This is a genomic window from Corynebacterium sp. AOP40-9SA-29, assembly GCF_052377405.1.
Classification (GTDB): Bacteria; Actinomycetota; Actinomycetes; order Mycobacteriales; family Mycobacteriaceae; genus Corynebacterium.
The window spans coordinates 1-57,196 of record NZ_JBQSWR010000004.1; the positions used below are offsets into that span (position 1 = coordinate 1).

General features: G+C 69.0%; 48 protein-coding genes (1 of these 48 cut by a window edge). 33 read left to right on the forward strand and 15 right to left on the reverse strand.

The annotated features are described in order from the left end of the window. The 3 genes from ACT3SZ_RS08250 to ACT3SZ_RS08260 all read right to left on the reverse strand — a co-directional run. On the reverse strand, positions 1–1,042 hold a 1,042-nt coding region (locus tag ACT3SZ_RS08250; RefSeq protein WP_444618075.1), incomplete at its 3' end, for a methionine ABC transporter ATP-binding protein. Beyond that, the gene (locus ACT3SZ_RS08255; RefSeq protein WP_444618076.1) at positions 966–1,868 is read right to left on the reverse strand and encodes a MetQ/NlpA family ABC transporter substrate-binding protein; all 903 of its coding nucleotides are present in this window, start codon (positions 1,866–1,868) and stop codon (positions 966–968) included. The genes ACT3SZ_RS08250 and ACT3SZ_RS08255, both read right to left, overlap by 77 nt. Before the next feature lie 96 nt (positions 1,869–1,964). Continuing rightward, a complete protein-coding gene (locus tag ACT3SZ_RS08260; RefSeq protein WP_444618077.1) occupies positions 1,965–2,564 on the reverse strand; it encodes a helix-turn-helix domain-containing protein in 600 nt (199 codons plus the stop codon). 45 nt (positions 2,565–2,609) lie between these two features. Here ACT3SZ_RS08260 and ACT3SZ_RS08265 point away from each other — a divergent pair, with 45 nt between their 5' ends. After that, the gene (locus tag ACT3SZ_RS08265) at positions 2,610–5,795 is read left to right on the forward strand and encodes an error-prone DNA polymerase (RefSeq protein ID WP_444618078.1); all 3,186 of its coding nucleotides are present in this window, start codon (positions 2,610–2,612) and stop codon (positions 5,793–5,795) included. Between the two features lies 1 nt (position 5,796). Here the strand turns inward: ACT3SZ_RS08265 and ACT3SZ_RS08270 are convergent, their stop codons facing one another. Then, positions 5,797–6,774 carry a MinD/ParA family ATP-binding protein gene (locus tag ACT3SZ_RS08270; RefSeq protein ID WP_444618079.1) on the reverse strand — a complete coding sequence of 326 codons (978 nt, stop codon included), beginning with the start codon at positions 6,772–6,774 and terminating at the stop codon, positions 5,797–5,799. Between the two features lie 133 nt (positions 6,775–6,907). On the opposite strand from ACT3SZ_RS08270, the gene ACT3SZ_RS08275 reads away from it, so the two are divergent. After that, entirely contained in the window at positions 6,908–7,945 is a 1,038-nt protein-coding gene (locus tag ACT3SZ_RS08275) for an endonuclease domain-containing protein (protein WP_444618080.1), read from the forward strand. A 96-nt stretch (positions 7,946–8,041) separates the two neighbouring features. Here ACT3SZ_RS08275 and ACT3SZ_RS08280 read toward each other — a convergent pair whose 3' ends face one another. After that, the gene (locus tag ACT3SZ_RS08280) at positions 8,042–9,355 is read right to left on the reverse strand and encodes a lipase family protein (RefSeq protein WP_444618081.1); all 1,314 of its coding nucleotides are present in this window, start codon (positions 9,353–9,355) and stop codon (positions 8,042–8,044) included. Positions 9,356–9,477: 122 nt separating this feature from the next. On the opposite strand from ACT3SZ_RS08280, the gene ACT3SZ_RS08285 reads away from it, so the two are divergent. Continuing rightward, positions 9,478–10,626, forward strand: a complete 1,149-nt coding sequence (locus ACT3SZ_RS08285) for an alpha/beta hydrolase family esterase (RefSeq protein WP_444618082.1) — start codon at positions 9,478–9,480, stop codon at positions 10,624–10,626. On the opposite strand, the gene ACT3SZ_RS08290 is transcribed toward ACT3SZ_RS08285, so the two are convergent. Both ACT3SZ_RS08290 and ACT3SZ_RS08295 read right to left on the reverse strand, forming a co-directional pair. Then, positions 10,623–11,969: an aminopeptidase C gene (locus ACT3SZ_RS08290; RefSeq protein ID WP_444618083.1), complete on the reverse strand. Its 1,347-nt coding sequence runs from the start codon at positions 11,967–11,969 to the stop codon at positions 10,623–10,625. The genes ACT3SZ_RS08285 and ACT3SZ_RS08290 overlap by 4 nt on opposite strands. Next, positions 11,969–13,336, reverse strand: a complete 1,368-nt coding sequence (locus tag ACT3SZ_RS08295; RefSeq protein WP_444618084.1) for an aminopeptidase C — start codon at positions 13,334–13,336, stop codon at positions 11,969–11,971. The genes ACT3SZ_RS08290 and ACT3SZ_RS08295 overlap by 1 nt, the downstream gene beginning before the upstream one ends. Positions 13,337–13,369: 33 nt before the next feature. Between ACT3SZ_RS08295 and ACT3SZ_RS08300 the strand changes: the two genes are divergently transcribed. Next, entirely contained in the window at positions 13,370–15,895 is a 2,526-nt protein-coding gene (locus ACT3SZ_RS08300) for a glutamate-cysteine ligase family protein (protein ID WP_444618085.1), read from the forward strand. Positions 15,896–15,908: 13 nt separating this feature from the next. Next, entirely contained in the window at positions 15,909–17,705 is a 1,797-nt protein-coding gene (locus tag ACT3SZ_RS08305) for a S9 family peptidase (RefSeq protein ID WP_444618086.1), read from the forward strand. Here ACT3SZ_RS08305 and ACT3SZ_RS08310 read toward each other — a convergent pair. Then, positions 17,702–18,955: an HNH endonuclease signature motif containing protein gene (locus ACT3SZ_RS08310; RefSeq protein WP_444618087.1), complete on the reverse strand. Its 1,254-nt coding sequence runs from the start codon at positions 18,953–18,955 to the stop codon at positions 17,702–17,704. The genes ACT3SZ_RS08305 and ACT3SZ_RS08310 overlap by 4 nt on opposite strands. Before the next feature lie 219 nt (positions 18,956–19,174). Here ACT3SZ_RS08310 and ACT3SZ_RS08315 point away from each other — a divergent pair, with 219 nt between their 5' ends. From ACT3SZ_RS08315 to ACT3SZ_RS08355, 9 genes are all read left to right on the forward strand, one after another. Continuing rightward, a complete protein-coding gene (locus tag ACT3SZ_RS08315; RefSeq protein WP_444618088.1) occupies positions 19,175–20,452 on the forward strand; it encodes a M18 family aminopeptidase in 1,278 nt (425 codons plus the stop codon). Further along, positions 20,449–20,940, forward strand: a complete 492-nt coding sequence (locus ACT3SZ_RS08320; RefSeq protein ID WP_444618089.1) for a tRNA (cytidine(34)-2'-O)-methyltransferase — start codon at positions 20,449–20,451, stop codon at positions 20,938–20,940. The genes ACT3SZ_RS08315 and ACT3SZ_RS08320 overlap by 4 nt, the downstream gene beginning before the upstream one ends. Before the next feature lie 18 nt (positions 20,941–20,958). Next, positions 20,959–21,810 carry a bifunctional methylenetetrahydrofolate dehydrogenase/methenyltetrahydrofolate cyclohydrolase gene (locus ACT3SZ_RS08325; RefSeq protein WP_444618090.1) on the forward strand — a complete coding sequence of 284 codons (852 nt, stop codon included), beginning with the start codon at positions 20,959–20,961 and terminating at the stop codon, positions 21,808–21,810. Beyond that, positions 21,807–22,202, forward strand: coding sequence for a DUF3017 domain-containing protein (locus tag ACT3SZ_RS08330; protein WP_444618091.1), 396 nt, complete (start codon positions 21,807–21,809; stop codon positions 22,200–22,202). The genes ACT3SZ_RS08325 and ACT3SZ_RS08330 overlap by 4 nt, the downstream gene beginning before the upstream one ends. Positions 22,203–22,204: 2 nt before the next feature. Beyond that, complete coding sequence (locus tag ACT3SZ_RS08335; protein ID WP_444618092.1) at positions 22,205–23,131, forward strand: TIGR03571 family LLM class oxidoreductase; 927 nt, start codon at positions 22,205–22,207, stop codon at positions 23,129–23,131. Between the two features lie 105 nt (positions 23,132–23,236). Further along, a complete protein-coding gene (locus ACT3SZ_RS08340) occupies positions 23,237–24,406 on the forward strand; it encodes an extracellular solute-binding protein (protein WP_444618093.1) in 1,170 nt (389 codons plus the stop codon). Between the two features lie 2 nt (positions 24,407–24,408). After that, positions 24,409–25,200, forward strand: a complete 792-nt coding sequence (gene cysT, locus ACT3SZ_RS08345; protein WP_444618094.1) for a sulfate ABC transporter permease subunit CysT — start codon at positions 24,409–24,411, stop codon at positions 25,198–25,200. Next, the gene (locus ACT3SZ_RS08350) at positions 25,197–26,000 is read left to right on the forward strand and encodes a sulfate ABC transporter permease (RefSeq protein ID WP_444618095.1); all 804 of its coding nucleotides are present in this window, start codon (positions 25,197–25,199) and stop codon (positions 25,998–26,000) included. Before cysT ends, ACT3SZ_RS08350 begins: the two co-directional genes overlap by 4 nt. Beyond that, positions 26,001–26,987, forward strand: a complete 987-nt coding sequence (locus ACT3SZ_RS08355) for a sulfate/molybdate ABC transporter ATP-binding protein (protein WP_444618096.1) — start codon at positions 26,001–26,003, stop codon at positions 26,985–26,987. Here ACT3SZ_RS08355 and ACT3SZ_RS08360 read toward each other — a convergent pair. Next, positions 26,971–27,555 (reverse strand): GNAT family N-acetyltransferase, encoded by a 585-nt coding sequence (locus tag ACT3SZ_RS08360; RefSeq protein WP_444618097.1) that lies wholly within the window; start codon positions 27,553–27,555, stop codon positions 26,971–26,973. The genes ACT3SZ_RS08355 and ACT3SZ_RS08360 overlap by 17 nt on opposite strands. 126 nt (positions 27,556–27,681) lie before the next feature. Between ACT3SZ_RS08360 and ACT3SZ_RS08365 the strand changes: the two genes are divergently transcribed. The 10 genes from ACT3SZ_RS08365 (at position 27,682) to ACT3SZ_RS08410 (ending at position 39,362) form a co-directional block, all read left to right on the forward strand. Further along, positions 27,682–28,668 carry an amino acid ABC transporter permease gene (locus ACT3SZ_RS08365; protein WP_444618098.1) on the forward strand — a complete coding sequence of 329 codons (987 nt, stop codon included), beginning with the start codon at positions 27,682–27,684 and terminating at the stop codon, positions 28,666–28,668. Beyond that, entirely contained in the window at positions 28,665–29,441 is a 777-nt protein-coding gene (locus ACT3SZ_RS08370; protein WP_444618099.1) for an amino acid ABC transporter ATP-binding protein, read from the forward strand. Before ACT3SZ_RS08365 ends, ACT3SZ_RS08370 begins: the two co-directional genes overlap by 4 nt. A gap of 11 nt (positions 29,442–29,452) precedes the next feature. After that, positions 29,453–30,460: an ABC transporter substrate-binding protein gene (locus tag ACT3SZ_RS08375; protein ID WP_444618100.1), complete on the forward strand. Its 1,008-nt coding sequence runs from the start codon at positions 29,453–29,455 to the stop codon at positions 30,458–30,460. 71 nt (positions 30,461–30,531) lie between these two features. After that, positions 30,532–32,154, forward strand: a complete 1,623-nt coding sequence (locus ACT3SZ_RS08380) for an ABC transporter substrate-binding protein (protein ID WP_444618101.1) — start codon at positions 30,532–30,534, stop codon at positions 32,152–32,154. Continuing rightward, a complete protein-coding gene (locus ACT3SZ_RS08385) occupies positions 32,151–33,143 on the forward strand; it encodes an ABC transporter permease (protein WP_444618102.1) in 993 nt (330 codons plus the stop codon). Before ACT3SZ_RS08380 ends, ACT3SZ_RS08385 begins: the two co-directional genes overlap by 4 nt. Then, positions 33,140–33,976 (forward strand): ABC transporter permease, encoded by an 837-nt coding sequence (locus ACT3SZ_RS08390; RefSeq protein ID WP_444618103.1) that lies wholly within the window; start codon positions 33,140–33,142, stop codon positions 33,974–33,976. The genes ACT3SZ_RS08385 and ACT3SZ_RS08390 overlap by 4 nt, the downstream gene beginning before the upstream one ends. Beyond that, positions 33,973–35,616 (forward strand): ATP-binding cassette domain-containing protein, encoded by a 1,644-nt coding sequence (locus ACT3SZ_RS08395; protein ID WP_444618104.1) that lies wholly within the window; start codon positions 33,973–33,975, stop codon positions 35,614–35,616. Before ACT3SZ_RS08390 ends, ACT3SZ_RS08395 begins: the two co-directional genes overlap by 4 nt. Then, positions 35,609–36,955 (forward strand): NtaA/DmoA family FMN-dependent monooxygenase, encoded by a 1,347-nt coding sequence (locus ACT3SZ_RS08400; protein WP_444618105.1) that lies wholly within the window; start codon positions 35,609–35,611, stop codon positions 36,953–36,955. The genes ACT3SZ_RS08395 and ACT3SZ_RS08400 overlap by 8 nt, the downstream gene beginning before the upstream one ends. Then, the gene (locus ACT3SZ_RS08405; RefSeq protein ID WP_444618106.1) at positions 36,952–37,716 is read left to right on the forward strand and encodes an LLM class flavin-dependent oxidoreductase; all 765 of its coding nucleotides are present in this window, start codon (positions 36,952–36,954) and stop codon (positions 37,714–37,716) included. The genes ACT3SZ_RS08400 and ACT3SZ_RS08405 overlap by 4 nt, the downstream gene beginning before the upstream one ends. Beyond that, positions 37,713–39,362: an FAD/NAD(P)-binding protein gene (locus tag ACT3SZ_RS08410; protein ID WP_444618107.1), complete on the forward strand. Its 1,650-nt coding sequence runs from the start codon at positions 37,713–37,715 to the stop codon at positions 39,360–39,362. The genes ACT3SZ_RS08405 and ACT3SZ_RS08410 overlap by 4 nt, the downstream gene beginning before the upstream one ends. A gap of 12 nt (positions 39,363–39,374) precedes the next feature. Here the strand turns inward: ACT3SZ_RS08410 and metX are convergent, their stop codons facing one another. The 3 genes from metX to ACT3SZ_RS08425 all read right to left on the reverse strand — a co-directional run bounded on the left by metX (position 39,375) and on the right by ACT3SZ_RS08425 (position 44,268). Next, positions 39,375–40,496 (reverse strand): homoserine O-acetyltransferase MetX, encoded by a 1,122-nt coding sequence (metX, locus tag ACT3SZ_RS08415; RefSeq protein WP_441579701.1) that lies wholly within the window; start codon positions 40,494–40,496, stop codon positions 39,375–39,377. Between the two features lie 11 nt (positions 40,497–40,507). After that, positions 40,508–41,848, reverse strand: a complete 1,341-nt coding sequence (locus ACT3SZ_RS08420) for an O-acetylhomoserine/O-acetylserine sulfhydrylase (RefSeq protein ID WP_444618108.1) — start codon at positions 41,846–41,848, stop codon at positions 40,508–40,510. Between the two features lie 164 nt (positions 41,849–42,012). After that, positions 42,013–44,268, reverse strand: a complete 2,256-nt coding sequence (locus tag ACT3SZ_RS08425; RefSeq protein ID WP_444618109.1) for an NADP-dependent isocitrate dehydrogenase — start codon at positions 44,266–44,268, stop codon at positions 42,013–42,015. 470 nt (positions 44,269–44,738) lie between these two features. On the opposite strand from ACT3SZ_RS08425, the gene ACT3SZ_RS08430 reads away from it, so the two are divergent. Together ACT3SZ_RS08430 and ACT3SZ_RS08435 are read left to right on the forward strand one after the other, a co-directional pair. After that, complete coding sequence (locus ACT3SZ_RS08430) at positions 44,739–45,911, forward strand: MFS transporter (protein WP_444618341.1); 1,173 nt, start codon at positions 44,739–44,741, stop codon at positions 45,909–45,911. A gap of 10 nt (positions 45,912–45,921) precedes the next feature. Beyond that, positions 45,922–46,875 (forward strand): exodeoxyribonuclease III, encoded by a 954-nt coding sequence (locus tag ACT3SZ_RS08435; RefSeq protein ID WP_444618110.1) that lies wholly within the window; start codon positions 45,922–45,924, stop codon positions 46,873–46,875. Here the strand turns inward: ACT3SZ_RS08435 and ACT3SZ_RS08440 are convergent. Continuing rightward, a complete protein-coding gene (locus ACT3SZ_RS08440; protein ID WP_444618111.1) occupies positions 46,824–47,726 on the reverse strand; it encodes an SLAC1 family transporter in 903 nt (300 codons plus the stop codon). The two genes, ACT3SZ_RS08435 and ACT3SZ_RS08440, sit on opposite strands and share 52 nt — an antisense overlap. Positions 47,727–47,798: 72 nt before the next feature. Here ACT3SZ_RS08440 and ACT3SZ_RS08445 point away from each other — a divergent pair, with 72 nt between their 5' ends. The 3 genes from ACT3SZ_RS08445 (at position 47,799) to ACT3SZ_RS08455 (ending at position 50,908) form a co-directional block, all read left to right on the forward strand. Next, positions 47,799–48,695 carry a LysR family transcriptional regulator gene (locus tag ACT3SZ_RS08445; protein ID WP_444618112.1) on the forward strand — a complete coding sequence of 299 codons (897 nt, stop codon included), beginning with the start codon at positions 47,799–47,801 and terminating at the stop codon, positions 48,693–48,695. A gap of 11 nt (positions 48,696–48,706) precedes the next feature. After that, on the forward strand, positions 48,707–49,723 hold the full coding sequence (trpS, locus tag ACT3SZ_RS08450) for a tryptophan--tRNA ligase (protein WP_444618113.1): 1,017 nt from the start codon (positions 48,707–48,709) through the stop codon (positions 49,721–49,723). A 93-nt stretch (positions 49,724–49,816) separates the two neighbouring features. After that, complete coding sequence (locus tag ACT3SZ_RS08455; RefSeq protein ID WP_444618114.1) at positions 49,817–50,908, forward strand: YhjD/YihY/BrkB family envelope integrity protein; 1,092 nt, start codon at positions 49,817–49,819, stop codon at positions 50,906–50,908. Between the two features lie 13 nt (positions 50,909–50,921). Here ACT3SZ_RS08455 and ACT3SZ_RS08460 read toward each other — a convergent pair whose 3' ends face one another. Further along, complete coding sequence (locus ACT3SZ_RS08460) at positions 50,922–52,229, reverse strand: D-alanyl-D-alanine carboxypeptidase family protein (RefSeq protein ID WP_444618115.1); 1,308 nt, start codon at positions 52,227–52,229, stop codon at positions 50,922–50,924. 71 nt (positions 52,230–52,300) lie between these two features. Here ACT3SZ_RS08460 and ACT3SZ_RS08465 point away from each other — a divergent pair, with 71 nt between their 5' ends. Continuing rightward, positions 52,301–53,647 carry an adenosine deaminase gene (locus tag ACT3SZ_RS08465; protein WP_444618116.1) on the forward strand — a complete coding sequence of 449 codons (1,347 nt, stop codon included), beginning with the start codon at positions 52,301–52,303 and terminating at the stop codon, positions 53,645–53,647. On the opposite strand, the gene ACT3SZ_RS08470 is transcribed toward ACT3SZ_RS08465, so the two are convergent. Further along, positions 53,644–54,300 carry a DUF1707 SHOCT-like domain-containing protein gene (locus tag ACT3SZ_RS08470; protein ID WP_444618117.1) on the reverse strand — a complete coding sequence of 219 codons (657 nt, stop codon included), beginning with the start codon at positions 54,298–54,300 and terminating at the stop codon, positions 53,644–53,646. The two genes, ACT3SZ_RS08465 and ACT3SZ_RS08470, sit on opposite strands and share 4 nt — an antisense overlap. Before the next feature lie 414 nt (positions 54,301–54,714). On the opposite strand from ACT3SZ_RS08470, the gene ACT3SZ_RS08475 reads away from it, so the two are divergent. From ACT3SZ_RS08475 to ACT3SZ_RS08485, 3 genes are all read left to right on the forward strand, one after another. Further along, the gene (locus ACT3SZ_RS08475) at positions 54,715–55,401 is read left to right on the forward strand and encodes a hypothetical protein (protein WP_444618118.1); all 687 of its coding nucleotides are present in this window, start codon (positions 54,715–54,717) and stop codon (positions 55,399–55,401) included. A 304-nt stretch (positions 55,402–55,705) separates the two neighbouring features. Next, on the forward strand, positions 55,706–56,719 hold the full coding sequence (locus tag ACT3SZ_RS08480) for a substrate-binding domain-containing protein (RefSeq protein WP_444618119.1): 1,014 nt from the start codon (positions 55,706–55,708) through the stop codon (positions 56,717–56,719). Next, positions 56,716–57,196 carry the 5' portion of an ABC transporter permease gene (locus tag ACT3SZ_RS08485; RefSeq protein ID WP_444618120.1) on the forward strand. 521 nt of this gene lie beyond the right edge of the window, so the window shows 481 of its 1,002 coding nt (coding positions 1–481); its start codon is at positions 56,716–56,718; the stop codon falls past the right edge of the window. The genes ACT3SZ_RS08480 and ACT3SZ_RS08485 overlap by 4 nt, the downstream gene beginning before the upstream one ends.

Consider the following 57,196-nt stretch of genomic DNA (forward strand, 5'->3'; position numbering starts at 1 on the left):
GTTCGCCGGCGTCGTCCTGCGGGGTCATCTGCACGGTGAGCCGTCCGAAGGAGTGGTTCTGCAGGGTGGTCACGCCACCGTGGACGATGTTCACGCTGACCCCGGCCCGTTCGACCTCGGAGATGGCGTGGAAGAAGCCTGCGCCCTCCTTCATGGTCACGGTGAACAGGCGGCCGGACTCACATTGCAGCGCCTCGGCCTCGACCATGTCGGGGGTATTGCGCAGGGAGGTGGCCACGAAGTTCGCCGCCACGTCCGTCTTCGGCTGCGAGAAGACCTCGTAGACACTGCCGTGCTCGACCACGTGCCCGTTCTCCATGACGACCACGCGGTCGCCGATGGTGCGCACGACCTCCATCTCGTGGGTGATCACCACGATGGTGATGCCGAGGTCCTCGTTGACCTTGCGCAGCAGGTCCAGCACTTCGCGGGTGGTGGTGGGGTCCAGGGCGGACGTCGCCTCGTCGGCGAGCAGCAGGGACGGGTTCGTCGCCAGCGCGCGGGCGATACCCACGCGCTGCTTCTGCCCGCCGGAGAGCTGCTCGGGGTAGGAGCGGCCCTTGTCAGACAGCCCGACGAAGTCGAGGAGCTCGGTGACCCGTGCCTCACGCTCGGCCTTGGGCATGCCCTGCAGCTTCAGCGGGTAGGCGATGTTGCCGGCCACGGTGCGCGAACTCAGCAGGTTGAACTGCTGGAAGATCATGCCGATATTGCGGCGGACCTTGCGCAGCTCGCTCTCCTTGAGCGGGACGATGTCCCGGCCGTCGAGCAGCACCTGGCCACTGGTCGGCTTGTCGAGCCCGTTGATCTGGCGCACGAGCGTGGACTTGCCGGCACCGGAGTAGCCGATGATGCCCACGATCGAGCCGGACGGCACGGTGATCGAGACGTCCTCCAGGGCGGTGATCTTGTTCTTGCCCTGGGTGAAGACCTTGCCGACGTTACGGAACTCGACGGCGGTGCCGTTACTCATCCGAGTCGTCCGGGGTGCCCTGGTCACGGAGCTTCTGCTCGGTGTCGGCGAGGATCTCCTCCAGTTCATCGGCGGAGACGTCCGACTTCACTGCGGAGCCGTTGGTGTCCTCCTGCACGGCCTCCTGGACCTCGTCGGAGTGCCAGATCTCGACGAGCTTCTGGAAGTTCTCGTTGTCCTTGTTCTCCTTGGTGGCGACCCACACATTGATGTAGGGCTGTGCGTCGGCGTCCGCGGGGTCGTCCTTGTAGACGGCGTCCTCCGCCGTGACCTGGGCGTTGGCGAGGTAGTTGTTGTTGATCACCGACGGGGTGCCCTCGTTGTAGGCGACGGCGGTCTGGGCGGCCTCGACCGGGGTGACCGTGACGTCCGACTCCTCGGCGACGATGTCGGCGGGGCTGGGGGTCAGCAGGTCATCGTCACGCAGGGTGACCAGGCCAGCGGCGGCGAGCACCTTGATGGCGCGGCCCTGGTTGGTGGTGTCGTTGGGCACGACGACCTCGCCGGCGTCGGCGATCTCCTCGACGGAGTTGGCGTCCTTGGCGTAGATGCCCATCGGGAAGATCTGCGAGGAGCCGAAGGGCACCAGGTCGTCGTTGGCCTGCACGTTGTACTCGGCGAGGTACAGGATGTGCTGGAACTGGTTCACGTCCAGTTCGCCGTCGGACAGCGCCGGGTTCTGCTGGGTGTAGTCGGTGATCGACTTCACCTCAACGTTGACGCCTTCCTCCTCAGCCTTCTGCTGGAAGACCTGCCACTGGCTCTCATTGGCCTCGGTGGAGCCGATGGTGATGGTGTCGGTGTCGCTGTCGTCGCTCATGCAGGCGGTCAGGCCAACGGCGGAGACGACGGCAACGGTGCCGAGGGCGGCGACTTTCTTCAGACGCGTGATCAAGGGGTCCTCCTGGGGACGTCAAAAGGGGGATGCGGGGTTTCGCGCAATGCTAGTAGTAGTACCGCAGGATGGACCGCTCTGTCTAGTTGGGGCCAGTTAGGTCTTCGGCGTGAGGTGGACTTTCTCCCCGCCGGGACTACTGAGCCCCAGATACTCCACCGCCGTCTCCCCGCCGGCACCGAACCAGTGGGGGACCGTGCACTCGAACTCCGCCACCTCGCCGGGCTCGATCAGGTACTCATTGCCGTCGAGGACCAGGCGCAGCGTACCGGCCAGCACGAACACCCACTCGCGTCCCGGATGACTGTGCTGCCGGGGTGCGGACTCCGGGCGACGACCTGCGGCGACTCCCGGGATCACATGCTTGAAGGCGGTCACCCCCTTCTCACCGTCGCCGCCGAGGCGCAGGTGCACCGCCCCGCCGCGGTACAGCGGCCGGATGTCGATGCGCGGATCGCCGGTCTGCGGCGCGCCGACCAGGTCGTCCAACGCCACCCGGTACAGCCGTGCCAGCGGCATGAGCAGTTCCAGGGTGGGCCGACGTCCGCCGTTCTCCAGGCGCGACAGGGTGCTCCGCGAGATCCCCGTCGCCTCGGCGGCCTCGGCGATCGTCATCGAGAGCTGTTGGCGCGTGGCACGCAGGCGCGTCCCGACCTGGCTGAGATCATGGGGATCGCTGGGGTCATTGCTGTTCATGTGCACCAGTTTCCCACGTCCGGCCCCTCCGCTAGTATCGAACACATGTTCAGTAACGGTAGGGCGCTCAGCTGGTCGCGCCTGGAGCGCATCCTCTCCGGCACCGACACGGCCCCGCTGCACGCCGTCGGCGTGGGGGAGGGCGGCCGAGAGACGCTGTGGCAGGACGGCCCACGCACGGCCGGTGCGTCCTGCGCGCCCACCGTACCCTTCGCCGAACTGCACGCCGCCGGGTCCTACAACTTCCTCCACGGCGCCAGCGACCCCGCCGAGTACGTCGACGCGGCCGTTGACCTGGGCCTCACCGCCCTGGCGGTGCTCGACCGGGACGGGCTCTACGGTGCCGCCCGGCTCGCCACCGCTGCCGCGGAGGCGGGGCTGGCGACCGTCTTCGGCGCGGAACTCTCCGTCTTCGGCACCGACGTGGCGCCGCTGACCGTCCTGTGCCGCGGGCAGGACGGCTACCGCCGGCTCTCCCACGTGATCACCGACGCGCGCATGGCGCGCCGGGAGAAGGACAGCGCCGACTATCCGCCGCTCGCCGACATCGCCACAGCCGCGGACGGGCACTGGTACGTCCTGCTCGACCATCATCATCTGCACCACGCCACGGAGATCGTCGGGGCGTTCGGGCCGGACGCCTGCCTCGTGGAGCTCGGCCAGACGATGAGCCCCTCGGACGTGGACCGCAACGAGGCCCTGCACGATCTCGCCCTGACCCACGGCCTCACCGAGGTCGTCTCCTCCGCGGCCACCTGCGCCACGCCCGCCCAGGCGCGGCTGGCGGGGGCGAAGCACGCCCTGCACGACCGGGAGGACGTCCTGACCGCCACCCCACGCACCCACCCGCTCGGCGGGACGTGGCTGCGCTCCGGCGAGGAGATGCTCACCCTCGCCGGCGACTGCGGGTGGCTGCGCGAGGCCGTCGCCGCCAGCGCCCACATCGGGGCCGACTGCGCCTTCACCCTCAACCTCATCGCCCCGCAGCTACCGCACTTTCCCGTCCCCGACGGCTACACCGAGATGAGCTGGCTGCGCGAACTGACCCACCGCGGCGCTAGGCACCGCTACGGCACCGCGCAGGACCACCCGCGGGCCTGGGAGGTCATCGACCACGAACTCAGGATCATCGAGGAGCTCGGCTTCCCCGGCTACTTCCTCATCGTCCACGGCATCGTGGACTTCTGCCACACCAGCGGCATCTTCTGCCAGGGGCGCGGCTCGGCGGCGAACTCCGCGGTGTGCTTCGCCCTGGGCATCACCAACGTCGATGCCGTCGCCGCCGACCTGCTCTTCGAACGGTTCCTCTCCCCGGAGCGCGACGGCCCGCCGGACATCGACCTCGACATCGAGTCCGGCCGTCGGGAAGAGGCCATCCAGGACGTCTACCGCCGCTATGGCCGGGACAATGCCGCCCAGGTCGCCAACGTCATCACCTACCGCTCCAAGGGGGCGCTGCGCGACGCCGCCCGCGCCCTCGGCCACGACCCCGGCCGGGTGGACGCCTGGTCGCGAGGCCTGGAGGACCCGCCCGACCCGGTCCGCGAGCTCACCTCCCAACTCACCGGGCAGCCCCGCCACCTGGGTATCCACTCCGGCGGCATGGTCATCTGCGACCGGCCCATCGCCGAGGTGGTCCCCACCGAGTGGGCCCGCATGGACGACCGCTCGGTGGTGCAGTGGGACAAGGACGACTGCGCCGACGTGGGCCTGGTGAAGTTCGACCTGCTCGGTCTCGGCATGCTCGAGGCCCTGCACCACGCCGTCGACCTGGTGGAGGAGACCACCGGCACGCGGGTGGAGTTGTGGCACCTGCAGCCCACCGACCCGGAGGTTTTCGCCATGCTCGCCCGCGCCGATGCGGTGGGCGTGTTCCAGGTCGAGTCCCGCGCCCAGCTCGCCACCCTGCCCCGGCTGCGTCCCCGTACCTTCTACGACCTGGTCGTCGAGGTCGCGCTGATCCGTCCGGGGCCGATCCAGGGCGGTTCCGTGCACCCGTTCATCCGTCGGCGCAACGGGGAGGAGAAGGTCACCTACGACCACCCCAGCCTGGAGCCGGTCCTGAAGCGCACGCTCGGCATCCCGCTGTTCCAGGAGCAGCTGATGCAGATGGCCGTCACCGTCGCCGGTTTCAGCCCCGCCGAGGCGGACGCGCTGCGCCGGGCGATGGGGTCGAAACGTTCACCGGAACGCATGGAGCAGATGCACTCCCGCTTCATCGACGGTGCCCGCGACCTGCACGGCATCGACGCAGAACTGGCTGAGCAGCTGTGGCGCAAGGTCATCGCCTTCGCGTCCTACGGTTTCCCGGAGTCCCACGCGCAGTCCTTCGCCTCGCTGGTGTATTTCTCCGCCTGGTTCAAGTGCCACCACCCCGCGGAGTTCTGCGTGGCGCTGCTGCGCGCCCAGCCGATGGGCTTCTACTCGCCGCAGTCGCTGGTCTCCGATGCCCGACGCCACGGCGTGGGCGTGCGCCCGGTCGACGTCAACGCCTCCCAGGTCGAGGCCACCGTGGAGGACGGCGATATCCGCCTCGGCCTCGGCTCGGTCAAGGGCATCGGGAAGGACGTCGCCGGACGCCTCGTCGCCGCGCGGGACGCGCCCTTCGCCGCGGTCGCCGACCTCTCCCGCGAGGCCGGCCTCACCGTCGACCAGGTCTCCGCCCTGGCCCGGGCGGGGGCGTGCGACAGCCTGGGACTCACCCGCCGCCAGGCCCAGTGGGCGGCGGGCGTGGCGGCGACCGAACGCGCCGGCATGCTGCCGGGCACCTCCACCATCTCCACCCCGGCGCTGCCGGGGATGAGCGCCTTCGAACTCGCCGCGGCGGACGTCTCCGCCACCGGCGTCACGTCCGACGGTCACCCCGTGCGCCTGCTGCGCGCCAGGTTGGACGCCTGGCCGGGGAACTTCCCGGTGGTCCCGGCGTCCTCCCTGCTGGGTGTGGAGGACGGCCGGCGCATCCTCGTCGCCGGCGTGGTCACCCACCGCCAGCGTCCGATGACCGCCGGCGGCGTCACCTTCCTGGGTATGGAGGACGAGACCGGCCTGGTCAACGTGATGGTGTCGCCGGGGCTGTGGCGTGCCCGACGCAAGGTCGCCATGACCTCCCGGATGCTGATGGTGCGCGGCATCGCCCAGAACGCCGGCGGTGCGGTGACCGTCGCCGCCGACGACCTGTCACCCCTCGAGGCGGCGGAGGCCCTGGCCAGCGCCTCGCGCGACTTCCGCTGACTTATAGTGCAGCGTGCCGGTGCCAGGCCCCGAAGTCCTCCGCCACCGTCGCCGCGAGCTCGCGGTAGGCGCGGAACGTCGCCGGAGCCAGCCGGTCCAGGTCCACGACCCCGCCCTCGGAGAGATGCCGATCAAAGGGCACGCCGCGCACCGCCCGGGTACGCGCGGAGAAGTGCGCGGACAGCACCTCCGGGTCCACGGCGGCCTGCCCCGGGTGTGCGCCGGACACCACGACCACCGCATTGGCCACCAGGTCCCCGTGACCGTGGTGGTCCAGCCAATCCAACGTGGCCTCCGCCGACTTCGCCCCGTCCAACGCCGGCGAGGTGACCAGCACCAACATGTGCGCCAGGTCCAGCACCCCGGACATTGCCGAGTGCATTAAACCTGTCCCGCAATCAGTAAGGATGATGTTGTAGTGGTGCTGCAGCACGTCCACCGCCCGGCGGTAGTCGGACTCGCTGAAGGCCTCGGACACCGCCGGATCCCGGTCCGACCCGATCACCTCCAGACGGCTCGACGCCTGGCTGGTGCAGGAGCGGACCTGCGGATAGCGGGAGGCGTCCGGCAGATCGAGCAGGTCCCGGACGGTCGGGGTGGGCGCCTCGACGGTGTCCTCCACGACGCGGCGGGCCAGGGTGCCGAGGTCGGGGTTGGCGTCCACCGCGATGACCCGGTCGCCGCGCAGCGAGGCGAACACCCCGCCCAGGGCGACGGTGGTCGTCGTCTTGCCGACGCCACCCTTCAGGCTCAGCACAGCGATCCGGTAGTCACCGCGCAAGGGTGTGCTGATGCGTTCCTGCACCTCGCGCTGCTCGGTCTGACCGGTCGACTCACCCGGGTTCACCCGGCCGCCGGAAACCCGGTGGACCAGGCGCCGCCACCCCGATGGCGGTGCCGCGGACACCGCGCCGACCATGGCGGATGCGTCGAGACTGCTGAACTGTGTTGGTGCTGTAGGTGCTGCAGGTACCGTCATGCCGGCTGTTCCCCCTGTGTGGTGTGTGTGCTGCCCGGATCCCCTTGTCGTCCCGGCCCCGGGGACGAGCGTAGCTGGTATCGTCCGGCAAGGGGAGGGTAATCACGAACATTCGTCGGGGAAGGACGGGGACGTGGCGTACAAGGGTGGGGAACTCGACCAGTGGATCTGGGCGAGGTGGCTGCCGCAGGAGCACCTGCTGACCAGGCCGGTACCGACGCTGGCGGAGGTGCCGGCGGGATGTCTTCGACCGGCGGTGGACGTATCCTTCGGAGCGGCCGGTCACCCGCGCCGGATCGCCTATGAGCTGGACGCGGTGACGCGCTCCCGGCTGCTGCACCTGCGGCGTCCGGCCTGGACGGCGAGCGTGTGGAGCGCCGCGGCGATGTGGGGTCTGGAGTACTTCGTCGACAGCGCGGACACCTGTGCGCTGACCTCGGGCGTGACCCGTCCCGCGACGGGGCCCGACGAGGTGTCGCGGCGCAGGCTCACCCGCCAGCTGAGGGAGATCCCGCCGATGCGTCCCGACCGCTACCACCCGTACCTGCAGGTCACCCCGCCGGTGCTGACGCTGGTCCACTGCCTGCAGTCGGTGCTCTCTGGCGGGCACTCCTGGTTGGTGCTGCCCGGGACCGGGCTGACGGACACTGGGGTGCGGGCCGTCCAGCTCGTCGACGCCCTGTGCCGGATCTTCCGGATCGACCCGGCCGTGCTGCCCGACGTCTGCGGCCACCACATCGACCGGAACGTCCTGCGCTCCGTCGTCGGCGACTGCGACCGGGGTGCGGACTCCCCGCCGGAGACGTTGATGCGACTGATGGTCCGGGAGGTGGCAGGGCCGCTGACCACGCAGGAGTTCCGCACGCAGGTGGTCGTTCACGCGGACGGCTCGATCTCCGACCCCGTTCACGGTGGGCCGGCGGGCGCCGGGCGGATTGTGGCCCGGCTGGACCTCGGTTGCCCGGCGCTGCGGCTGGCCATCCAGTACGACGGTTCGGGGCACCTGGATCGCAGCAGACGGGACCGCGACTCCCGGATCACCACGGAGCTGACCAACCTGGGGTGGCACGTCCTACGGATCACGTGGGGACACCTGAAGGATCCGGCGTTGTTCCTGGCGACCGTGGCCGATGCGATCCGGTTGTGCGAGCGGCGTCTCGCCGGGCCGTAGAAGTGTTACCACTTTCCGGACGCCGCTGGCGACAAAACCCCAGGTCACGAAAAATGCCGTCGCCGAAAAGTGGTAATACTTCTCTGGCCCAAGGGCCTAGAACTCCCCGCAGTTATTCGGCGCGGGCCGGTCGTTGAAACGGTCGACCATGTAGCTCATCGCCGGGCCGGCATTGGTGAGCATCGGCACGGCGTGGTTCACCGCGAACTTCGGCAGGATCGACGGCAGCGGGTCGGTGGTGAACTGGACGGTGCCGCCGGCGTCGCAGTAGCGGGCGGCGGTGTCGCGGGCCTGCTGCCAGGGGATGGTGTCGTCGTTGATGCCGTTGGTGATCATGATCGGCGCGTTGACGTCGGTGTAGGTGCTGGCCAGCTTGTAGCTCTCCAGTACCGAGCGCAGTCGGTCGTCGTCGCGGGCGATTTCGCCGAAGGAGCGCCCGTCGGTGGTCAGGGTGCGGGTGTCGGTCAGTCCCCACCGCACGACCGTGTCGCCGATGCACCGGTCCTTGGTGTCGGCGAGGAACTCCTTCCCGCGCTCGTTGAAGTACTCGTCGGTCAGGCCGGCGAGTTCGGGGTGGCGTTCCAGCGCACCGTTGAGGGCGTAGCCGAGGACGCCGGCGATGGCGTGCCGGTCCACCGCGTTGACCACCTCGAGCAGGTCGGCGGGCGGGGCACCGGCGAAGGTGCCCTTGACGTTCAGATCCGGGGCGTAGGACGACGCCATCTCCGCGGCCGCGGCCGCCGCGCCGCCGCCCTGGGAGTAGCCGAAGAAGCCGACGGGGGAGTCGTCCGGCAGGCCGAGCTGGGACAGTCCGGCACGCGCCCCGTCGAGCGTGGCCTGTCCCTGTTCCGGGTTGTTGACGTAGGTGTGCTGGCCCGGGGTGCCCAGGCCGATGAGGTCGACGACGACCACGTTCATGCCCAGCGCGCTGGCCGCGGCGTGGAAGGGGTACTCGTAGTTGAGGTTGAGTGCGGCATTGCCGGGGTCGAAACCGAAGAGCTGCTGCGTACTGCGCGACGGGGCGCAGATGTCGCCGGAGCCGCGGGTGCCGGGGGAGTAGACCAGGGTGGGGGCGGGGCCGTCGCCCTGCCACTCGCCGGTGGCCTTGAGCACCACGCCGCTGGTGGCGACGCGCTCACCGTCCTCGGTGGTGGAGGTGTACAGGATCTTCTCGGCCGTTCCGCCCAGGTTGTCCAGCAGCTGCGGTGCGTCCTGGGAACGGATGACCTCGCCGGGGTCGGCGGGCAGGTCCTGCGGCGGGAGGTAGAACGGGTCGGAGTCGGTGGCGGTGGGTTCGCCGGACGGCGGCGGCCAGCTCAGGTCCTGTGCGACGGCACTGGACAGTCCGACGGCAAGGACGGTGGAGACCGCGACCGTGCAACTCAGGATCCTTCTCGTGAAGTGCGTCATGGGTGTGAGCCTATAACGGAAGAAACCTTTCGTTGTGGAGTTTAATATAACTGGAGTGACTGTGATCACTTGACGGTGTGGTGCGGTTGATTCCGTGCGTCCTGACCAGTACAAATGGGAGAGTGAATCAGTCCACTCCGCAGTATCCCGGCGACCTCGCCCCGGTCCAGCGGACCGCGGGCCCAGTACCTGCCCCCCGTCCGGAGCAGGTCGAGGAGTCTCGACCGGTACGTCGCCGAATTACCAGGTCACTTGCCGTCCTCACCGCCACGGTGATGGTCGGTGCCTTGGTGTGGGTCGGGCACGCTCCGGCGGGGGAGAACAACGCGGCGCTGGAGGACTACCGGGAGCAGACGGCGCGGGAGAATGCGATCGCCGCCTCGGAGAGCATCGTGCCCACCGCCGCGGAAGCCGAGCTCGGCAACGGCCCGCGGCTGGACGGGCCTGCGCCTGGCAACTCAAAGAAAATCACCCTGAGCAGCGGTAGTCGTACCCGCGAGGGGATCCTGTCGGTGCCGGCGGACTACGACCCGGAGAAGTCCTACCCGGTTCTGCTGGCCTACCACGGGTACCGGGAGACCGCCCAGGGCTTCCACAACTACGCCGGTTTCGACGAGATGGAGGTCATCACCGTGTCGATGCAGGGCGTGGGGGACGCCTGGGAGGGCGCGCCGTACTCGAGGACGAAGGACGGGGAGGACGTCCGCTTCACCCGCGACATGCTCGCCGCGCTGAACACCACCTACAACGTGGACCGTTCGCGCATCTACGCCGCGGGCATGTCCAACGGTGGTGGCATGGTGGCGAAACTGGCCTGCCGCGAGCCGCGCCTCTTCGCCGCGGTGGCGTCCGTCGCCGGCGCGTACTACAGCGGGACGCGCACGAACTGCGTGGAGGACGCCGGGCGTGCCCCGTCCTTCCTGGAGATCCACGGCACGAAGGACGAGACGATCAACTACCAGGGCGGATCCCGCCACGGTGGGATCTACATGGCCGCCCGGGACCTGGTGGAGGACGTCGCAGAGATGAACCACTGCCAGAGCACGCCGGTGACCACGGCGCTGGCCGGCGACGTACGCCGTCAGCAGTGGCCGATGTGTTCGCCGGGTACTTCGGTGGTGCACCTGCGCGTCGGCGACGGCGGGCACACCTGGCCGGGCGATGCGTCCGGGGCGTCCGGCGCGGCCTCGGACTCCGCGGAGGCCACGTCCTACTCACTCGACGCGACGACCGAGGTGTGGTCCTTCCTCTCCGGGCATCAGCTGACTTAGCTGACCTGACCCGCCAGCGCGCCCATCGGGTCCCAGGCGGGCAGGACGTGCGGGGTGTCGTCCAGCGCCTCGCGGTACTGCTGCGGCAGGCGGTCGCGGTGCACGGCGATCTCGAAGACGTACTGGTCGAACCAGTTGTCGTTCATCGTCCAGAAGCCCTTCTCCGCGGCCTTTGAGCCCCAGGAGTTCTCCACCCGCCAGCGCACGGGACGCCCATCGTCGTCGACATCCACACCGGTCAGGACCATGGCGTGGGTCATCTGGGACTCGCCGGTGAGCAGGCGCTGCTCCTTGGTGAGGTCCAGGTCCACACCGTAGAAACCCTCGTAGTCGTGCAGGTGGGCGTCCCAGATGCCGCGCTCGCGGTAGGACTGGGCGGCGGTGTCGCAACCGAACCACACCGGCGTGCCGTCCTGCAGCGCTTCCAACGCGGCAGCCTTGATCACGTCGACGGGGGCGTTGAGGTAGGTCACCGGCGCGCCGCCGACAACATTGCCGAGCTGGTCCACGGTGAACAGCTCACCCTTCGGGGAGGACGCCCGGGGATCGTCGACCACGCACACGTACTCGTCGAGGTCGCCGGGCAGGTAGCGGTCGGCGAACTGGCGGGGCGTGAGCTCACCGACGCGGTGGAACTCGCCCTTCGCGTCGCGGTACTGCCAGATGAACCGCTGCGGCGGGGTGCCCAGGTGCACGGTGAGGATACGGTGCACGTCGGCGAGGGTCTCGCGGTGCACGCTGGTGACATCTGCACCGTCCGCGCGCATGCGGGACGCCCCGGCACGCAGCGCGGTCGACAGGTCGCGGTTCATCGCCCGGGTGTCGGAGGACGACCGGGTCTCGGGCATGGCGTACTTCGGCACCGCACCGTACTTGTCGACGAGGGCGACGAACATATTCCACTGCCCACCGTCCTCCACGGGGTCGGCGAGCAGGTGCTGCACGGTCCGGTCGTCGACGTCACGGTCGGCGAGCCCGGCCATGGCGCCGAGGAAGTGGTTGGCCTTCTCCAGCTTGTCCCAGTAGTGCAGGTAGGTCTGGGAAAGTTCGAGGTCCTTGACGCCCGTGGTCTCCATGACGTCGCCGCGCAGGGCGTTCAGCCCGGCGAAGATCCAGCAGCGCCCGGACTTCTTCTGGTCGGCGACGGCCCAGGAATCCAGCTTCACCGAGGTGGAACTGTCGGTGGTGGACAGGACGTCGCGGTCGAGGGTGACGGTCTCCACGTTCGTGGCGGTCGCGGCATTGCGCGCCATACGGAAGGACGCGTCGGCGCGCAGGTCGTCGCCGAGGGCGGCCAGACGTGCGGGGTCGAGTGCGGCGGAGGTTGTTGCAGTAGTAGACATCAGGCCAACGCATCCCAGCTCGGAAGGTCGGTCGTGTCGCCGCGGTCGAGTGCGGCGACAGCGTCTGTCAGGTCATCGGGCAGGTCGTCCGTGAGGCGCCGGCGCGGGACGACGACCTGGAAGACGTTCTCGGCGAACCAGCTGTCAGCCATGGTGCCGTAGCCGCCGCCGGCGAGTTCGGTGTGCTGGGCGTGGCTCTTGGTGCCCCAGGAGTTCTCCACGCGCCAGCGCACCTCGCCGGAGGGCGAGCGGTCGTAGCCGGTGAACACCATGCCGTGGGTCAGCCGGGATTCGGCGGTGTCCATCTGCTCGGCCTTGGTGGTGGCGGAGTCGGTGCCGTAGAGGGCGTCGAGTTCGAGCAGGTCAGCGTCCCACACCCCGGCGGTGGCGACGAACTGACGGTTGACGTCGCAGGCGAACCACACGGGTTCCCCGGCGTCGAGGCTGTCCTGCACCAGGCGGCGCAGCGTGTCGAGGCCGGCGGTGACGTAGCTGAAGTCCGGGGTGTCCCACATGTTGTTCTCGTGGGTGATGCTGAACGCCCGGCCCGCCTCGTGGCGCGGATCGTGCACCACGCTGACGTAGCCGTCGAGATCCTCGGGCAACATTTCGGCGGCGAACTGCAGCGGGGTGTAGGTGCCGCCGCGGTGGAAGCCATTGTCGGAGTCGCGGTACTGCCAGGTGAACTCCGTGGGCGGAACGCCGAGGTGGATGGCGGTGACGCGGTAGGCGTCGGCCAGCGTCTCCTCGATCACCGGCTCGGCGTCCTCACCGGCCAGCACGGCCTCGCGCAGGCGCAACGCCCCGCGGCGCAGGACGGTGCGCAGGCGTCCGTCCAGCTGCGGGGTGCGCCCGGAGGCGAACGTCTCGGGCATGGCGTAGGACGGCACGACACCGTACTTCGCGACGAGGTTGGTGAAGTAGTTCCACTGCCCGCCGTCGGACGCCGCGCCCTGCAGCAGGGCGGCGACGGTGCGGTCATCGAGGTCGGTGACGCCGTCGCGGAACTGCCGCTCCAGGGAGCGCAGCACATGGTTCGACTTCTCGATCTTGTCGAAGAACTGCAGGTAGGTGTGGGAGAACTCGAACTCCTTCACCCCGAGGTCCTCCGCCACGTGGTGGCGGAAGACATTGTAGGCGGCGAACATCCAGCAGCGTCCCGACTGCTTCTGGTCGGAGACGCCGAGGCGATCGAGTTTGACCTCCGTGGTGGGGTCCAGGGCGGTGACGGCGTCGCGGTTCAGCGCGACGGCATTCACGTCGGCGGCGGTGACGGCGTTGCGCGCGATGCGCAGCGCCCGGTCGCCGACGGCGGAGTCGCGCAGCTCCTCGAGCACGGTAGGGGACAGGGGAGGTGAGAAGTTCATGCGTCCGTTATACCCTTTGGCTACCGTGGGTTCATGGCAACCACCCTGGTAGTGGAAGAGGACCTGGCACTGGTCGATCCGTCGGTGCGCGCCCCGACGGCGCGGGCGGGGGAGGTCCGGGAAGTTCAGGAGGTCCAGGAAGTCATTGACGCGCTGGGCGCCGGGTTTACGGCGTCCGACGCCGCCAACCGCGTGGTCGTACGCACGCCTGCGGACGGCGACGTCGCCGCGGTGCTCGCCGCCGTGCGCGCCAACCGCGCTCGGCTTGCCCGCGCCGCCGCCCGGCTCGACGGCGGCGGCTGCGTGCCCGTGGCGTCCGGCGGCCTGCGGCTGACGGTGACGTGGGAGGGGGAGGCCGACACGTTGGCGGTGTGCCGGGGGATTTCCCGGCACCTGCCGGTCTTGCTGGCGCTCAGCGCGTCCTCCCCGTTCGACGACCGTGGCGTGGACACCGGCCACGCCAGTTCGCGGGCGTTGCGGGGGCCACGGGAGCCGGCGTCCGGTGCCTTCCCTGAGGCGGCCACGCTGGACGACCACCGTCGGGACGTGGAGTTCCTGCGGCGCACCGGGGCGGTCACGCAGGGGTACGACGTGGCCCCGGCGTCGCGTCACGGGGTGCTGGTGGACCTGTGCGACGCCTGCTCGTCGTCGGCGACGGTGGGGCTGCTCGCCGCGCTGACCCGCGCCCTCGTGAACCGGGAGCTCGCGCTGGTCAGGGCGGGCACACCCACCCCGCCGCTGCCGGCGCTGGTGCGGCGCACCGCGACGTGGCGTGCCGCGCGCAGCGGCCTGGAAGGAGACCTGCTCGACGCGTCCGGCCTGGGGCCCATCCCCGCGGAGGATGCGGTGCGTGCGCTGCTCGCCCTGCTCGCCGACGAACTTGGCGACGACCTGAGGTGGGTGACCGGCACCGTCGACCTGTTGCTGCGCGCAGGTTCCGGTGCCTACCGGCAGCGTCGGACGCTGCGCCGGCGCGGCAGGACCGACGATGTCCTGAGCCTGCTCGTCGCCGAGACGCTCGACACCGTGGGCCTGGAGGGGGCCGCCCCCAGCACCACGCTGGGACTGGCGGCGTACGAACCCAGCGTCGTCGACGAGCTGGGCGAGGCCTTCTGGGACGAGGCGGTGGACGCCACCGGCGAACCGCGTCCGGCGTCCGCCCCGGCGCTGGCGGCTCTGGTGGAGACCGGAATGCTGCGGTTGCGGTCGCGTCTGCAGAATTCCGAGGAGGAGCTCACTGGGCGCGGCATGACCTTCCGTGCCAGCGGGACCGACCGCCACATGGTCTTCCCGATCGACCCGGTACCTCGGATCATCACCGGGGCGACGTGGGACACCCTCGCCGCGGGGGTGGAGCAGCGTATGCGCGCGCTCAATGCCTTCCTCGACGACGTCTACGGCGACCGCGAGATCGTCCGCGCCGGAGTCGTGGACCTGGCCACGCTGGAACGCGCCCCCGGATTTCGCCGCGTCGGTCGCCACGCCCCGGCCGGACGAGTGCGTAACCACCTCAACGGTGCCGACCTGGTCTGCTCCGACGACGGACGGTGGCAGGTCCTCGAGGACAACGTGCGCATGCCTTCCGGCCTCACCTTCGCCCTGGCGGCGCGCGACGTGACCCGCCACCACTTCCCGGAGCTGCTCGAGGCCACCGAACGTGAGGTGGGCACCGTGGTCGACCCCTCCGGCTGCCTGGAGACCATGTGCGCCACACTGCGTGCCGCGGCCCCGCCGGGCGTGGACCCCGACCACGCCCACGTCGTCGTCGCCACCGCGGGGGAGACGGACGCCACCTTCGCCGAACAGGGGCTCGTCGCCGGGGTCGGCGGGTTCTCCCTGTGCACCACCGAGCAGCTCCTCGTGGACGCCGACGACCACGGAACCCCCACGCTGTGGGACGTCTCGAAGGGACGACGGACGCGGGTGGACGTGGTGTACATGCGGGTGGAGGAGGAGATGTTCCTGTCCTCCACCGCCGCCGACGGCCGCGGGCTGCGCGACCCCTTCCAGGCCGTCCTCGCCGCCGGCACCGTGGCGGTCGCCAACGCCCTGGGCAACGGAGTCGCCGACGATAAGGCGATCTACGCGCACGTGCCCGCGATGATCGACTTCTACCTGGGGGAACGTCCCGCACTGGACCAGGTGCCGACGTACCTGTGTTCGGTGCGCGAGCAACGCGACCAGGTGCTCGACCGGCTCGGGGAGCTGGTGGTCAAACCCATCGACGGCTACGGCGGTGCCGGCATCACCGTCGGCCCCGAGTGCACCGCGGCGCAGCTCGCCGCCCGTCGACGTGAATTGCACACCCACCCCGACCAGTTCATCGCCCAGGAGGTGGTGCGGCTGTCCACGCTGCCGACGTTCGACGGCACCGGCATCCAACGCCGGCACGTCGACCTGCGCATGTTCACCCACCTGCGGCAGTCCGGCGGCCCCGGGACCGCGGTGGAAGCGCTGACCGTGCCGGCCGGACTCACGCGGGTGGCCCCGGCCGGGTCGATGATCGTGAACTCCTCGCGCGGCGGCGGGGGCAAGGACACCTGGATCTTGGAAAAGTAAGGAGAACGGACTAGTGAGACACACCTACGCCCCCAGCCTCGCCCCCGACGGCTCCGCGATCGCCTTCGTCCTGCACGACGGCGTCTCCCCGCGGGCCATGCAGTCGCGGCTCGACGGCGGGGAACGCCCCGTCGTCATCCCCACCGAGGGGCCGGCGGTGGCGGTCCGCTACTCGCCGGACGGACGGTGGCTCGCCGTGGAGGTGTCGCCGGCGGGCACCGAACGCAACGAAATTTGGCTGGTCTCCAGTGACCCCGACGACCCGTCCGCCGTGCTCGTGCGCGACCACGGCGACGCGAAGACCTCCGTGGTCGGCTGGGACGGCGGCCTGCTCGCCGTCGATGCCGTCGGGTCCGACGGTGTCGCCGAGGGCCGCATGTTCGACCCCGTCACCGGAGAGACCAGGGTGCTGGACCGTCGGGCCGACGGTCAGCTCGTCGCCGCGGAGGGCGGCTACGCGTTGATGCGCGTGGGACCTCGCGGCAACCGGGAGCTGCTGCTCGTGCGCCCCGACGGGAGCTGGCGTCCCGTCCTGCCCCCGCAACCCGGGTCCACCACGGACGACGGGTACATCCTGCCCGTGGCCGACGGCGGGCCACCGGTGCTTCTCGTCGTCGGCGACCACGGTGCGGACCGGCGTCGGGTGACACGCATCCGTGAAAGCGACGGGGTGATGGGCATGCGCGAACTCACCGGCCACGGCACCGCCGACGTCGACGAGTTCGCCGTCAGCTCCGACCGCGGCACCGCCGCGGTGCTGTGGAACCACGACGGGGTGTCGGCGTTGGAGGTATTTCTCCTCGACGACCAGCAGCGCGTGACCGTCAGACGGTCCGTCCGACTTCCCGGCACCGTCGCACGCGGACTCACTCTCACCGGCGACGGCATCCGCCTGGCATTGACCGTTGAGAGCCCAGATGTCCCGCCGGCGGTACACCTGGTGGAGGGCCGCAGCGGGCTGGTCACACCGCTGGGCCCGCCGGTGGTTCCGGACCGTCCGCTGCTCGCGGCCGTCCAGCAACCCCAGCTGTTGCACTTCACTGCCCGCGACGGGGTGGAGCTGTCCGGCTGGCTCTACCGCGGGGCGAACCCCGACTTCGCCCCCGGGCACGGGCCGCGCCCGGTCCTGCTGCACTTCCACGGCGGGCCGGAGGGGCAGTCCCGGCCCGAGCACCACGATGTGTTGCGCGAGGTCATCGACGCCGGGGTCACCGTATTCACCCCGAACGTGCGTGGATCGTTCGGCGGCGGGCGCACGTTCATGCACGCCGACAACCGCTACGGGCGCTTCGCCGGTATCGACGACCTGGAGGACTGCGTCCGGTTCCTCGTGTCGATGGGTGTCGCCGACGCGGACCGACTGGCGATCAGTGGACGCTCCTACGGCGGCTACCTCACGAACATCGGGGTGACGTGGTTCCCCACGATGTTCCGGGCAGCGGTGAGCGCCTGCGGGATGAGCGACCTGCAGACGTTCTACCGCGACACCGAGCCGTGGATCGCCAGCGCGGCATACCCCAAATACGGTTACCCGATCCAGGACGGGGAGCTGCTGGCGGAGGTATCGCCGCTGCACCGGGTGGACCGGGTGCGCACACCCGTACTGTTCATCCACGGTGCGAACGACACCAACGTACCGCCGAGCGAATTCCGGCAGATGAAAGCGGCGATGGCCGCCCGAGGCGTGCCCACCGCGGAGCTGGTGATGGACGACGAGGGGCACGAGTTCGTCAAGTCGGTGAACCGGCGCAGGATCGCCGAGCGGATGGTCTCCTTCCTGCGTGAGCACGGAGTGGTCCCGGGATCCTAGAACGGCACCTCCGCCCCGTCGTCGTGGAACCCGCCGGAGTTGTGCTCCCGGACGACGGCGTAGCGTCGCGACGCCCGCTCGGCGAAGGTGGTGCGCGCATAGCCGGCGAGTGGGCCGGTGGGCTCGGTGATGTGGCTGTGGCCGTCGTCGACACTGGTCCACATCACCGTGCCGTCGCTGGCGATGGTCGGATCCCACCAGCCCAGGGTCTTGAGCAGGTGGTGGGCGCGGCACAGACACTGCAGGTTGCGAGTGTCGGTGGGGCCGCCGGCGGCGGGGTCGTCGTGGTCGTAACGCTGCACGTGGTCGAGGTCGCAGCGTGGGGCGGCGACGTCGCAGCCGGGGAAACGGCAGGTCCCGTCGCGGCCACGGACGAAGGCGCGGATCTGGGCGGTGGGGACGTACGCCTCCACCTGGTCGTGCCCGGCGACGCGCAGGTGGGTGACGCGCTCCATGAACTGCTCGGTGGCCATCGCGTCCAGCCAGTGGCCGGAGTCAGTGGCGGCGGTCTCGGAGGTGATTTCGCGGTACAGGTTGAGCGTGACCTTCACCTCTGCGGTGCCGCGCGCCAGATGCATCACCGCGTCCGCGCGCGAGCAGTCCCTGTCCCGGCAGACGGCGTCGAGGATGGTGAGGAACTCCTCGGCCTCGGCGGCGGGCAGCACGGCGGTGATCGCCGTGGTCTCGTGATCATAGGCGTCCACGCTGACCCGACGAGGAGGGCGGTCGGCGGCGGGCGTGGCATTCGGGTCCAGCGGGCGGGCGAACTCGTCGACGTCCTCGATGGCCTTGGCGATCCGGTTGTACAGAGCGCGCGGACCGGGCATTGCCTGCTCATCGCGCCGCGGGGTGAGCACCTTGATCAGTGCGGTCTCCACGGCGGCAAGGAGATTGGGGTCGTCCTGCGTGATGCCGTCGGCGGCACGGGCCAGGACGCGCAGGTGGTCGTAGCCGAGCATGCCGCCGCCGAGATGTACGGACAGGCGCGGCATGCGCAGGCAGAGTAGGCCGACGTCGCAGAAGGTCTCGGCCCGTCCGCGGGTGATCGCGGCCTGGGCCTGGAGGCGCGAGTAGTGGTCGGTGACGTCCGCGCCGTCCTCCGGGGTGGACGCCCGGGCGAGTTCGAGCATCGCCAGGTTCATCCGGCGGGCCGCGCGCACGGTGGGGGTGATGTCGACTTCGATCGCCCAGTGAGGACGGTGGCCGTCGGGGGCCATGAGTTCATTGGAGAGGATGTCGAGTTGGCGCACGAAGTGGACGTCCTCGCGGAAGGCTATGCTTCGCGGAGGCTGCGATGGTGGCCGCGACGGTGGCGGTGGTGGTGGCGGTGGTGTGGTGTCCGGCATGTCGATCACGCTATCAAGGGGCCCGGACATGAAACGGCGCGAGAGATGTTCTATCGAACAGGTGTTCGTGTCTAGGGGTGGCGACGGTCGGCGGTGTCCGTCCGGGGTGGTTTACTGGTGGCCATGACAGGCACCGCCGACTCTCTCGACTCCACCAATTTCATCGACTTCATCGATGCGTCCCCCAGCAGTTACCACGCAGCCGCCGAGGTGGCGTCCCGCCTCGACGCCGCCGGCTTCCACCGGCAGGACGAGACACAGAGGTGGGACGCTTCGCCCGGCGGGCACTACATTGTGCGCGGTGGGGCGGTGCTGGCCTGGCGCGTCCCCGAGGGCACGGCGGACCAGTTCCGCATCGTCGGCTCCCACACGGACTCCCCGGGGCTGAAACTCAAGCCTGTCGGCGACATCGTCGGGCCCGGTGGGTGGCGGCAGGCCGCCGTCGAGGTCTACGGCGGGGCCATCCTGCCTGCCTGGTTAGACCGCGAACTACGCCTCGCCGGACGTGTCGTGCTCGCCGACGGCAGCGAACACCTCGTGCGCACCGCTCCGGTGCTGCGCGTCCCGCACCTGGCCATCCACCTCGACCGCAGCGTGAACAACGGGCTCACCCTCGACCGCCAGCAGCATATGCAGCCGGTGTTCGCCATCGGCGACGGTTCGCCGACGATCGGTGAGGTCATCGCCGAGGCGATCGACGTGCCCGATGTGCACGCCGACGACATCCTCGCCCACGACCTGATCACCGTTGATGCCCAGCGTGGCGAGGTCTTCGGCGCGCGCGGGGACTTCATCGCCGCCGGACGCATGGACAACCTCAGCAGCGTCTTCACCTCCCTCGAGGCGTTCCTCTCGGCGGAGGACGTCGACGGGGTCGTCCCGGTGCTCGCCGCCTTCGACCATGAGGAGGTCGGCAGCGCGACGACCAGCGGCGCGGCCGGGCCCGTGCTCGAGGACGTCCTGACCCGCACCGCCGCCGCACTGGGGGAGGACGCAGAGGGCACCCGGGCGATGTTCGCCCGGTCGTCCTGCGTCTCCGCCGACGCCGCCCACTCCGTGCACCCGAACTACGCCGGCAAGCATGACGCGGTCAACCGCCCGGTCATCAACGGCGGCCCGGTGTTGAAGGTCAACGCCAACCAGCGCTACGCCTCCGACGCCGCCACCTCGGCGCAGTGGCGCGCGGCATGCCGTGCCGCTGGGGCTCCGGACCAGGTCTTCGCCGGACATAACGACGTCCCCTGCGGTTCCACCATCGGGCCAATTACCGCCACCCGGCTCGGCATCCCCACCGTGGACGTGGGCATCCCGCTGCTGTCGATGCACTCGGCCCGGGAGATGGCCGGCGTCCACGACCTGGCCTGGTTCACCGACACGCTGAAGGCCTGGTGGGAGCAGTGAGCGAGAACACCCCGTACTGCCGCATCCTCTTCGAGCACCCGGCTATCCCCGGCAACACCGGGGCCGCGATCCGCCTGTGCGCCGGCACCGGTGCCGCATTGCACCTGGCCGAGCCGCTGGGCTTCAACTTCGACGACAAGCACCTCAAGCGCGCCGGGCTGGACTACCACGACCTCGCCGACGTGCACGTGCACCCGTCGTTGGACGCGGCGCTGGATGAACTCGCCGGCGCCGCAGGCGCGCGGGTCTTCGCCTTCACCGCCCACGCCGACACCTGGTACACCGACGTCGACTACGAACCGGGAGACGTCCTGCTCTTCGGCACCGAACCCACCGGGCTGACGGAGGAAGCACTCGCGGACCCGCGGATCACCCGGCAGGTGCGCATCCCGATGCAGGAGGGACGGCGCAGCATGAACCTGTCGAATGCGGCGTCCGTCGCCGCCTATGAGGCGTGGCGGCAGGCGGGGTTCCCCGGCGGACGCTGAGGGTGCCATAATGGTGCGGTGACTGATGCGACCAAGCTTGACGGCAAACTGTACCGCGACGAGATCGTCGAGGACCTCACCCGCCGCGTGGCGGCGCTGAAGGAGAAGGGGGTCACGCCGGGGCTGGCCACCGTCCTCGTCGGCGATGATCCGGGGAGCCACTCCTACGTGAAGATGAAGCACCGCGACTGTGAGCAGATCGGGGTGAACAGCATCCGGCGCGACCTGCCTGCGGACGTCTCGCAGGAGGAGCTCAATGCCGTGATCGACGAGCTCAACGCCGACCCGGCGTGCACCGGGTACATCGTGCAGCTGCCGCTGCCGAAGCACCTGGACGAGAACGCGGTGCTCGAACGCATCGACCCGGCGAAGGATGCCGACGGCCTGCACCCGGTGAACCTCGGCAAGCTCGTGCTCATGGAGCCGGCGCCGCTGCCCTGCACGCCCAACGGGGCGATCGCGCTGCTGCGCCGCTTCGGCGTGGAGCTCGACGGGGCGAAGACCGTGGTCATCGGCCGTGGTGTGACCGTGGGCCGGCCCATCGGCCTGATGCTCACCCGCCGGTCGGAGAACTCCACGGTGGTGCTGTGCCACACCGGGACGAAGGACCTCGCCAAGGAGACCCGGGACGCCGATATCATCGTCGCCGCCGCCGGTAAGGCGCACATGCTCACCGCGGATATGGTGAAGCCCGGCGCCGCGGTGCTGGACGTTGGCGTTTCGCGCGTGGACGGCAAGCTCGCCGGCGACGTGCACCCGGACGTGTGGGGCGTGGCGGGCGCTGTCTCGCCGAACCCCGGCGGTGTCGGCCCGCTGACCCGCGCCTTCCTGATCCACAACGTGGTGGAACGGGCGGAGCGTCTGGTGTGAGCGACGCTCCCGACACCACCGACACGGCAGAATCCGACAAGGCCGACCTCGTCGAACTGACACCGGCCGAGCGCCGGACGCTGCTGCGCAATCCGCACGATGCGCGGGTGCCGCACTCGCGGCTCAACCAGACGGTGCAGATGCTGCTGGTCGTCGGGTTCGTGCTGGTCATGATTGTGGGGCTGGTGTTCCTGGTGGCTGACCGGTGGCGTCGTGGCACGGTGACGGTGGGTACGGGCATGTTGGTGCTCGCCGCGCTGCGCTGGATCGTGGACGGGGAGATCCTGGGCGTGCTGTCGGTACGCTCGCGCAAATTTGATTCGCTGTTCTGTGCCGCGGTGGGGGCGGCGATGCTGCTGGTGGCGGTGTCCGTGGACGCGCTGGGCAGCTAGCCGTGAAACCCGGTTTTACCAGGACGTTCGCCGAGGGGGAGATGACCCTGGGGCTGACCCTGCCGCTCGGGGCGACCGGCCCGGACCTGCAGGACGTCACGGCGCAGGTGGATCTCGTCCGGCAGGCGGAGGACGCCGGCATCGCCGCGGTGTGGGCGCGCGATATCCCGCTGCGGGTCGAGACCTTCGGCGACGTGGGCCAGATCCACGACCCGTTCATGTACCTCACCTGGCTCGCCGCGCACACCGACCGGATCGCGTTGGGGACGGCGGCGGTGGTGCTGCCGCTGGCGCACCCGCTGCTGTTGGCGAAGCGCTCGGCCGGGTTGGACCGTCTCAGCGCGGGACGCTTCCTCATGGGGGTGGCCAGCGGGGACCGTCCCGAGGAGTTCCCGGCCTTCGGCCTGGAGAAGGGGGAGCGCGCCGCGCTGTTCCGCGAGAACCTGGAGGTGCTGCGCGCGGCGTGGGCGCCGACGGGGCGTCCGGTGCGCTGGTCACGCGGACGCATGGCGGGTGCCGACGTGGTGCCCACACCGTCCGGCGGCGCGGTGCCGGTGCTGCCGACGGGGTCGTGCCAGCAGAACATGGACTACAACGCCGCCCACGGCGACGGGTGGCTGACCTACCACCGGTCGCTGCCGCAGCAGAAGGTGATGGTGGACCGCTGGCGGGCGTCCTGTGGCGGGGAGTTCAAACCCTTCGCCGAATCGATGTGGTTGGACTTGTCGCAGGACGCCGACCTGCCGGTCGAGGGGCGCGACTTCGGGTACCGCACGGGTCGGCGCGGGTTGCTGGAGATCCTGGCGTCCCAGCGGGCGATGGGGATCAATCATGTGTCGCTGCACCTCGCCGGGGGTGGGCGGCCCGTGGCGGAGGTGCTGGGGGAGTTGGCCGAGTACGTGGTACCGGAGTTCACCGCCGTGGGCTGAGAGTTCCATTCGTGATGAATAGAACTCTGCGGGGCTGTGGCGGTGGGGCGATAGTGTCTCCTGCGTAGTAGACAGAGCAGTCTGTGCAGAGGAGAGGGAGACCACGTGGCGTTCAAACCCAGCCTGGGGGCGGTACTCGTCGGTGTCGGCCTGGTGGCCGTCGCCGGGGTGTTCACACTGCCCGGCGGAACCGTCGACGACCCGGGGGTCGTGGACGTCTCGTCCGGCGACGAGCGGCTGAACCTCGTCGCCTACGCCGTCCCCAAGCCCGGGTTCGAGGCCGTGATCCGCGGCTTCCGCGATACACCCGAGGGCGCGGACACCGGCTTCGCCGAGAGCTACGGCGCCTCCGGCGACCAGTCGCGCAAGGTCGCCCGGCACCTGCCGACCGATATCGTGAACTTCTCCGTCGAGCCGGACGTGACACGTCTCGTCGACGCCGGCCAGGTGGCCGACGACTGGCGTGAGGACGTGCCCGGCGACGAGTCCGGGAAGTCCGTCCCCTTCGGCTCCGTGGTCTCCTTCGTCACCCGCGAGGGCAACCCGCTGGGACTGGAGAACTGGGACGACCTGCTGGAACCCGGGGTCGAGGTCATCAGCCCGAACCCCGCGAGCTCCGGCTCGGCGAAGTGGAACCTGCTGGCCCCCTACGCCAGCTGGTTCTTCCAGGCACTCGACAACGGTGCCGACACCGACGCCGCCCACTCCGAGGCGCTCGACAAGCTCACCCAGCTGGTCGGCGAACACTTCACCGTGCGTCCGAAGTCCGGACGCGAGGCCACGTCCGCCTTCGAGAGCGGGCAGGGCGACGTCCTGCTGTCCTATGAGAACGAGGCGATCGAACTGGACCGCACCGGCGGACGCATCGACTACACCGTGCCGGACGACACCTTCCGCATCGAGAACCCCGTCGCCCTCGTCGACAACGAGGACGGCGACCGGGATAAAGCCACCGCCTTCCGCGACTACCTGTTCACCCCCGAGGCGGAGAAGCTGTGGGCGGCGGAGGGTTTCCGGCCCGGACCGGACCTCTTCGACGACACCACCGATGTCATCGACTCCCTGCCGGCCGAGCAGCGCGACGCCTTCCGCGAACTCGGCACGGTGCACACCGTCGACGAACTCGCCGCGGCCTTCCGCGAGCTGGCCCCGGACCTCGACCCCGAGGGCACGGCGGCGGACTGGGACCTGGTCGACCAGGTCCTGTTCAAGCGGGCGAAACCCGGCAGCGGCGAGGACAGCGGCGCCATCACCACGATCTACCAGGCGGTGTAACGATGAGCGACAGAACGACGAAACTCAGCATGGGCACCGCCACACTGTGGCTGTCCGTGATCGTGCTGCTGCCCCTCATCGCGCTGACCACGGAGGCCTTCTCCGGCGGGATCGGTGGGTTCTGGGAGGCGGTCAGTTCCGAGGGGGCGCGGCAGACCCTGTGGGTCACCGCGAAGGTGTCCCTGGCGGTGGCGGTGATCAATATGGTCACCGGCACCCTGATCGCCTGGGTGCTGGTGCGCGATGACTTCCCCGGCCGGCGCATCGTGGACGCGGTCATCGACCTGCCGTTCGCCCTGCCCACCATCGTGGCCTCCTTGGTGCTGCTCAGCCTCTACGGGCCGGACAGCCCGATGAACATCACGATCAACGCCACCCAGCCGGCCCTCGTGATCGCCCTGGCGTTCGTCACGTTGCCCTTCGTGGTGCGCTCGGTGCAGCCCGTGCTCATCGAACTCGACCACGACGTGGAGGAGGCCGCCGCCTCGCTCGGAGCGTCCAACGCCACGATCTTCCGCCGCATCATCCTGCCGGCCCTGTGGCCGGCGGTGCTGTCCGGCACCGGGCTGGCCTTCGCCCGCGCGATCGGCGAGTACGGCTCCGTGGTGCTCATCGGCGGCAACATCCCCGGTGAGACCCAGGTGGCCTCCCAGTACATCCAGGAACAGATCGAGTCGGACGTCCCGGCGGCCGCCGCCGCGGTGTCGGTGGCGCTGCTGGCGATCACCTTCGTCGTACTCCTCGTCCTCCGCCTCGTCGGGGACCGCAGCTCCCGGAAGGAGCAGGACGCATGAACCAGTCCAAGACAAGTGTCCTGACACTGCGCACCCTCGCGCTGGTGTACCTGGCCGTGCTCGTCGCGCTGCCGGTCGGCACGATCCTGTGGCGCACGGTGCAGCCCGGCGTCGGCCAGTTCTGGGAGTGGATCACCACCCCGGCGGCGGTGTCGGCGCTGCAGACCTCGCTGCTCATCGTGGTGATCACCGTGCCGCTCAACGTGGTCTTCGGCATCGTCGTCGCCCTCGGACTGGTGCGGGGACGCTTCCCCGGCAAGTCCATTGTCCAGGCCATCGTGGACCTGCCCTTCGCGGTGTCGCCGGTGATCGTGGGCGTGGCCCTGATCATGCTGTGGGGCACCGACGGCTGGTTCGGCGGTGTCGAGGACCTCGGCTTCCGGGTGATCTTCGGGCTGCCCGGCATGGTGCTGGCCACCGTGTTCGTCACCCTGCCGTTCATCGTCCGGGAGGTCGAGCCGGTGCTGCGTGAGATCGGCACCGAACAGGAGCAGGCGGCGTCCACGCTGGGCGCGTCCTCCTGGCAGACCTTCCGACGGATCACCCTGCCGTCGATCCGCTGGGGCCTGTCCTACGGCGTGGTGCTCACCGTTGCCCGCGCCCTCGGCGAGTTCGGCGCGGTGATCATGGTCGCCTCCGGGTTCGCCGGCGGCGGACAGACCCTGACCCTGCTCGTGCACTCCCGCTACCTCGACGACAACAACGTCTACGGCGCCTACGCCGCGGCGACCCTGCTGATGATCGTCTCCGTGATCGTCCTAGTCGTCATGACCCTGCTGCAGAAGAAGAAGGTTTCCTAGATGACCATCTCCGTCTCCCACGCCGTGAAGACCTACGGCGACTTCACCGCCCTCGACGACGTCTCCCTGGAGATCCCCGAAGGCTCGCTGACCGCCCTGCTCGGCCCGTCCGGCTCCGGCAAGTCCACCCTGCTGCGCACGATCGCCGGGCTGGAACACCCCGACTCCGGCGCGGTCGTCATCGACGGTGCCGACGTGACCCGCCTGTCGCCGCAGGACCGCGGCATCGGGTTCGTATTCCAGCACTACGCCGCCTTCAAGCACATGACCGTGCGCGACAACGTGGCCTTCGGCCTGTCCGTACGTAAGCGCCCGCGCAAGGAGATCGACGCCCGCGTGGACGAACTGCTGGAGATCGTCGGCCTGGCCGGCTACCACACGCGCTACCCCTCGCAGCTGTCCGGCGGCCAGCGGCAGCGCATGGCGCTGGCGCGTGCCCTGGCGCCGAACCCGGGCGTCCTGCTGCTGGACGAGCCCTTCGGCGCGCTCGACGCCAAGGTGCGTGAAGATCTGCGCACCTGGCTGCGCCATATGCATGAGGAATTCACCGTCACCACGGTGCTGGTCACCCACGACCAGGAGGAGGCGCTCGACGTCGCCGACCGCATCGCCGTGATGGGCGACGGACGCATCGAGCAGGTCGGCACCCCCACCGCCCTCTACGACGCCCCGGAGACCCCTTTCGTGCAGTCCTTCCTGGGCCACGTCACCACGTTGGACGGCGCGACGGTGCGTCCCCACGACATCCGGTTAGGACGCAACGCCAACCCCGAGGTACCCGGCCACGAGATCGCCGCCACCGGCGTGCGCGAGGCCATCGTCCGACGCGTCGCGGTGCTCGGCTTCGAGGTGCGCGTGGAACTCACCGACGCCGCCGACGGGGAGGAGTTCACCGCACAGATCACCCGCGGCGACGCCCGCACGCTGGGGCTGGGGCCCGCCAGCGTGGGAGAGACGGTATACGCGCGGGCTACTGAAGTAGGCTGAGCCGGTGCTCCGGCCGCGGCCGCCAGCGGTAGGTCGCCTCGACGGCCTCGCGCTGGCGGCGGGCCTTGGAGGTGTCGGGGGTGACGGTCTTCTCGAAGGCCAGGTGGACGACGTCCTCCGGGTCGGCGTCGAGGTCGAACAGGGCGGTGTAGCCGAGGGACCGGTACAGGGCCGCGGCCTCCGGCTGGCGGGGACCGGTGGTCAGGTAGATCCGGTGGTAGCCACGGACTGCGGCACTCTCCTCGAGTGCGCGCATCACCGTGCGTGACAGGCCCTGACGACGGTGGCCGGGGGACGTCCACACCCGTTTGATCTCGGCGGTCTCGTCGTCGAGGTACATGTACGCGCCGCCAGCGACGGTGACGCCGTCACGGCGGACCAGCAGGAGCGTCCCGTACGGTTCCTCGAAGACCACGGGCGGGAAGAGGTCGATTTCCTCCGGCGCGCCGTCCGGCTTCTCGAAGCCGTCGAAGTCCTCGTACCGGGTGGCGTACTCGTGCTCGAGTGAGTCGAGGAGCGGGGCAGCTTCGGGGGAGTCCAGTGATGCCACGATGATGCTGTCGGTCATGGACGACAGAATAGTCGCCGGCACCGGAACCACCGGAACGGGTTTCGTACCGAGCGGAACTGTTGGGGGACCGCACCGGAAGGGAGTAGACAGAGCGGTACGGAAATCGCCCTGGAAGGACCCCCTATGGCCACAGTCGCCCCGCCGGCCGTCACCGCACCGGCAGAAGTACCGGCAGAAGCACCACCGAACCCGCCCGTCCTCCGGGTGAAGCGACGACCCCACCGGGGGAGGTGGCTGGCCGGAGCACTCGTCGTATTCGTGCTGGCGCAGTTCCTCTGGTCGGCGGTGACGACCCCGAACTACCACTGGGACGTCTTCTTCTCCTACCTCTTCGACAGGTCCGTGCTCGACGGACTCGTCCTGACGGTTCAGCTGACAGTGGTCAGCATCGTCGGCGGCTTCATCCTCGGCGGGATACTCGCCGTGTTCCGGATGTCCGGCTCCGTCGCACTCCACGCCGTGGCCTCGGGCTACATCTGGTTCTTCCGTTCGGTGCCGGTGCTCGTTCAGATCCTCATCTGGTACAACCTCGGCTACCTGTATCCGACCCTCGGGCTGGGCACGCCGTTCACCGGCAACCACTGGATCGCCGAAGTGGACACCACCAACCTGATATCGGCCTGGTTCGCCGCTGCTCTCGGGCTGACGCTGCACCAGGCCGCCTATTCCTCGGAGATTATCCGCGGCGGCATCCTCTCCGTCGACGCCGGCCAGTGGGAGGCGGCACGGGCACTCGGTATCCCCGCCACGCGCCGGTTCTTCCGCATCATCCTGCCGCAGGCGGCACGCTCGATCGTGCCCAACAGCTTCAACGAGATCATCAGCCAGATCAAGGGCACCTCGGTGGTGTTCATCATCGCACTGCCGGAGCTCTTCTACACCGTGCAGGTGATCTACAACCGCACGTCCACCCCGATTCCGCTGCTCATGGTCGCCGTCGCCTGGTATGCCGTGCTGACCACCGCGTTGACCGCCGTGCAGTACTACGTCGAACGCCACTACGCCCGTGGTACGCAGCGCACCCTTCCGCCGACACCGCTGCAGAAGGCGCGGAATGCCCTCGGCGTCTGGTGGAACTCACTGGCTGATGAGCCGGAGGTGAAGAAATGACGGGGACAGCGACCAGAGGCGCCGTGGAGATCTCCCGCGTCTCCAAGAAGTACGACGGGAACACCGTGCTCGACGACATCTCCCTGAGCATCGCCCCCGGAGAAGTCGTCGCACTCATCGGCCCGTCGGGGTCCGGGAAGTCGACACTGCTGCGCACCGTCAACCACCTCGAGGCGGTGGACGCCGGCACCGTCACCGTCGACGGTGACTTCATCGGCTACCGGCGGCGGGGGGACGTCCTCACCGAACTTCCGGAACGCGAGACGCTGCGCAGGCGCACCCGGGTGGGCATGGTCTTCCAGAACTTCAACCTCTTCCCGCACCTCACCGCGGCGCAGAACGTCGCCGAAGCGCCGGTCGCGGTGGGGAAACTATCGCGGAAGGACGCGGCCTGCCGCGCAGAGCAGCTCCTCGCCGAGGTCGGCCTCGGTGACCGGGGCGGGCACTACCCGCGGCAGCTGTCCGGCGGACAACAGCAGCGCGTGGCCATCGCCCGGGCGCTGGCGCTGGAGCCGGACGTCCTGCTCTTCGACGAACCGACCAGTGCGCTCGACCCCGAACTCGTCGGCGACGTCCTCGCCGTGATCCGTCGCCTCGCCCGGTCTGGGACGACGCTGGTCATCGTCACCCACGAGATCTCCTTCGCCCGCGACATCGCCGACCGGGTCGTGTTCCTCGCCGACGGCGTGATCGTCGAAGAGGGCAGCCCCGCCCACGTCCTCGACCGGCCGAGCCACGACCGCACCCGGCGGTTCGTGGACAGTATCCTGTAAGGGAGCAGACAATGGCACTGAGCCGTAAACAGACCGGCGTCGTCGTCGGCGCGATCGTCGTCCTCGCCCTGATCGTCGGAGGGGCCGCCGCCGCGGTGAACGCCGCCATCTCCTCCGGGGACGACGGAGGCGGGGGAGGTGGCGGCTTCGACCTCACCTCGCACAATGCCGAGGAGCGGCCGCATCTCGACACCGTGGACGAGGCCGTCACAGCGTTAGACGACAGCGGCTTCACGCCGGTGAACCCGGGGAAGCTCACCGTCGCCTCCCATGTCGGGGCCGCCCCGTTGGGCATCCTCGCCGAGGACGACAACACCACACCGGTCGGCAACGAGATCGACATCGCCCAGGTCATCGCCGACGGACTCGGCCTGGAACTCCACCTCGTCCCCGTCAGCTGGGCGGACTGGCCGCTGGGCGTGTCCTCCGGCAAGTACGACCTGGTCACCTCCAATGTGACGGTCACCGAGGAACGGCTCGAGATCTTCGACATCGTCACCTACCGGCAGGACCTCCTGGGGTTCTACGTCCGGTCCGGGGGCGAGCTGGACCGCGGTGACGAGAGCATCACCTCGGCCGACGATATCAGCGGGCTGACGGTCGCCGTCGGATCCGGAACGAACCAGGAGCAGGTGCTGCTGCGCTGGAACGACCAGCTGAAGGAGGAGGGTAAGGGGCCGGCGAACCTCGTCTACTACGAGGACACCGCCGCAGCCCAGCTGGCGCTGTCGTCCGGACGTGTCGACGCGACCTTCGGCCCGAACGCCCAGGGTGCCTTCGCCTCGGCGAACACCGGTGAAATCTCCCTGGCCGGGATCGTGCCCGGCGGGTGGCCGGCAGCGGCGGACATCGGGGCCGCCACGAAGAAGGGCAATGGACTGGCACGTCCGGTCCAGCTCGTCCTGCAGCAGGCGGCGGCGTCCGACGTCTACGATCGGATCCTCGACCGGTGGGGTCTGGACGGTGAAGCCGTGGACGACTTCCGGATCAACCCGCCTGGCCTGGCGAAACAGGAGTAGGCCCGGGGGTTCGGCTCTGGCTGAAAGGATCGGTACGCTCCCGGCACCGACGGGAACTAGCATGGCCCTCTATGCAGACAGAGCGGTCTATTTCTTCCCTCGCGGTGGCGACGGTCCTGGCACTCGGAGCCACCACCGTCCTCACCGCCTGCGGTGGGGCAGGAGCAAGGGGAGCGGACGACTACTCCGGCCCGCCCGCCGAGGGAGGCACCCTCCGGGTCGCCTTCGACGCGGACATCACCTGCGCCGACGGGCAGCAGGTCGGCAACAACACCGCCCTGAATGTCGCCCGGCAGCTCACCGACTCCCTGACCGACCAGGACCCGGAGACCGGCGAGATCGTCCCGTGGCTCGCCGAATCCTGGGACGTCAATGACGACTCCACCGCCGTCACCTTCACCCTCCGGGGCGGCGTCACGTTCCAGGACGGGAGCCCGTTCACCGCACAGTCGGTGAAGGACAATTTCGAGGGGATCGTCGACCTCGGGGGGAAATCCTCCCTCGGCTCGACCTACCTCGCAGGACTCGCCGGCATCGACACCCCGGACGAGCGCACCGTGACCGTTCGCTTCAACCAGCCCAACGCACAGTTCCTGCAGGCCACCTCCACCATGACCCTCGGGTTCTACGCACCCGAGACGCTGGGGAAGTCACCGGAGGACCGTTGCACCGGTGACCTCGTCGGCACCGGCCCCTTCGAACTGGCCGGCTTCCGTCCGTCCGGCGGCGCCTCCCTGGTCCGCAACGACGACTACGACTGGGGATCGTCCCTTGCCGACCACGACGGTCCGGCATACCTCGACGGCATCGAATTCTCCGTGGTCCCCGAGTCCGGGGTCCGCAACGGCAGTCTCGCCTCCGGACAGATCGACGTGGACACCGCCGTGCAACCGCAGGACGAGGAGCTGCTCGAACAGTCCGGTTTTCCGATCGTCGACCGGCCCAACCCGGGTGTGAACTACGCCTTCTTCCCCAACTGGAGCAAAGGCCCCTTCGAGGACAGGCGGGTCCGGCAGGCCGTCAACGCGGCCATCGACCGCCGCGAACTCACCGCCATGCTGTCGGCCCGACAGAAGCCGGCGACCTCGGTGCTCGGATCCACCACCCCGGGCTACACCGACCAGTCCGCCCTGCTGGCCTACGACGCCGACAGGGCCGAGCGCCTGCTCGACGAGGCCGGCTGGACCGACCGGGACGACGACGGCTTCCGGGTGAGGGACGGGCAACGGCTCGTCCTGCCCGTCGGGTACTGGCAGACCGCCCCCTTCCTCGAACTCGTGCAGCAGCAGCTACGCGCCGTCGGAGTCGACCTGCAACTGGAGAAACAGACCATGAGCGAGACCGCGGCTGCGCAGAAGGCCGGCACCAACGACCTGGAGTTCTACAACCTCACCCGGTCCGACCCGGACGTGCTGCGCACCGTCTTCGACGCCACCGGACGCAACGTCAACCACCGCGACCCCGGTCCTGTCGACGCACTGTTCACCGACAGTCTCGCCACCACCGACGCGGACGCCCGGTCCCGGGTGGTGGAGGAGATCACCACCCGCCTGGTGGAGGACGGCAACGCGATCCCGCTGGTCGAACTCTCGGGCATCGCCGCGACCGCGCCGGGTGTGCACGATCTGACCTACGAGGCGTCCAGCCGCCTCCAGCTCCACGACACCTGGCTGACCCCGGAGGCGGGAGAATGAACCGGCATCTGCAGCACCTGCTCCTCCGCGTCCTCTACGGCCTGCTCATCGTGTGGGCCGCATGGACCCTGACCTTCCTCATCCTCTACGTCCTGCCCGGCGACCCGGTCACCACCATGCTCTCCGGCAGCGGCCAGGTCGACGCCACCGACGAGCAGATCGCCGAACTGACCCGCAGGTACGGGCTGGACCGGCCGTTACCCCTGCAGTACCTCGCGGCCCTCGGCGGCCTGGTCACCGGCAACCTCGGCACGTCCTACCTCACCGGGGAAGCGGTGGGCTCCGCCCTCGTCGACACCCTGCCGTCGACACTGCAGCTCGCCGTCGCCGCCCTCGTCGTCGGTGTGGTCGCGGGAGTCGGGATCGCCGTGGCCGCCGTCGCCGCGTCCACGTCCGGGGTGCCCCGGTGGCGCCGTGCCGGTGACCTGCTCGCCGGACTGCCGGTACTCGGTGTCTCCGCCCCGACGTTCTGGGTCGGACTGCTCCTGCTGCAGGTCTTCTCCTTCCGGCTCGACCTGGTGCCCGCCTTCGGCGACACCGGGGTGACCGGCCTGATCCTGCCCGCGGTCACTCTCGCCCTGCCCGTCGCCGCGACGGTCGGCCAGGTGCTGCAGCGCAGCCTGCGGGCCTCCTGGGACCAGCAGTTCACCACCACGTTCCGCGCCGCCGGTTTCTCCACCCGACGACTGCTGACCACCCATGCGCTGCGAGCCTCACTCGGCCCACTGCTCGCCGTGGTCGGCGTCCTCACCGGTCAGCTGCTCAGTGGGGCGGTCGTCGTCGAGACCGTGTTCACCCGCAACGGCCTCGGACGCCTGCTGGTCACCTCCGTGACCTCACAGGACATCCCCGTGGTGCTGGGCGTGGTGACCGTCTCCGCCGTCATCTTCGTCGTCGTGAACATCGTCGCCGACCTGCTGCTTCCGGTCGTGGACGCCAGGACGAGACAGAGGACGGAACCCGTCGAGAAAGAGAGCGTGCCCGCATGACCACCACGTTGGCCCGACCCGTGAACCGCGCGGTCGCCGTACCACGTCCTGCACCGGGGCTCGTCCTCGCCGGAGCCGTCGTTGTCGTGGTGCTGGCGTGCGCCGTGCTGCCCGGTCTGTTCACCTCCCAGGACCCGCTGGTGGGTGAGCCGCTGCACCGGTTGCAGGCACCCGGCCCCGGACACCTCTTCGGCACGGACCATCTCGGTCGCGACCTCTGGTCCCGGGTCGTCCACGGCACCCGCGGGTCGGTGACCGCAGCGGCGCTCGCGGTCCTGGTCGCGGCCGTGGTGGGCAGCATCATCGGCACCGTGTCGGCCTATGTCGGCGGGGCGGTCGACACCCTCCTGTCCCGGTTCACCGACGTCCTGCAGTCGATCCCCAACCTGCTGCTGTCCGTCGCCGTGGTCGCCGGCCTCGGTTTCGGAACCGGCAAGGTCGCCGTGGCGGTCGGCGTCGCCTCCGTGCCGACATTCGTCCGAGTGGCCCGCAACGAGGTGCTGCGCTGGCGGACCAGCGCCTTCGTCGAAGCCGCGCAGCTGTCGGGCGTCGGGCCGGTGCGGATCCTGTGGCGCCACATCATCCCCCGGGAGGTCGGGCCGTTGGCGGGACTGGCCGTCCTCGAGTTCGGCACCGCCCTGCTGTCCGTCTCCGCCCTGGGGTTCCTGGGGCTCGGCGCACCACCGCCGACACCGGAATGGGGACTGCTCGTCGCCGACGGACGCAGCTACCTCGCCAGTGCCTGGTGGCTGAGCACCCTGCCCGGCCTCGTCATCGCCGTCACCGTCTTCTCCGTCAACCACCTGTCACACCACATAAGGAGCACATCATGACCACCACACTCGCACCGCCGGCCACCGGTCGGACGACGGCCGGCCGCATCGGCACCGTCCTGGACCTCGGCGGACTTAGTGTCAGCTACGACGGCGTCCCCGCCGTGAGGGACGTCGACCTGTCCGTCGCGGCGGGAGAGACCGTCGCGCTGGTCGGCGAATCAGGGTCGGGAAAGTCGACGATGGCCCGCGCCGCCGTCGGGCTGCTCGGCAGGGGAGCGACCGTGACGGTGGAGGACCACCGGATCCTCGGCACCGACCTTTCCGGCCGGGTACCTCCGGACAGGTGGCGACGGCTCTACCGCGACAGCATCGGCTACATTCCGCAGGACGCCGGGGACGGACTCAACCCGGTGCGCTCCGTCGGCAGTCAGCTCGCCGAGGCCCTGGCCACCCGGGGGACGGGCCGGCGGCAGGTCCGTGAGGCGCTGCAGGCGGCACTGCAGGACGTCGGGCTCGACGCGGACGTCCACGCCGGCCGCTACCCGCACGAGCTCTCGGGCGGGCAGCGCCAGCGTGTGCTCATCGCCCTGGCACTGATCGGCGACCCGTCCCTCGTCATCGCCGACGAGCCGACGTCCGCCCTGGACGTGACCGTCCAGAAGCAGGTTCTCGACCTGCTGGAATGCCGGGTGCGGGAGTCCGGCGCCGCCCTGCTGCTGATCACCCACGACCTCGGCGTCGCCTACGGACGCGCCGACCGGACGGTGGTTCTGCAGGGTGGACGCATCGTGGAACAGGGGCCGACGACGACCGTGCTCTCCCGTCCACAGCAGGCCTACACCCGTGAGCTCGTCTCCGCCGTGCCGGGGAAGCGTGCGCGCGAACCCCGCCGAGGCGGTGACCCGGTGGTCACCGCCACCGGGCTGTCCCGCCGGTTCAGGAAGGATGCGCCGCCGGCGGTCGACGGGGTCGACCTCACCGTGCGACGGGGCACCACCCTCGGCATCGTGGGGGAGTCCGGCTCAGGCAAGACCACGACCGCGCGGATCCTGCTCGGACTCGAACCCTTCGACGCCGGCGAGGCCACCGTCCTGGGACGCAGAATCGGCGTGAGGAAGAGTGCGAAGAACGACGCCGTCGTCCTGTCGCGCCAGGCACGGCTCGTCCACCAGGACCCCACCGGTGCGCTGGACCCCGGGTTCACCGTCGCTGAATCCGTCGCCGAACCGTTGGAAGGCTTCCGCATCGGCGACCGGGCGTCCCGTCGGGCCCGGGTCGCTGAACTGCTCGACCTCGTCGCCCTGCCGTCCGACGCCGCCACCCGGCGTCCCGCGGAACTGTCCGGCGGCCAGCGCCAACGCGTCGCGATCGCCCGGGCCCTGGCGGTCGAACCGGAACTCCTCGTCCTCGACGAACCGGTGTCCGCCCTCGACGTGTCCGTCCAGGCCAGGATCCTCGACCTGCTCACCGGTCTGCAGGAGCAGCTCGGGCTGACGTACCTCTTCATCAGCCACGACCTCGGCGTCGTCCGCGACATCGCCGACGAGGTGGTGGTCATGGCGTCCGGGCGGGTCGTGGAGCACGGCCCCGCCGCACGCGTCCTGCGGAGGCCGGAAAGCGACCTCACCGCACGCCTCCTCGCCGCCGTTCCCACCCTCCCCGCCCTTCCCGCACAGAACGGAGCACACCATGACTGACCCGACCGCGCCGAAGCGACAGGTCCACCTCGCCGCCCACTTCCCGGGAGTGAACAGCACCACCGTGTGGGCGGACCCCGCGTCCGGCTCGCACATCGACATCGGCAGTTTCGAACACTTCGCCACCACCGCGGAGAAGGGGTTGTTCGACTTCATCTTTCTCGCCGAAGGGCTTCGACTGCGTGAACACAAGGGACAGGTCTTCGACCAGGACGTCGTCGGACGTCCCGACACGGCCACCGTCCTCGCCGCGCTGGCGGCGGTGACCGACCACGTCGGACTGGCCGGCACCTACAACTCCACCTTCAACGAGCCCTACGATCTGGCCCGCACCCTGGTGACCGTCGACCGGGTGTCCGGCGGACGCGCCGCATGGAACGTGGTCACCACCCACAACGCCTTCACCGGCGAGAACTTCCGGCGCGGCGGCTTCCTCGACGGGGCGGACCGCTACCGGCGCGCCGAGGACTTCCTTGCCCTGGCGCGCACACTCTGGGAGTCGCACACCGACGACCGGACGGGTGAGTTCTCCTGGCAGTCCGACTTCTTCGACGTCCACGGAACCTTCCCCGTCCCCGAGTCCCCGCAGGTTTCCCCGGTGATCTTCCAGGCCGGTGACTCCGGGGAAGGCCGCGACTTCGCCGCCCGCAACGCCGAGGTCATCTTCTCCCGACACACCGAGCCGGACGATGCCCGCAGCTTCCGGGAGGACATCGACCAGCGTCTCATCGCCGCCGGACGACGCCCGGAGGACCTGAAGATCTACCCCGGCATCTCCGTCGTCCTCGGTGACACCGAGGCCGAAGCGCAGGAACACTACCGGGAGATCAGGCACCAGCAGGTGCACGGCCCCGGTGCCCTGTCCTTCCTGGAACAAGTCTGGGGACGTGACCTGTCCGGCTACGACCCGGACGGGCCGTTGCCCGACATCGACCCCGACCCGGTCAACGTCGACATCACCCGCGGCCGCGTCCGCCACGAGAAGGATCCGTCCGCCGTCGCCAGGCAGTGGCGGTCACTGGCGGAGGAGAAAAATCTCTCCATCCGTGAACTCGTCATCGAGGTCTCCGGCCGCGGGGGCACCGTCATCGGCACGCCGAGACACGTTGCCGAACAGTTCGACGAGCTGACGCAGCGGCGCGTCGTCGACGGGTTCATCCTCGTCCCGCATGTCACCCCTGGCGGACTCGACGACTTTGTCGACACCGTGGTCCCGGAGCTGCAGGACCGCGGCGTGTACCGCACCGGCTACGAGGCGTCGACGCTGCGCGGCAACCTCGCTCTGCCCGACTACGTCCCCGGCACACACGCCCCGAAGGACCAGGAGGTCCCGGCATGAGCACCGACACACTGATCCGCATCTCCCCGCAGGCAGCACTGGACCTGCCCGCCCTGTCCGCCGCCGTGCGGTCGCTCGACGGGAAGGGCAACTACACCCTACTGCTCGCCGACGACTACACCGGCGGACAACCGGCGGTGACCGTGGCGGCGTGGCTCGCCCTGCAGACCACGGACCTGCGCATCGTCGCCGAGGTCCCGGTCACCCACACCGAACCCTTCCACGGGGCCACCGCGACAGCGACGCTCGACCACGCCAGCCGTGGCCGCGCCGGATGGGCACCCACCGTGCAGACCAGCCCCGAGGCCGCCGCCGTCGTCGGACGTCGCGCCGCAGCAGGGGCCGAAGCAGCGTGGCGGGAGGTCGGCGACGTCGCCGACACCGTCCGCGCGTTGTGGACCTCCTGGGACGCCGATGCAGAGATCCGCGACGAAGCCACTCACCGCTTCATCGACCGCGAGCGGGTGCACTACGTCGACGCCGTCGGCACCGACACCGCCGGCGAGACCTGGACGGTCAGGGGGCCGTCGATCGTGCCGCGGTCGCCGCAGGGCGAACTCCCCACCACCGTCACCGTCGACACCCCGGAAGCGGTCACCGTCGCGGCCGCGGTGGCGGGCGGATCGCAGGACGTCCTCATCGTCGGTGACGGCTTTCGGCGCGGTGACGGCAGCGGTGGCCGGGTGGTTGAGATCACCGACACAGCCGGCCTGCTCTCCCTGGCCGCGTGTGTCGGGGCCACGACGGGAGCGCGGTCATGAGCACGCTGGTCTTCGTCGGGGCAGGGCCGCGGGCCACCGGGGTGCTGCTGGCTCTGGCGGCGCTGGAGCAGGGCACGGTACCCGCTGACCTCACGGTCCACCTGGTGGACCCCTACCCGGCGGGTGCGGGGCGGATCTGGCGGGCCGACCAGCCGCGGGAGGTGTGGATGAACAACACCTCCGACGAGATCACCGTCTACGCCGGGGACGGTATCGACGGGGTTGCCGGTGTCGCTGGCCCGACCCTGGCCGAGTGGTACGGCGGCCGGGCATTCGTCCCGCGGAACGTCGCGTCCGGCTACCTGCGTGACGCCTTGTCCCGAGCGGTGACAGAACTGTTGGTACGACACGGGGTGCAGGTCGTGGAACACCTGAACCGGGCGGACAGCGTCCGGCACGACGGGGGGCGACGGCAGGTCCACCTCGACGACGGCACCGTGCTGGAGGCCGACATCCTGCTGCTGGCCCAGGGGCACCTCGACGTGGGCGGCGCCCCCGAGGCACCGGGCCACACCCCGCCCGGCTACACCGTCGACCAGGACTTCTCCCACCTTGGCGCCGGGCAGGACGTGCTGGTGCGTGGCATGGGGCTGGCCTTCATAGACCTCATGGAGATCCTCACCGAGGGGCGCGGCGGACGGTTCACCGACGGGGAGTACGTGGCCTCGGGGAAGGAACCCGTGCTGTGGATTGGTTCGCGCCGGGGCGTGCCCTACCGGTCGAAACCCGTCGAGGGCCCGCCGCTGGTGACGCTGCGACACCTCGTGCCCGGTGCTGTCCCTACTCCCGGCGGGCTGCAGGACGTGCTGTTTCGTGAACTTCGCGACCAGTGGGCCTCGGTGACCGACGAACCGCTTGACCTGCGACGTATTGACCGCCCGCTGGACGGCCTGACCTTCGCAGACCACGCCGCGGTCGAGCAGGAGGTCACCCGCGTGGTGGAGTCGAATCTGCGTCGGGCGACCGACGGGAAGCACCCGCAGGACGCGGTGCTGTACGGGGCCGTCGTGGCGTCGTACTTCCGACTGCGGGCGTGGCACACAGCCGGGGTGCTCGACGGTCTCGACGGCACCGACCGGGAGGTGGTGGAGCGGCTCGCAGCGTCGTTCTCCTACCTGTGCTCCGGGCCGCCGCCGCAGCGGCTCGGCAACCTGCTGGCCCTGCACCGTGCCGGGATCGTCCGGTTCCTGGGGCCGGACACACGGTTCGAGGCGGATGACGACGGCGGATTCACGGCGTCCGGGGCTGCGGGGGAGACTACCGTGCACGCGGACCACCTCGTGGACGCGCGGCTCAGCCCGGTGACCGTCGGTACCGTGGAGAACGTGAAGGATCCGCTGCTGCGGAGTTTGCTGAACAGCGGAGAGCTGGGGCGGACGGTGGGGATTGACGGGGAGCCGGACGGGTCGGTCAGGGTGGACGCGTCCAACCGGGCAGTCGGTGCAGACGGTCAGGTCAGGGACGACCTGTTCGTCATCGGCATGGTGGCCTCGGACGGGGTCAAGGAGGCGTTCGGCCGACCGAGTCAGCAGACCCGGGTGTTCGCGGCAAACCAGACCGTGGCGAAAGCGGTGGCGGTGGCGCTGGCCGGCACGCAGGGCAAGGTCAGTGGTGCGCGGCCTCTGAGCTATGCCGGAGGGGTTTAGAACTCCGGCACCTCAGCGCTGCGCGAGCAGCGCGGCCTTGGTGAGGAACTTGTCCAGGATCATCGTCATCTGACGGGTCTCGGTGAGGAAGCCGTCGTGACCGGTGGGGGAGGTGATCTTCGACAGCCCGATGAAGTCCCCGAGGTTGCGGGAGAGGTGCTCCTGCTGGTGGTAGGGGTACAGGATGTCGGTGTCGATACCGGCGACCATCGTCGGCACCTGGGAGGAGCCCAGCACCGCGTTCATGCCGCCGCGTCCGCGTCCCACGTCGTGGCGGTTCAAGGCATCGGTGAGGATCACGTAGCTGCCGGCGTCGAACCGGGCCTCCAGCTTCTCGGCCTGGCGGTCGAGGTAGCTCTCCACGGCGAATCGCTCCGTGGGGGAGTTGTAGGGGCCGTAGGGGTTCTCGCCGGGCTGCGGTTCGGTGGAGAAGCGCTCGTCGAGCTCGAGCTCGCCACGGTAGGTCAGGTGCGCGATGCGTCGGGCCTGGCCGAGACCGTGGGAGGGGATGCGGCCGGAGCCGTGGTAGTCGCCGTCCTGCCAGCAGGGGTCGGCGGTGATGAAGCGGATCTGCGCGGACTGGATGCCGATCTGCCAGGCCGAGGCCCGCGCCGAAACGGCGACGGGCAGGGCGGCCTCCACGACCTCCGGGTACATGAACGTCCACTCCAGCACGCGGGCACCGCCCATGGACGCGCCGACGACGCCGCGGATACGACGCACCCCCAGCACGTCGATGAGCAGCGTCTTCTCCGCGGCGACGAGGTCGCGGATGGACAGCGCGGGGAAGCGTGAGCCCCAGGCCCCGCCGTCCGGGTGCGCCGAGGACGGCCCCGTCGACCCTTGGCAGCCGCCGAGGCAGTTCGCGCAGAGCACCAGGTAGCGTTCGGTGTCCAGCGCCTGCCCCGGGCCGATGATGCCCGACCACCAGTCATCGGCGTCGCCGTCGGCGGTCAGGGCGTGCTCGATGACGATCACCGGACGCGCCACCGCCTCCTCGGCGGTGCCCTCGTACCAGGCGAAGAGGCGCAGCTCGGCGCCGGGGACGTCCACACCCGCCTCGGTGGTGAACGTCCCGATGGGGACGGTCGCCGAGGAGTGGGAGGCGGGCAGGGACCGGGGGTCGATGCTCATGTGTGGTGGCCTCAGCTGATCGCGTCGAAGCCGAGCTGCAGGTCGGCGAGGATGTCCTCGATATCCTCGATACCCACCGAGAGTCGGATGGTGGCGAGGTTCACGCCCGCGCGAGCCAGGCCCTTCTGGTCCGACTGGGAGTGCGTGGTGGTCGCCGGGTGCACGACCAGCGAGCGCACATCGCCGACGTTGGCCAGGTTGGAGTGCAGCTTCAGGGCGTCGATGAAAGCCCAGGCCTTCTCACGGGCCTCGTCGGACCACACGTCGTCGACGGCGAGGTCGAAGGACAGCACCGAACCGGTGTACTCCAGGCCCAGCTTCTCCTTGGTGGCGTACCAGGGGGAGTCCGGCAGTCCGGCGTAGTTCACCGTGGCGACGGCGGCGTTCTCGGCGAGGGAGCCGGCGACGACCGCGGCGTTCTCATTGTGCTTGCGCACGCGCAGGGCGAGGGTGTCCAGGCCCTGGATGGTGACCCAGGCGTTGAAGGCGGACAGTGCGGCGCCGGTGTCGCGCAGCAGGCCCACGCGGGCCTTCAGGCCGAAGGCTGCTGCACCGAGGTCGGCGTACTTCAGGCCGTGGTAGGCGGGGTCCGGGGTGACGAAGGACGGGAAGACCGGCTCGCCGTCGCGCTCCACGGTCCAGTCGAAGGAGCCGCCGTCGACGAGGATGCCGCCGAGGCCGGAGCCATTGCCGGTGTAGAACTTCGTCAGCGAGGCCACGACGACGTCCGCGCCGAGCTCCAGCGGGCGCACCAGCGCGGCGGTAGCGACGGTGTTGTCGACGATCAGCGGCACGTTATTACGGTGCGCGACCTCGGCGAGGGCCGGGATGTCGAGGACGTCGGCCTGCGGGTTGGCGAAGGTCTCGCCGTAGAAGGCCTTGGTGTTCGGCTGCACGGCGGCCTGCCAGGACTCCAGGTCGTCCGGGTTCTCGACGAAGGTGACCTCGATACCCAGGCGGGCGAAGGTGACGCCGAAGAGGGTCTCCGTGCCGCCGTAGAGCCGCGGGGAGGTCACGATGTGGTCACCGGCACCGGCGAGGTTGAGGATCGCGGCGGTCTCGGCGGCCTGGCCCGAGGCGAAGGCCACGGCGTGTACGCCACCTTCCAGGGAACCGATGCGGTTCTCCAGGGCTTCCTGGGTGGGGTTGGTCAGCCGGCTGTACACCGGGCCCAGGTCCTCGAGGGCGAAACGCTGCTTGGCGTGCTCGGCGGAGTCGAAGACGTAGGAGGTGGTGAGGTAGATCGGCTGGTTGCGGGCTCCGGTGTCGGAGTCCACGGTCTGCCCGGCGTGGACGGCGCGGGAGGCGAATCCCCAGGAGGCGGAATCGGAGTTGTCGTACTTGGTGCTCATGAGTGTGGTGGTCCCTTCGAGGGGTAGAGGTGTCGTTTCGCTGGGAACACGATAACCCACCACCGCCCAAGCAGCAAACAGCTCGGTCTACTTTCGGCGAAATGTGCAGGTCAGCACATTGCCGTCAGTAGACCGAGCTGTTCAGTGAAGGGGAACTGCGCGGATCAGGCGTTGCGGGCGGTGAGCCCGTCGATGACCGCGTTGAAGGTGGCGGACGGGCGCATGACCTTCGTGGTCTTCTCCTCGTCGAGCCAGTAGTAGCCGCCGAGGTCCGCCGAGGACCCCTGGCCGCCACGCATTTCCTTCTTGACGGTCTCGTACTTGGCCTCGAGCTCCTCGGCGACCGGGGCGAAGATCTCGGCGAGCTCCGCGTCGTCCGTCTGCTTCGAGAGGTTCAGCGCCCAGTAGCGGGCCAGCCAGTAGTGGCTGCCGCGGTTGTCGATCTCGCCGACGACGCGGGCGGGAGAGAGGTCCTCGTTGAGGATGCGCTCCGTCGCCGCGTCCAGCGCATCCGCCAGGATCGGGGTGCGCGGGTTGTTGTCGGTCTCGGCGAGCTTACGCAGCGACTCGGCCAGGGCCAGGAACTCACCCAGGGAGTCCCAGCGCAGGTAGTCCTCCTCGATGAGCTGCTGGACGTGCTTCGGCGCGGATCCGCCGGCACCGGTCTCGAACAGTCCACCACCGGCGATCAGCGGCACGATGGACAGCATCTTGGCGCTGGTGCCCAGCTCCATGATGGGGAAGAGGTCGGTGAGGTAGTCACGCAGCACGTTGCCGGAGACGGAGATGGTGTCCTCGCCGGCGCGGATGCGGTCCACGGACAGCTGGCAGGCCTCCACCGGGGAGAGGATGCGCAGATCCAGGCCCTCGATGTCGCCGACCAGGTCGGTGTCCTTGAGGTACTCCTCGACCTTGGTGGTCATGTTGCGGTCGTGGGCACGCTCCGGGTCCAGCCAGAACACGGCCGGGGCACCGGTGTCGCGGGCGCGGCTCACGGCCAGCTTCACCCAGTCGCGGATCGGCACATCCTTGGCCTGGCAGGCACGCCACACGTCACCGGGGGTGACGGTGTGGGACATCAGCACCTCGCCGGAGGAGTCGACGACCTCGACGGTGCCGGCGGTGGCGATCTTGAAGGTCTTGTCGTGGGAGCCGTACTCCTCGGCCTTCTGTGCCATCAGGCCCACGTTGGGCACGGTGCCCATCGTGGTCGGGTCGAAGGCGCCGTTCTTGCGGCAGTCCTCGATCACGGTCTGGAACACGCCGGCGTAGGAGGAGTCCGGGATGACGGCCAGGGCGTCCTGCTCGGCGTCGTTCTTGTTCCACATGTGGCCGCCGCCGCGGATCATGGCCGGCATGGAGGCGTCGACGATGATGTCGGACGGCACGTGCAGGCCGGTGATGCCCTTGTGCGAGTTGACCATCGCCAGATCCGGGCCATCCTCCAGGCCCTTGTCGAAGGCGGCGCGGATCTCGGCGGCCAGATCGGCACCGATCTCGTCGGCGTAGTCCTCGAGGCCGGAGTAGATGGCGGCGAGGCCGTTCTCCCCGTTGAGGCCCTTGGCGAAGAGCGTCTCGCCGTAGGTGTCGAAGACGTCGGCGAAGAAAGCGCGCACCACGTGGCCGAAGATGATCGGGTCGGAGACCTTCATCATCGTGGCCTTCAGGTGAGCGGAGAAGAGGATGCCCTCCTCCTTGGCGCGGGCGACCTGCGCCTTGAGGAAGGCGTCGAGGTCGGCGGCGCGCAGGACCGTCGAGTCGACGATCTCCTTGTCGAGGACCTTCAGGCCGTCCTTCAGGACGGTGGTCTCGCCGTTGTCGCCGACGAGGCGGATGGTGAGGGTGTCGTCGCCGTCGATGATCACCGACTGCTCGTTGTGGCGGAAGTCGCCGTCCGACATGGTCGCGACGTTCGTCTTCGAATCGGCCGACCACTCGCCCATACGGTGCGGGTGCTTGCGGGCGAAGTTCTTGACCGCCTTGGGGGCACGGCGATCAGAGTTACCCTCACGCAGCACCGGGTTCACCGCGGAGCCCTTGACGGAGTCGTAGCGGGTGCGGGCGTCCTTCTCCTCGTCGGAGGACGGCTCGTCCGGGTAATCGGGCAGGTCATAACCGTGGGCCTGCAGCTCGGCGACGGCGGCCTTGAGCTGCGGGACGGATGCCGAGATATTCGGCAGCTTGATGATGTTGGCGTCCGGCTCCTTCGTGAGCTCGCCGAGCTCGGCGAGAGCGTCGTGGACACGCTGGTTCTCCGGCAGGACGTCGTCGAACGCCGAGAGGATGCGGGCGGCCAGGGAGATGTCCCGGGTCTCCACGGCCACACCGGTGGTGGAGGCGAACGCCTCGATGACGGGCTTGAGCGAGTAGGTGGCGAGCAGTGGTGCTTCGTCGGTTCGCGTGTAGATGATCTTGGCCATGGGCCGGTGTCTCCCTCTTCGATAGTCACGCCGGTGGTCGCCGGCTGGTGCCGCGGCGGGTCGATCATCCCCTCGTGAGGGACACCGACGGGGCGCACCTGCGTAAAGTCGTCTCGTTATCTCAGTGAACTGCCCCGCGGATCCTTCCTGTGGAATGGTTCCGCACGGGCATCTACCATCGCGATGATACGGCAATGCCGGACGCGTCGGCGGGCGAGGGTTGGCTCCAAGCCGAAAGTCGTGGCCCGATACCCTACACCCGGGGAGAGACCGTTATCTCAGTATCAGTGAAATCTTCCCGACAGATGCCTGGAATATATCTGAATCGATACGGGTTGATCATTGACTGTGACCGTGAACTACTGACCGAGGAGCACCCAGTGACCGAAACAGATACCGCGCCGTCGCGCCTGAAGCGGCTCACCGACCTGCCGCGTCCGCACCGCCGTCCGCTGCCGCGACAGACGGAGATGGGGCGCCGCCGGCGTCCCATCGCGATCCTCATGCTCGCCCTCGGTGGGTTCGGTATCGGCACCACCGAGTTCGTGGCGATGGGTCTGCTGAACTACATCGCCGATGACTTCTCCATCTCCGAGGCCACCGCCGGACACGTCATCACGGCTTACGCACTGGGTGTGGTGGTCGGTGCGCCGGTGATCACGGCGTTGACGGGCTCGATGCCGCGGCGTCGGTTGGTGCTGATTCTCATGGCAGCGTTCACGGTGGGCAATGCGCTCAGCGTGCTCGCCGGCTCCTACGGGCTGCTGATGCTGTCGAGGTTCATCGCCGGCATCCCGCACGGTGCCTACTTCGCCGCCGCCGCACTGATCGGTGCGTCCATGGCCGACCCGGGCAAGCGCGGCCGTGCGGTGGCGCAGGTGTCGATGGGTCTGTCGGTGGCCACGGTGGCCGGTGTCCCCGCCGCGCAGTGGATCGGCCAGCAGCTGGGCTGGAACGCCGCCTTCGCCGTGGTTGCCCTGATCGGCATCGTCACGCTGATCGGCCTGTGGTTCTCGCTGCCGCACATGACGCAGATGCCGGCGACGCGTCCGGCGACCGAGCTCAGTGCCCTGGTGAACCCGCAGGTGATGCTCACGCTGCTGCTCGGCACCGTGGGCTTCGGCGGCATGTTCTGCGTGTACACCTACATCTCCTGGACGATGACCGAGCGCGCCGGCTTCCCGGAGAGCTTCATGTGGCTGGTGCTCATGGTCTACGGCGTGGGCATGGTCGCCGGCACCTACGTGGGCGGACGGCTCTCGGACATCAACGTGGAGGGCACGATCTTCGGTTCCCTGGTGGCCATGGTGGTCATGCTCGGCGCGTTCTACTACACCAGCTCGGTGGCCTGGCTGGCGATCGTGAACTTCGGCCTGATCGCCATGTCCGGCTCGGTGATGACGATTAATCTGCAGACCCGACTGATGGACGTCGCCGGGGACGCGCAGAACCTGGCCGCGTCGATGAACCACTCGGCGCTGAATCTGGCGAATGCCGCCGGCGCTGCGGTCGGTGGTGCGGTGATCAGCGCCGGCTACTCCTACTCGGCCCCAGCGTTGGCGGGTGTGGGCATGGCACTGTGCGGTATCGCGGTCTTCATTCCGACCTACCTGCTGCGGCGCCGGAGCGAGGCTCGCCGCTAGTCTGGACCGCATGACTGTCACTGTCGCCACCGTCAATGTCAACGGCATCCGTGCCGCAGCCAAGGTCCGCAATGAGGACAACCACGGGATCCTTCCCTGGCTGGAGGCCACCCCGGCGGAGGTGGTGCTGCTGCAGGAGGTGCGCGCCACCCCGGAGCAGACGCAGAAGGCGCTGGCCCCGGCGCTGGAGGCCGGCTGGCACCTGGTGCAGGCGGAAGCCGCGGCGAAGGGACGCGCCGGGGTCGCCGTCCTGTCGCGCCATGAGATCGAGGACGTGCAGGTCGGTTTCGGGGAGGGCTTCAGTACCGAGTTCGACGATGCCGGACGCTACATCGAGGCCACCACCGCCGGCCTGCGCGTGGCCAGCGTGTACCTGCCGTCCGGCGCGGAGGGGACGGCGAAGCAGGACGAGAAGTTCCGCTTCCTCGACATCTTCGGCCCCTACCTGGAGCAGCAGGCCGCGGTACACCCGCAGATGGTCGTGGGCGGGGACTGGAACATCTGCCATCGGCGTCAGGACCTGAAGAACTGGCGTCCCAACCGGAAGAAGTCCGGCTTCCTGCCCGCCGAGCGCGCGTTCATGGACTCGGTGTTCGGCACCTTCCCCGACGAGGCGACGCAGGTCGGCGACCCCACCGACGCAGGACGCACCGGCAACCCGGCGGGGCAACCGTCCGACTACACCGGCGCGGTGGAGTACGTCCCCGCCGGGGACGCGCCGCAGGCGGCGCAGGAACCGCGCTGGTTCGACGCCCTGCGTCGGCTCCACCCGGACGAGGACGGCCCGTACTCGTGGTGGACGTGGCGCGGCAAGGCCTTCGACACGGGCGCCGGCTGGCGCATCGACTACCAGGCCGCGACGTCCGACCTGATGGACCGCGTCGAGGCAGCCTGGGTGGACCGCGCAGAGCACTACGACCTGCGCTGGAGCGACCACTCGCCCGTACTGGTCACGTATAACTGACGTGCCAGCCCCGCCGTGGCGAGGGCGACGTGCAGCACCAGCAGGACGAGCAGCGCGGCGCTGACTCCGTCCAGCCAGGCGGCACCGGTGGCGAGGGCCAGGTGATGGGTGCCCAGGCTGCAGGTGCCGACGGGGAACGTGCAGGACCACCAGGCGGGGCTATAGGTGGCTAGGGACGTCCCCCAGTGGACCCGCAGGGCCCACAGCGCGGCGGGGATCCCGAGGGCAAGGACGGTTCCGGCGTAGGCCGTGCTGTCGGCGAGAAGCAGGGCGGCGGTGGCGCTCTGCCCGACGATGCCGAGGGGGATCCATGCCGTTGCCGCGGCGGGCGGGGCGGGGTGTCGGCCGGGGGAGAGATAGACGAGGCAGAGGGCGGGCACACCCGTCAGCAGCGATGCCGCGAAACAGATCGTACCGGGCAGTGGATGGCCCAGCTGGGCGGCGTTGGTGGCGGCCACCATCGGGGTGACCAGGGGTAATGCCGCGGGGAAGGTGCAGGGCAGTCTGCCGCGCACCAGGGCCAGGGATTGCGGCACGAATACGACGATGGCGGCGGCAGTCCCGGCCAACCAGGTGACCAGGTGGACCGTGGTGAACCCAAGGGTGGAGTCGGCGGCGGAGCCGAGGGCCAAAACACCCATCGTCACCATCGACCACGCCGGTAGGTCGGTGGTCCGCCAGCTGCGGCCCCCGCTGAGCAGTATGACGGCGACGAGGGCGGCGATGATCGTCACGATGCCGCCTGCGACATTCCCGACGTGGATCCCGACCATGGACGCGGTGACGGAGACGCCCATCAGCGCCCCACCCCAGGCGGGGCCGGGTGCAGGGAGGGGAGTTGGGGTGGTCATGGTTGCTGACCGTAGCCGGGCCGGACGCAGACCGGGGATAACGGTGCAGGTGGAACGGGGTACAGTGACCGTATGTACCCCCACGTCCCGCCGGTCGACCAGATCGCCACCCTCGTCGCGGTCGACGAGCACCGCAGCATCGCCGCCGCGGCGCGTGACCTGGGGCTGAGTCAGCAGACGGTCAGCGCCCGGGTGGCCGCGGCGGAGAAGACGCTCGGTGTGGTTGTCTTCCGCCGCGGGGTGGGGGGATCGGAACCGACGGAGCGCGGCAGGACCGTGCTGGACGCCGCGCGCGACCTGCTCGGCGCGGCGGGCGAGTTCTCCCGCACGGTCGCGGCGACGACGCGTCCGGACGCGGTGCGCCCGCTGCCCGTCGCGGTGTCGAATACCGTCGCCGAACTGTACTTCCCCACGTGGGCCGCACGCTTCCACCGGGAGAACCCGGCGGTGCGCCTGCTGCTGCGCTCACGCAACAGCGCCGAGGTGTGCGATGCGGTGGCGGCGGGGGAGTGCGTCCTGGGGTTCGTCGAGGGCGCGGAGGTGCCGCACAACCTGGCGTCCGACGTGGTCGGGGTGGACGACCTCATCCTGGTCGTCCCGCCGACGCACCCCTGGGCAGGGACCGAGGTCAGCGCGGAACAACTGCGCCGCACCCCGTTGATCACCCGGGAGCAGGGCTCGGGCAGCCGGGAGATCGTGGAGGCAGCCCTGGGCTCGCTGGCCGAACCCGCCGGCGAGTTCGGTTCCCTGGCGGCCCAGCGCGCCGCGGTGACCGGGATGGGCGAGCCCACGGTGATTGCCGCGCGGGCGGTGTCGGCGCAACTGGCGTCCGGCGAACTCGTGGCGGTTCCCGTGACCGGCGTGACCTTCCGTCGGATGCTGCGCGCGGTGTACCCGCGGGGCCGTCCGTTGGGAGAGGGGGACCCGGATGCGGAGGCACTGCTACGGATCGCCAAAGTGCGCGGGTAACATGTGCTGCCATGAGCGATGAAGCACAGATCAAGCGCGTCCTGTCCGGCATCCAGCCCACGGCGGACTCCTACCACCTCGGGAACTACCTCGGGGCGGTCCGGCAGTGGATCGACCTGCAGGACGGGTACGACGCCTTCTACTTCATCCCCAACCTCCACGCCATCACCGTGGACCAGGACCCCACCGAACTGCGCGAGCGCACGCTGGCCGGGGTGGCCCAGCTGCTGGCGCTGGGCATCGACCCGGAGAAGTCGACGATCTTCGTGCAGTCCCAGGTGCCCCAGCACGCCGAGCTGGCGTGGGTGCTGACCTGCCTCACCGGCTTCGGCGAGGCCTCGCGGATGACCCAGTTCAAGGACAAGTCCGCCAAGCGCGGTGCCGAGCGGACCTCGGCCGGCCTGTTCATGTACCCGATGCTGATGGCGGCGGACATCCTGCTCTACCGCCCGCAGCTCGTGCCCGTGGGCGAGGACCAGCGCCAGCACCTGGAGCTGACCCGCAACCTGGCGGAGCGCTTCAACGCCCGCTTCGGCGAGACCTTCGTGGTGCCGGACGGCTTCATCCCGGAAGGCGCGGCGAAGATCTACGATCTGCAGGACCCCACGGCGAAGATGAGCAAGTCCGGCGACAACCCCAAGGGCCTGGTCAACCTGCTCGACGAGCCGAAGACCTCCGCCAAGCGGATCAAGTCCGCGGTGACGGACACCGACGGCGAGATTCGCTTCGACCGCGAGAACAAGCCGGGTGTGTCCAACCTGCTGGTCATTCAGTCTGCTCTCACGCGGCGCAGCGTGGATGACATCGTTGCCGAGTACCAGGCTTCCGGTGCGCAGTACGGTGCGCTGAAGGTGGACACCGCCGAGGCGCTCACCGCGTTCACCACCCCGCTGAAGGCCCGCTACGACGAGTACATGGCCGACCCCGCCGAACTGCAGCGCATCCTCGACCGTGGTGCGGAGAAGGCCGGCGTGGTCGCCGAGTCCGTGGTCGCCGACGTGTACGAGAAGATGGGGTTGCTGCGGTAGGGGTCGACGTCGCCGGCCATCAACTAGTGTGGTGCCACAGGTACAACCTTTATTACTGACGACCAAGAGACATACACAAGAGGAGTCCTTCCGATGGCTCGCACGATCACCGCCTCCGACCGGGACAAGTTGGACGACCACGGCATCGAACGGTCCACGGACGACTCCCCGGGGGCGATCGACCGCTACCGGGACAAGTGGCCGTGGTTCGACCACGTGATGCGCATGAATGAGCGCTACACCGACCAGGGCGGCAACCACTTCGCCGCCGGCATTACCTACTTCTCGGTCCTGTCGATCTTCCCGCTGATCATGCTGGTTTTCGCCACCGTGGCGATGGTCGTGGCCGGCAACGAGGAATTGCTCGACGAGATCATGGACACCGTGACCGAGTCCGCGGGCGGTGAGCTTGGCGACACGATCAACGACATCATCACCCAGGCGATCGACCAGCGCGGCAGCGTGTTCGGTATTGGTCTCGTGTTGGCCCTGTGGACCGGGCTGGGCTGGATGGCCAACCTGCGTATGGGCGTCTCGGAGATGTGGAAGGTCCCCGGCAAGGCGGAGAATTTCCTCAAGGGCAAGATCAGCGACCTGATCGGCCTGTTCGGCCTGCTCATTGCCCTGGCGGTGGCGTTCGCCGTGACCGCCATCGGCGGCGGCGGTTTCACCACGAGTGCGCTGGATGCCATCGGGCTGGGCGACATCCCCGGCATCAGGTTCATCACCTGGCTGGTGGCCCTGGTCGTGGCGCTGATCGCCAACTGGATCGTCTTCTTCTGGCTGATGCTCTACCTGCCGCGGTACCGCGTCCCGCGACCGGCTGCGGCCCGTGCCGCGGTGATCGGTGCGGTGGCCTTCGAGGTCATCAAGCAGGTGGCCACGATGATCTTCTCCAACGCACTGTCCAACCCGGCGGGCGCGGCCTTCGGCCCGGTCATCGGTGTGATGGTCGTGCTCTACCTGGTCTGGCGGGTCACCCTCTACCTCGCCGCCTGGACAGCAACCACCCCGGAGGCGTTGGCGGAGATGGTGCCGGACGCACCGCCCGCCGCGGTCATCCGCGTGCGCCAGGAGGTGCGGCCCGGAGCGCGTGCCGTCAGCCCCGTCGGCCTCGTCGGAATCGGTACCGCCGTCGGCGCAGCCGCGGCCGGCCTGCTCAGCAGGGCCCGACGCCGCCGCTAGGATCCGGCCGCGTTTAGCGGCGCCGGAAGCGCGCCGCGCCCGCGGCGAGCACGCCGAGCAGCAGGACGGCGATACCGACGCCGGCGATCGCACGCACGTCCACGCCGCTGGCGTCATCGTCGGAGACGGCGTCGGACGCATCCTGCGCCGGGGCGTCCTGCGTGGTGCTTTCTTGCGGGGCGGGTTCCTCCTCCGGTGCGTCGAGCGTGCCGATAGACGCGTCGGCCGGGGCGGCGAAGGCGGCGTCGAGGATGGCGCTGGCCTGCTCCGCGGGGCGTCCTGCGGCGATCGTGGAGTTCAGCAGCACCACGCCGAGGGTGCGTCCGTCGCGTTCCGCGGCGACGGAGAAAGTGTGGCGGGCATTGTCGGTGAAGCCGGTCTTGCCGCCGATCGTGCCCGGGTAGTTGAACAGCATCTCGTTGTCGCTGGAGAGTTCGAAGCCCTCCATATCGTCGTAGCCGGGGAAGTCCATGGTCTCCTGGCCGAGGATTGCGCGGGCGTCCTCACGCTGGAAGACCTCGCGGTAGATCAGTGCCATGTCGTAGGCGGTGGTCTGCACCCCGGGGCTGTCGAGCCCGTGCACGGTGACCACGCGGGTGGCCTGTGTGCCCAGCGAATCGGCCAGTTCCTGCATCTTCGCCACCGTGGCCTCCTGGCCGCCCATGGCCTCGGCGAGTGCGATCGCGGCGTCGTTGCCGGAGCGCATCACCAGGCCCAGCAGCAGTTCACGGGCGGTGTAGCGCCCGCCCGGGCCCACGCCCACCTGTGAACCGTCCACGGCCACGGCCTCGTCACTGACCGGGATGATCTGGTCCATGTCGAGGGTGTCCAGCGCGGTCATCAGCAGCAACGCCTTGATGATCGACGCCGGACGGTACAGCCCATAGGGGTCCTTGGACGCCAGCACGTCGCCGGAGTCGACGTCGTAGACCATATAACTGCCCAGGCTGAGCCGGTCCGGCATGTCCAGGCCCGGTGCGGAGACCGGGCCGCAGGTGTCGAGGGCCTCGCCGCCGGGCCCCGGACGCTCCACCGTGATCGGTGCCGGGGCGTCCTGCCCATCGTCCGGCAGCGCGTCGGCGTCGAACGCCGGGGGAAGATCCTCGGCGAAGGGGCAGCGGTCCGTGTCGAGGAAAGGATCCGACGGCAGCGGGGAACCCGGGTCGGCAGTCAACGGCAGCCAGTCGTCCTTCTCGACACCATTGAGGCCGGCCTCCGCGGCGGCGGGAGCGGCCAGGGGACCGGCGAGGCTGACCGCCAACGACGCGGTGAGGACGGTGGCCGTGAGGGAACGGCGGCGAAGGAGAGTGTGTGCGTTCATCGGGCACCTATTCTATCGGCAGCGGGGCCGGGCACGGACATCGTGACTGCGCGGGGCTATCCTGGGGCACCATGACTGACCCCCGAGATAGTGAAGCCCAGGAAGCCCAGCAGGCCAGTGTTGACGCGGACGTGATCCGTCGGCTGCCCAAGGTCGTGCTCCATGACCACCTCGACGGCGGACTGCGGCCGCAGACCATCATCGACATTGCCGCAGAGACCGGTTACGAGGGACTGCCGACCACCGACGCCGCAGAACTGGAGAAGTGGTTCTTCGACGCCGCCAACTCCGGCGACCTGCCCACCTACCTCACCACCTTCGACCACACCACCGCCGTGATGCAGACCCGCGACTCCCTGGTCCGGGTGACCCGCGAGGCCGTCGAGGATCTTGCCGCTGACGGCGTCTGCTACGCCGAGCTGCGTTTCGCCCCCGAACAGCACCAGGCCAAGGGGCTTAGCCTGCAGGACGTCGTGGACGCCACTGTGGAAGGTGCCCGCGCCGGTGAGCGCGCCGTCGCCGAGCGTGGTGGAACCATCCACGCCCGGCTGCTGTTGTGCGCCATGCGTCACGCCGACCGCGCCGCGGAGATCGCCCAGCTGACTGTCGACAACCACGGTGAGGATAGCCCTGCGGACGGCTACGTCGTGGGCTTCGATATCGCCGGCGCGGAGGACGGCTTCCCGCCGTCGAACCACGTCGAGGCGTTCCGCATCCTGCGCGAGAACCTCGTGCCTGTCACCGTCCACGCCGGTGAGGCAGCTGGTGTGGAGTCCATCGCCGACGGCCTGCGCCAGGGTGCCGTGCGCATCGGCCACGGTGTGCGCATCTACGAGGACTTCGACGCCTCGATGAGCGGCATCGCGCTTGGTGAGGTCTCCAAGTTCGTGCGCGACCGGCGCATCCCCCTGGAGATCTGCCCGACCTCGAATACACAGACCGGTGTGTGCGAGACCATCGCCGAGCACCCGTTCAACCTGCTCTACGAACTGGGCTTCACCTGCACGGTCAACACCGACAACCGGCTGGTCTCCGGCTGCACCATGAGCGGCGAGATGATTGCGCTGGCCGAGAACTTCGGACTGGAGTACTGGCAGTTCCTGGAGATGACCACCAACGCCCTGGACAACGCCTTCTGCGACCAGCCGCTGCGCGCCATGCTGGAGCAGGACGTGATCTACCCGGCCTACGCGGAGATCGGCCGCACCCTGGGCGGGGGCGAGGGGGACGCCGCGGGGCTCACCGGGCTGCACGACGAGCACGACCACGCGCATGGCCACGGTGAGGGTGCCGGCGTTGAGGAGGTTCAGCTGTCGATGGAGAACCTGCGGGCCGAGCTCGCGGAGCTGGGGCTGAGCCTCGACGACGAGGATGACGAAGACGGCACAGACGGCGCAGCGGGCAAGACCGAGAGCTAGCCGCTCAGCCAGTCCCACCAGCTCTTCTTCAGGGGGACGCCGGGTTCGGCGACGGTGATCTTCAGGTCACCGCAGGTCGCGTGCCCGGTGAGGACGACCACGGGTGCGCCCGGGCTGAGTCGGGGCCCCTGGTCGGCCTTCACATCGCCGAAGACCAACGACATCCGGTTCTCTACCCGGATGCCTGGTGGGATGGTGATCTTCACGTCGCCGAAGATCGAGGTGACGTGAAGATGTGTCGTCGGGGCGGAGAGGGAGGCCTCGCGTAGGTCGAGCCGCACATCACCGAACAGGAGGAAGAGCTTCTCCTGCTCGGCGAGCTGGATGTTGCCGCTGCGTTGGAGGTCGCCGAACCACAGGTTCTGCGAGGGGGAATTCACCTGGGGCACACTCTGAGGTGCCGCGGCGGTCGGGAAGTCGGGGACTGGGGCTGCTGCCTTGGCGGCGAGCTCCTCGACATCTCGACTCCCACTGTTTCCCGTGACGAGGGCCTCGAGACGGTCGAATCGTTCGATGTCGGTGGTGGACCAGACCGCGTCACTGAGTTCCGAGAACTCGGTCAGGTCGATCCGCCCCTGACCGACGGCCAACGTGAGGGCGTCGTTGAGGCGGTTGCGGCGCTCGTCGGTAATCCGGTCGGGGAGGGGATCCATGTGTTCAGGGTACGTGAGTCGATCCTCCTGATGCGGGGACCACTCCCCAGCCAGATGTCTACTTTCCCAGTCAACAGCCAGTATCTCTGATATCGCCAGTGAGACACCGACTTGAAAGGAATAGAAATGACAACTCCTCCCCCCGGACGATGGAGAAGAACAGATGACGCCGACGACCGGACGAATCGTGTCACCCCGGACCCTACTTCGGAACAACGCGCACAACGCAGGCAATCGACATCATCAGGCGATCGATGGGTCTCCTACGCTGATAGCGAGACCGCGGGGCCACGAGCATCCGCCCCACGGTCAGCCCGACGCCCATCAGAGTTCCGTTCGGTCCGCTCGGAAAGTCAGATGTCCGGCGGAAGGAATCAAGAAGCGGCAAGCCACGACGATACGCTCAGTTCTCCCGTGGTCAATGCGAACGCTTCGTGGGGACAGGTGGAATCAGGATACCCTAATAACTCTGGAACTTCGGGATCAACTTTCGCGACGCCGCCGCGATATTCTGATCAGGGGGAAAACCGCGGATACAGCTCGACGGTAGGGGATACGCCAAAAAACGGTAGTATCGCGGAACGTTTCGCTACTGGAATGAGCCCGAAGGTTTTGGCGGGTTCGGCAGCGGTCCTACTTGTTCTTTCCTTTGTGTCCTACATGATGGATTGGGTCGTGGTTTCTGTGCAATGGGGTAATTCGTTCGATGGGTTCGGGGGCCGGGAAGACTTCTTTAATGGTTTTGGTGTGACCGGAGGTACGATACTGGAAGGTTCTGTCGTGCCTTTGTTATTGGCCGTGGTATCGATGGGCTTGATTATTGGCGCGATCGTATCATCCTTGATATGGGCGGGATCTAAAATCCCTGCTTTGCTAGTGATGATTTCCGGCGGCGTGCAGCTCCTTAATTCTCTGGTGGTTCTTGCGTTCTTGTCCGAGGCGGAGGATTCTGCGAAATCGATAGTGTCGGATCCTATATTTAGGCGGCCCATTGCGGACTCTGCTCTAGGGGCGGGCTGGTACTTTGCGATCATCCTTTCCATTATTTCGATTGCTCTGGGCGTTTTCTACCTAGTGTCCGTTCGTCAGAAGGGGAAGTAGGTAGCCTCTCTGCAAGGCTGGGGCTCGAAGGCGGATGGGGCTCACGCTGTCGACGCGCTCAGTGGTGATGGTCCACGGTGGGCCGGGCGGGAGCCTGCTCCCACCTTGAGCCCTCAGGTCGCCGTGGGGCCTCGGATTCGACCTGAGGGCTCAAGGTGGCGAGGGAGGCCAAGGAAGGCATAAGAAGGCGAAGGTCCAGTTCGCCCCGCCGCAGGTAAACCCACCTGAACCGATCAACTGGATCGGTAAAGTCGCAGGTCAGCCGGTTTGACTTAACCGCTTCAGAGGCATTGACTAGCGCATTGTGACTTTCAAGAAGCGGCTCCGCACCGTCCTGACCGCCGCCACCGCGACCGTCGGACTGACCACAGCACTCGCCGTCGCCGGCTGCTCCGCCACCGGTGGCGCACCCCGGGCCTCGGAGGGGGAAAGTGGTGGCGGCACCGTCGACACCCCGCGCTATGTGGTCTCCATGGTCAGCCACGGTGCGCCCGGCGACACCTACTGGGACCTCGTGCGCAAGGGCGCGGAGGACGCGGCCAAGAAGGACAACATCGAGCTGCGCTATAGCTCCGACCCGCAGGCACCGAACCAGGCCAGCCTGGTGCAGTCCGCCATCGACTCCAACGTCGACGGGATCGCGCTGACCATGCCCAACGCCAATGCCATCGGGCCGGCCGCCCAGCGTGCCGTGGATGCAGGGATCCCTGTCGTTGGCCTCAACGCCGGCATGGAGGACTACGAGCGCTACGGGCTGACCGGCTTCTTCGGCCAGGACGAAGCCGTCGCCGGGCAGAAGGCCGGCGAACGTCTCCAGGAGGAGGGGGCGAAGAAGACCCTGTGCGTGGTTCATGAACAGGGCAACTCCTCCCAGGAGGCCCGCTGCGCCGGCATCGACGAGGGACTCACCGGCGGTTCCGTGGAGATCCTCTACGTCAACGGGCAGGACCTCACCTCGGTGAAGTCCACCGTGCAGTCCAAGCTGGCTCAGGACAGTTCGATCGATTGGGTCATGGGTCTGGTCACGCCGGTCTCCCTCGTCGTCGCCGACGCCGCGGAGGACACCGGGGCGGACGTCAACATCGGCACCTTCGATACCAACGCCGAACTCGTCCCCGCTATCCGCGACGGACGCGTCAGCTTCGCCGTTGACCAGCAGCCCTACCTGCAGGGCTACATGGCCGTCGACGCCCTGTGGCTGGCGAAGCGCAACGGCACCACCGTCGGTGGCGGGCGTCCTGTGTACACCGGCCCGAGCTTCGTCGACGAGTCCAACATCGACACCATCGCCGACGCCGCGAAGGAGGGCCTGCGATGACCGGGACCCGACTGACCTCCCTGTTGCGCCGCCCCGAGTTCGCCAGCCTGATCGGTGCGGTGGCGATCTTCATCCTCTTCCTCGTCGTCGCCCCCAGTTTCCGCTCGATGGATGCCGTCGCCACCGTGCTGTACACGTCCTCCACGCTGGGCATCGTGGCACTGGCCGTGGGCCTGCTGATGATCGGTGACGAGTTCGACCTGTCGACCGGCGTCGCGGTGACCACCACGGCACTGGCGGCCACGATGATCGCCTACAACTTCCACCTGCAGACCTGGGTCGGCTCTCTGCTGGCACTGATCGTTGCCCTGGCCATCGGCTTTTTCAACGGGTGGATGGTCACCCGCACCGGCATCCCCAGCTTCCTGATCACCCTGGCCACCTTCCTCATGCTGCAGGGCCTGAACCTCGCGATCACGAAACTCGTCAACGACCAGGTCGCCACCCCGGTGATCTCGGATATGCAGGGCTACGAGT

What these genes read in the sequence shown, in the direction of transcription:
- ACT3SZ_RS08260 (WP_444618077.1), bottom strand. Translation starts at nt 2,564, where the DNA reads ATGAACAGCAATGACCCCAGCGATCCCCATGATCTCAGCCAGGTCGGG.
- ACT3SZ_RS08265 (WP_444618078.1), top strand. Translation starts at nt 2,610, where the DNA reads ATGTTCAGTAACGGTAGGGCGCTCAGCTGGTCGCGCCTGGAGCGCATC.
- ACT3SZ_RS08270 (WP_444618079.1), bottom strand. Translation starts at nt 6,774, where the DNA reads ATGACGGTACCTGCAGCACCTACAGCACCAACACAGTTCAGCAGTCTC.
- ACT3SZ_RS08280 (WP_444618081.1), bottom strand. Translation starts at nt 9,355, where the DNA reads ATGACGCACTTCACGAGAAGGATCCTGAGTTGCACGGTCGCGGTCTCC.
- ACT3SZ_RS08290 (WP_444618083.1), bottom strand. Translation starts at nt 11,969, where the DNA reads ATGTCTACTACTGCAACAACCTCCGCCGCACTCGACCCCGCACGTCTG.
- ACT3SZ_RS08295 (WP_444618084.1), bottom strand. Translation starts at nt 13,336, where the DNA reads ATGAACTTCTCACCTCCCCTGTCCCCTACCGTGCTCGAGGAGCTGCGC.
- ACT3SZ_RS08300 (WP_444618085.1), top strand. Translation starts at nt 13,370, where the DNA reads ATGGCAACCACCCTGGTAGTGGAAGAGGACCTGGCACTGGTCGATCCG.
- ACT3SZ_RS08315 (WP_444618088.1), top strand. Translation starts at nt 19,175, where the DNA reads ATGACAGGCACCGCCGACTCTCTCGACTCCACCAATTTCATCGACTTC.
- cysT (WP_444618094.1), top strand. Translation starts at nt 24,409, where the DNA reads ATGAGCGACAGAACGACGAAACTCAGCATGGGCACCGCCACACTGTGG.
- ACT3SZ_RS08350 (WP_444618095.1), top strand. Translation starts at nt 25,197, where the DNA reads ATGAACCAGTCCAAGACAAGTGTCCTGACACTGCGCACCCTCGCGCTG.
- ACT3SZ_RS08355 (WP_444618096.1), top strand. Translation starts at nt 26,001, where the DNA reads ATGACCATCTCCGTCTCCCACGCCGTGAAGACCTACGGCGACTTCACC.
- ACT3SZ_RS08360 (WP_444618097.1), bottom strand. Translation starts at nt 27,555, where the DNA reads ATGACCGACAGCATCATCGTGGCATCACTGGACTCCCCCGAAGCTGCC.
- ACT3SZ_RS08365 (WP_444618098.1), top strand. Translation starts at nt 27,682, where the DNA reads ATGGCCACAGTCGCCCCGCCGGCCGTCACCGCACCGGCAGAAGTACCG.
- ACT3SZ_RS08370 (WP_444618099.1), top strand. Translation starts at nt 28,665, where the DNA reads ATGACGGGGACAGCGACCAGAGGCGCCGTGGAGATCTCCCGCGTCTCC.
- ACT3SZ_RS08375 (WP_444618100.1), top strand. Translation starts at nt 29,453, where the DNA reads ATGGCACTGAGCCGTAAACAGACCGGCGTCGTCGTCGGCGCGATCGTC.
- ACT3SZ_RS08380 (WP_444618101.1), top strand. Translation starts at nt 30,532, where the DNA reads ATGCAGACAGAGCGGTCTATTTCTTCCCTCGCGGTGGCGACGGTCCTG.
- ACT3SZ_RS08385 (WP_444618102.1), top strand. Translation starts at nt 32,151, where the DNA reads ATGAACCGGCATCTGCAGCACCTGCTCCTCCGCGTCCTCTACGGCCTG.
- ACT3SZ_RS08390 (WP_444618103.1), top strand. Translation starts at nt 33,140, where the DNA reads ATGACCACCACGTTGGCCCGACCCGTGAACCGCGCGGTCGCCGTACCA.
- ACT3SZ_RS08395 (WP_444618104.1), top strand. Translation starts at nt 33,973, where the DNA reads ATGACCACCACACTCGCACCGCCGGCCACCGGTCGGACGACGGCCGGC.
- ACT3SZ_RS08400 (WP_444618105.1), top strand. Translation starts at nt 35,609, where the DNA reads ATGACTGACCCGACCGCGCCGAAGCGACAGGTCCACCTCGCCGCCCAC.
- ACT3SZ_RS08405 (WP_444618106.1), top strand. Translation starts at nt 36,952, where the DNA reads ATGAGCACCGACACACTGATCCGCATCTCCCCGCAGGCAGCACTGGAC.
- ACT3SZ_RS08410 (WP_444618107.1), top strand. Translation starts at nt 37,713, where the DNA reads ATGAGCACGCTGGTCTTCGTCGGGGCAGGGCCGCGGGCCACCGGGGTG.
- metX (WP_441579701.1), bottom strand. Translation starts at nt 40,496, where the DNA reads ATGAGCATCGACCCCCGGTCCCTGCCCGCCTCCCACTCCTCGGCGACC.
- ACT3SZ_RS08420 (WP_444618108.1), bottom strand. Translation starts at nt 41,848, where the DNA reads ATGAGCACCAAGTACGACAACTCCGATTCCGCCTCCTGGGGATTCGCC.
- ACT3SZ_RS08425 (WP_444618109.1), bottom strand. Translation starts at nt 44,268, where the DNA reads ATGGCCAAGATCATCTACACGCGAACCGACGAAGCACCACTGCTCGCC.
- ACT3SZ_RS08430 (WP_444618341.1), top strand. Translation starts at nt 44,739, where the DNA reads ATGGGGCGCCGCCGGCGTCCCATCGCGATCCTCATGCTCGCCCTCGGT.
- ACT3SZ_RS08435 (WP_444618110.1), top strand. Translation starts at nt 45,922, where the DNA reads ATGACTGTCACTGTCGCCACCGTCAATGTCAACGGCATCCGTGCCGCA.
- ACT3SZ_RS08440 (WP_444618111.1), bottom strand. Translation starts at nt 47,726, where the DNA reads ATGACCACCCCAACTCCCCTCCCTGCACCCGGCCCCGCCTGGGGTGGG.
- ACT3SZ_RS08445 (WP_444618112.1), top strand. Translation starts at nt 47,799, where the DNA reads ATGTACCCCCACGTCCCGCCGGTCGACCAGATCGCCACCCTCGTCGCG.
- trpS (WP_444618113.1), top strand. Translation starts at nt 48,707, where the DNA reads ATGAGCGATGAAGCACAGATCAAGCGCGTCCTGTCCGGCATCCAGCCC.
- ACT3SZ_RS08455 (WP_444618114.1), top strand. Translation starts at nt 49,817, where the DNA reads ATGGCTCGCACGATCACCGCCTCCGACCGGGACAAGTTGGACGACCAC.
- ACT3SZ_RS08460 (WP_444618115.1), bottom strand. Translation starts at nt 52,229, where the DNA reads ATGAACGCACACACTCTCCTTCGCCGCCGTTCCCTCACGGCCACCGTC.
- ACT3SZ_RS08465 (WP_444618116.1), top strand. Translation starts at nt 52,301, where the DNA reads ATGACTGACCCCCGAGATAGTGAAGCCCAGGAAGCCCAGCAGGCCAGT.
- ACT3SZ_RS08470 (WP_444618117.1), bottom strand. Translation starts at nt 54,300, where the DNA reads ATGGATCCCCTCCCCGACCGGATTACCGACGAGCGCCGCAACCGCCTC.